Here is a 57671-nt window from a genome sequence, read left to right as displayed (position 1 = left end):
TAGTCGAGGCGTGCCTGAGCATGCTTGAGGCTGGAGATGTCGGCGAACACCGCAACGAAGTGGGTAATGAACTTTTCCTTGTTTCGTACCGCGCTGATCGTCAGCCAGCTTGGGTAAACCTCCCCGTTCTTGCGTCGGTTGCTGATTTCTCCCTGCCAATGTCCTTCTGCCGTCAACTGGTACCACATGGCGGCATAGAACGCGCTGTCATGCAGGCCCGAGGCGAGCAGGCGAGGGGTCTGACCAAGGGACTCCTGCTCGCTGTAGCCAGTGATCTCGCTGAATGCGCGGTTGACAGCGTTGATACGCTGGCGGGTATCAGTAATCAGAACCCCTTCGGCGGTACTTTCGAAAACGGTGGCGGCAAGTTGCAGCTTTTCCTGCATTTGATGGCGTTCGGTAATGTCTCGGGCAATGGTCAGCATGCAATCTTCGCCAGCGATAAGCAGCGGGCGTGATGATATTTCACAGAGCCTGATCTGGCCGTCTTTGCGTCTGATGTGGCTGCGGAAATCACGGACGAAACCGTCGCGGTTCAGCAGCTCCAGAAGTTGGCCGCGTTCGTTCAGGTTGGCCCAGATCCCCAGATCCACTGTGGACTGATCAAGCGAAGCGGCGCTGTCGTAGCCGGTCATGCGACTGAACCCTTCGTTGACCTCAACAAGCAGGCCGTCGCGCTGCCGGGTTATCAGCAGACCGTCAGGGGATGAGTGGAATGACTTGGCGAATTTTTCTTCAGACAGCTGAAGTTGCTGCTGCGCCTGTTTGAGTTGGGTGATATCGCGAACCACCACAACTACGGCTGGAGTGGAGTCCAGATCGAAAGGTTCGGCGGACACCAGCCCGGAGAAGGTGCGGCCGTCTCGTCGTCGAAATGGCATCTCAAGGTTGCGAATGCTGCCTTTCTGAAGGCGTTCCAGCATCCCGGGGCCTACACCGGGAACGCCCCAGATGCCGAGTTCGGTCGGAGTTTTACCAATGACGTCATTGGCCTGAAGGCCAATCTGTTCGACGAACGCTGTATTGGCTTCGAGAAGTGTGCCGTCGATCAGGCTCGCAATTATCAGAATGTCCGGACATTGAGCAAAAACAGAGGCGAACTTACCTTCGGAAAGTCGCAAGGCTTCTTCGGTTTGCTTGGTTTCGCTGATATCGATCATCAAGCCGCGCATGACAGGTTCGCGACCGCGCTTGATCAGGCTGACAATGTCTCGTATCCAGAGTGTTCTGCCGTCAGCGCTGATGACTCGGTAATCTACGCTGTGATCGTTGCCCGCCTTGGCTGCCTGGCTACAAAGAGCTTCTGTTTTTTGCAGGTCCTGAGGGTGGACGATGCTGCGCCAGAAGCCTGGCTCCCGCCATTTTTGCAGTGGATAGCCCAGTAAGCTCTCGGCTTGAGGTGAGACGTAGTTGTAGCTGTAATCTCCCGGGGTGGCCTCCCAGGCAATAGCGGACAGGCTTTCAATCAAGCTGCGGTAGTGATATTCGCTGCTTCGCAGCTGCTGTTCCAGTTCCATACGCCGTGTTATTTCGGAGCTAAGCTGGCGATTAACACGAATCACGATGATGAGAACGGTGCAGAGCAGCAACAGGCCGGGTAAGCCGTAAAGCAGAAAGGTCTCTCTGAACGATGCGCTATCGGCTCTTTGTTTGAAGTCTGGTTGTGGTTCCAGGGTTGCAAGTTGTGCGACCGATTGGCTGCTTGCGCGCCCAGATTCTGATTGGATCGTTGTGTCGACAGACGCCGCAAGCAAGGTTCCAGCCATGGAGCCGAGACTAAAACCATGCGTGTAGGGCGTTGACGTCACTTTCTGCGCAAGTGCAGAAAAGTTTTCAGTGTGGGCGGCTGCCGGGGAGCCTATAGCGAAGACAAAAATAATGGCCGGCAGTTGAATCATGGCAGCCTCATGATGGCGGATAGCAATTAGACAGAGTGTAGCCGTACTGAGAAAACCGTCACTCGAAGTTGAATTTTTTTGATCCAGAATGCAAAACCCCCGGCAGGGCCGGGGGTTTTGTGTACAGCTTGTGTTGCTTACTCGTCGAGGAACGAGCGCAGGTGCTCGCTTCGCGTCGGGTGGCGCAACTTGCGCAGAGCCTTCGCCTCAATCTGACGAATACGCTCACGGGTTACGTCGAACTGTTTGCCCACTTCTTCCAGCGTGTGGTCGGTATTCATATCAATACCGAAGCGCATGCGTAGAACCTTGGCTTCACGGGCAGTAAGGCCCGACAGAACTTCGCGAGTCGCTTCTTTCAAGCTTTCAACGGTAGCAACATCGATTGGCGACTGCATGGTCGAGTCTTCGATGAAGTCACCCAGGTGCGAATCTTCGTCATCACCGATCGGGGTTTCCATGGAGATCGGCTCTTTAGCGATCTTCAATACCTTACGGATCTTGTCCTCAGGCATTTCCATGCGTTCGCCCAGTTCTTCCGGGGTCGGTTCGCGACCCATTTCCTGCAACATCTGCCGGGAAATACGGTTGAGCTTGTTGATCGTCTCGATCATGTGCACCGGAATACGGATGGTGCGTGCCTGGTCGGCGATCGAACGAGTGATTGCCTGACGGATCCACCACGTGGCGTATGTCGAGAACTTGTAACCGCGACGGTATTCAAACTTGTCCACCGCCTTCATCAAACCGATGTTGCCTTCCTGGATCAGATCGAGGAATTGCAGGCCGCGGTTGGTGTACTTCTTGGCGATCGAGATAACCAGACGCAAGTTCGCTTCAACCATCTCTTTCTTCGCGCGACGGGCCTTGGCCTCGCCGATCGACATGCGACGGTTGATGTCCTTGATTTCAGCAATCGTCAGACCGGTTTCGGTCTGCAGCGCGGTCAGCTTTTGCTGGCAACGCTGAATATCAGGCTGCAGGCGGGCAATGGCTTCAGCGTATTTGCTTTTGCCTTTAGCCAGTGCGTCAGTCCAGCTTTCGTCGACTTCGTTGCCTGGGAACTGGCGAAGGAAATCGGCGCGCGGCATGCGTGCATCACGTACACACAGCTGCATGATGGCGCGTTCCTGAGCACGCAAACGCTCAAGTGCGCTACGAACACGCTCGACCAGACCTTCAAACTGTTTAGGAACCAGTTTGATCGGCATGAACAGCTCGGCCAGCGCAACCAGCTCGGCAATTGCCTGCTTGCTGTCGCGACCATGCTTTTTCAGGGCCTTGCGGGTGATTTCCATCTGATCGGAAACCGCACCGAAACGCTGCTGGGCGATGATTGGATCGGGACCGCTTTCGACTTCTTCTTCGTCGTCAGAGGACTCGTCCTTCTCTTCCTCGTCGTCGTCGCCTTCGGCAGCCTTGGCTGTTTTCGGGTCGGCAGGCGGCGGGACTTCAGCTGGCGGCGCAATGCCGTCATCCGGGTCGATGTAGCCGCTCAGTACGTCAGACAGGCGACCGCCTTCTGTCGTAACACGGGTGTACTCGGAGAGAATGTGGTCAACCGTGCCAGGGAAGTGCGCAATTGCGCTCATCACTTCACGGATGCCTTCTTCGATACGTTTGGCGATTTCAATTTCGCCTTCACGGGTCAGAAGCTCGACCGTACCCATTTCACGCATATACATACGCACAGGGTCAGTGGTGCGACCAATGTCGGTCTCAACCGCTGCCAACGCTGCTGCCGCTTCTTCTGCGGCTGCTTCGTCGGTATCGGCGTCGGCCAGCATCAGGGCGTCCGCATCCGGGGCACTCTCGTGTACCGGGATCCCCATGTCGTTAATCATGCGGATGATGTCTTCCACCTGCTCGGGATCTGAAATATCCTCAGGCAGGTGGTCGTTGACCTCTGCGTAAGTCAGATACTTCTGCTCACGACCCAGGGTGATCAACTCTTTGATACGAGACTGCTGTTGCGCTTTTCCGGACATAACACCCTATCCACTGAAGGTCTTGGCGGGCAAAAAACAAGCCGAGGATTATACCCGAGCTATGACCTCACGCGCCAGTTGAGGTCGGGGTTTGTGCAGGAACATTCCGATTTAACAGCTTGAGCAGCAGAAGTTTTTCATCTGCGTCCAGGCCTGACTGGCGTTCCTTCCTGATTAATTGCTCCAGGCTGCGCTCGCGTTGGCGGGCGGATAACCTAGTTATAGTGTCGAAAAACTGTTGTTCAAGGTTATCGGCCGAGATCAACCATTCCTTTTCCGCTAATGCTCGCAGCAATCGGCCTTGTTCGGTGCCGTGCCAGCGGGCGATCAGTTGCAGCGAGCGCAGCTTCGGATTTTTTTGCAAAGCTTCAAGCAAAGCGACCAGTAGCTGCGCATATGTATGGTCTTCTGCCGCAAAGTGGCTGGCATCTTCGACTTTCTCGGCCAGCTCCGGGTGATGCAGAAGTGTTCTCAACGCCGTTAACGTTGGTGGTTCGACGGTCGTCGGCGTGCGCGGGGCACGTGGTTCGTCATCTCCGCGTCTACCTTTTTTGTCCCACGGCTTCTTTTCCCACTTTTTCTGGCCCTGACCACCGGATTTTTTCGGGGTCCATTCTTGCTGGGGCGCTTCATATCCGCCCTGTGGCTGGTAATCAGCATAGTCGGGCATGGCGTCATAATCGAAGCCGGGGTCGTAGCTCGGTGGCGCTTCTGCTGGTGCGTTTTGCACCAGTTGGCTGACGTTTTCGTTGGTCAGGCCGGTTATTTGTGTCAATCGTTGGCGCATCAGCGTGCGCAAGTTGGCGCCGGGTACCTTGTCGATCAGCGGTGCTGCGAGGGTGGCCATGTGGGCCTTGCCCTCCAGCGAGCGTGGGTCGGCTTCTTTGGTCAACTGTTCGAAGAAGTAGTCGGCCAATGGCTGGGCATGCTGATGAATGCGCGCCTTGAACGCGTCGGTGCCTTCAGCGCGAACCAGGGTGTCCGGGTCCTCGCCTTCGGGCAGAAACAGAAATCGTGCGCGGCGCCCGTCCTGCAGGCTGGAAAGTGTTGCTTCCAGTGCGCGCCATGCGGCATTGCGACCTGCCTGATCCCCGTCGAAACAGAACAGTACGTTGGGTACGACCCTGAACAGTCGTTTCAGGTGCTCTTCGCTGGTCGCGGTGCCCAGTGTGGCGACGGCATTGCGCAGGCCTTGCTGGGCAAGAGCAATGACGTCCATATAGCCTTCCACGACGATGATCTCATCGAGGTTGCGGTTGAATTTTCGCGCCTCAAAAAGGCCGTAAAGCTCTTGGCCTTTATGGAAGACCGGTGTTTCCGGCGAGTTCAGGTACTTGGGCTTGTCGTCGCCCAGTACTCGTCCGCCAAAGGCGATGACGCGGCCGCGGCTGTCACGGATCGGAAACATCACCCGGTCCCGGAAGCGGTCATAGCGCTTGCCGGTTTCGGCGTTTTCGATCAGCAGCCCCGCATCAATCATCGCTTTTTGCTGGAGCGTGTCGCTGCTCAGATGTTTGTGCAGGTTGTCCCAGCCGGGTGGTGCAAAGCCAAGGCCGAAGTCCCGGGCTATTTCGCCTGAAAGGCCGCGACCTTTCAGGTATTCCACTGCTGCTTTGCGCGTGGGATGGTTTTTAAGCGCTAGGCGGTAAAACTCGGCGGCAGCGGTGAGCAGCGGGTAAAGTGGCGAATCCACAGGCTGTCGTGGCTTTTGCCCTTTTACACCCTGTTCCCTGGGGACTTCCATGCCCGCAGACTTAGCCAGATCCTCGACGGCCTGGACGAAGTCCAGATTGTCGTGGTCCATGATGAAGCCGAGGGCGTTGCCGCCTGCGCCACAGCCAAAACAGTAATAGAACTGTTTGTCTGGGCTGACGCTGAAAGACGGGGTTTTCTCTTTATGGAACGGGCAGCAGGCGCTGAAATTCTTCCCGGTTTTCTTCAGTTGCAGACGTGAGCTGACAACATCGACGATGTCGGTGCGGTTCAGTAGGTCGTCAATGAAGCCTTGGGGAATCAGCCCGGCCATATCGTTCTCATATCAAGCGTTCCGCCATGCAGATCGTGGCGAATCCAGAATGTAACGGCTGCCGCTGACCTTTCTGTAATGCCATTGAGGCATGCACAACCTGGTCTCAGCGCGGCTGCTTATCATCATCTGGAATGGTAGCTGCCAGCAATCTACCCGTAGCCTGTTGTAAACATCAGGCAATTGAAATCAGGCAGTGGCGGCTTTGAAGCGTGTTGCTGTTTGTAGCAAATCGAATACCGTTTTGCGGACCATTCGCGATGCTCAGCGTGTCGAGGGCGACGCAGCCTTGGCTGAACTTCTTGCGAAGATCATCAAGGCATACTCGTCATTCACCTTGATGCGTTCGTCATGATGACGTGATCAACGTGGCCTGAATCTCAGGCTGGACGTGCTTCGAGGAAGTGGCTGGTGCGCATGTGCGTGCCAGTGTTCTTCTTCAATGTAGCTTTATGCTTTGCCTTAACTGCCGCTAGCCCGGCTTTGAGGCCGGGCATTGCAGAAGCTTGCGACAGACGTCTGTAAATTAATACAGACGAACGGCGCGGCGCTGTTCGCGCTGTACTTTCTTGGCGTGACGCTTAACAGCGGCTGCTGCTTTACGCTTACGCTCAGAAGTAGGCTTCTCGTAAAATTCGCGGCTACGAACTTCAGCCAGAACACCGGCTTTTTCGCAGGAGCGCTTGAAACGACGCAGAGCTACGTCGAAGGGTTCGTTCTCTTTAACTTTGACGGCTGGCATCCAGAGCTACCTTCATTCATTACCGGGGTCAACGTCTCGTGCAAAGACTGCACATAAGTACGTCGGTTTTTAAGGGTTGCGGATGTTAACCCCTCATTGAGAGGAATGCAAAGCCTCTGATCGAAAACCGCTGGTCGGCATAGCGGGTGGCGACTATTATGCGCGCCTTCGAATTCAGCCTCTACAAGGCGCAAACCCATGCTAGTACTGGGATTAGAAACCTCTTGCGACGAAACCGGCGTCGCGCTCTACGACAGTGAGCGTGGGCTGCTGGCCGACGCTTTGTTCAGTCAGATCGACCTGCATCGTGCCTATGGCGGTGTGGTGCCTGAGCTTGCCTCACGTGATCACGTCAAGCGCATGCTGCCCCTGATTCGTCAGGTCATGGCCGATGCGGGCACGGTGGCGACCGATATAGATGCCATCGCATACACAGCAGGGCCGGGCCTTGTAGGCGCATTGCTGGTTGGCGCGTCGTGCGCTCAGGCGTTGGCGTTTGCCTGGGACATCCCGGCGCTGGGCGTTCACCATATGGAAGGCCACCTGCTGGCGCCGATGCTTGAAGCGCAGCCTCCCGAGTTTCCGTTCGTCGCTTTGTTGGTTTCTGGCGGTCATACGCAATTGGTCAGGGTCGACGGTATCGGCTTGTATGAGCTGTTGGGCGAGACACTGGATGACGCGGCTGGCGAGGCTTTCGACAAAACCGCAAAAATGATGGGCATGCAGTATCCCGGCGGACCTGAAATTGCGGCACGTGCCATCAAAGGTGTCGCGGGGCGCTTTGTATTCCCGCGTCCCATGACTGACCGTCCCGGGCTGGATTTCAGCTTCAGTGGCTTGAAAACCTCCGCGCTGACAACCTGGCAGCAATGCCAGAGCGCTGGGGACGACGGCGAGCAGACTCGTTGCGACATCGCTCTGGCCTTCCAGCAGGCGGTGGTAGAGACTCTGACCATCAAGTGCAAGCGGGCATTGAAACAGACCGGGATGAAACGTTTGGTGATTGCGGGCGGTGTGAGCGCCAACAAGTCCTTGCGCACCTCACTGGAGAAGATGCTGGGCGAGCTAAACGGCCATGTTTTCTATGCTCGTCCCGAGTTCTGCACCGATAATGGCGCGATGATCGCTTTCGCAGGATGCCAGCGGTTGCAGGCAGGTCAGAAAGAGGATTTGAGCATCAGCGTCCAGGCCCGTTGGCCGATGGAACAGTTGCAAGGTCTGTAAGCGGTTACGTGAGGCAGATTCACCTCGGTGATTCAAAAATGCCGTTCGCGCCCTGCAAACAGGTCGCGTAGATTGCCGCGGTGACGCCAGACGATCAGCAGTGTGAGCAGGGTCATCGGCAGTAATGCCCTGGGCTCTTGCCAGGCGAGCAGCGGCAGGGTCATCGGCGTTGCGATCAGCGCGGCGATCGAACTGGTACGGGTCAGGTAGAACACCAATGCCCAGACGCAGATTGCGAGAGCGGCGGCGGGCGGGTAGAGCCCCAGTAACATGCCTGCGGCGGTAGCAACACCCTTGCCGCCCCGGAAGCGAAAGTAGAGTGGAAACAGATGGCCCAGTACCGCGCAGAGCCCAATCCAGGCTTGCGCCCTGGGATCCATCCCCGCCAGATTGGCGATCAGTACAGGCAGAAGGCCTTTGCACAGGTCGCCAAGCAGGGTCAGGATCGCGAGTTTCTTGCCGGCCAGACGCAACATATTGGTCGCGCCTGCATTGCCAGAGCCGCTGGCGCGCGGGTCCGGGCTGCCAGTGAGGCGGCTCAGGAGTATGGCGAAGGACAGTGAGCCAAGCAGGTAGGCGAAAATCGCCAGTAACCAAAACATGCTAACTATTCCGGGCTGGGAAGCCCTGATTCTAACGGCGCATCGCGCCCTTGTCGTGCAGTGGAGAGTGGTGCTTGGACAGAGTGTTCATTGAGGGTCTGGAAGTCGATACCGTTATCGGTGCCTACGACTGGGAGCGGGGCATTCGCCAGTGCCTGCGCCTGGACCTGAGTTTTGCCTGGGATAACCGGCCCGCTGCGGCGGGCGATGACCTGAGCAAGGCGCTCGACTACGCGAGCGTGTCCACGCGCATTCTGGACTTTGCCGACAAGGCGCAGTTTCAGTTGGTGGAAACCTTTGCCGAGCGTCTGGCTGAAGTCCTGATGAGCGAGTTTCACATTCCCTGGCTGCACCTGAAACTGACCAAGCCGGGTGCCGTTGCGGCCGCCAAGGGTGTGGGTGTGGAGATCGAGCGCGGATGTCGCTGACACGGGTTTACCTCGGCCTGGGCAGCAACATAGAGCGCGAAAAGCATCTGGTTGCCGGGCTCGAAGCGCTGGACGGGTTCGTCAGTGAAATGACCTGCTCGGCGGTGTTCGAGAGCCAGCCGGTCGGGATCAAGAGTGGCCTGTTCTTCAATCTGGTGGTGACCGGTTTTACCGAGCTGCCGTTGATGGAACTGGACCGCCGACTGAAATTCATCGAGGCCGACAACGGTCGCTACGCACCGGACCGCAAGGGCTTGCCGCTGGACATCGACGTGCTGTTGTATGGCGATCAGGTGGGTAACTTCGACGGATTAATACTGCCTCGCGCCGAAATTCTCAAAAATGCGTTTGTGCTCTGGCCGCTGTCGTTGATTGCACCGGATCGTGTGCACCCTGAGGCTGGCACTTCTTTCGAGCAGCTTTGGGCGTGCGCGCAGATTGAGCAACAGCTGTGGCCGGTTGCGTTTGAGTGGCGGGGGATGCCGCTGACGCCGCAAAGTTTGTTGGGTAAGGGTTGAGAGATTTGTGGGAGCGCCACGCCGGTCGCTCCAACAGAATCACCGAACCTGTGGGAGCGAATTCATTCGCGACCAGGCCAGTACATTCGATGCACATTTGTCGCCAGGAATACCGCTTTCGCGAATGAATTCGCTCCCACAGGAAATCAATCCGATTCAAGTCCTGCAGCTCAGCTGTTGTACTGCGCCTTGTAAACCTTCAGCGCGTCCAGGCGTTCGCTTTTGAGCGCTTCACCCAGTTCTTGTCCCTTGAAACCCTTTTCGATCAGCGGCTGTACTGAAACGGCTCTTGCTGCGTCTGCTGCGCCGCGTAGATAGTCTGCTTGTGGATAATCACGCTGCTCGAAGCCAAGTCGGCCACGGGCGTCCATTTCGCACGCAATGATGAAGTCTTCAAAACGCTGTGGTCGGCGATAGACATCGAAGCTTTGCAGCAGATCAAGCACGGTTGAGGGCTTCAGTTCCAGAGCCCGGTGGCCATGGGTGTGGTACTGGCCCACCAGCAGCGCCAGTTCCTGGCAATCGCGTGGCACCTTGAATCGCGCGTTCACAGCCTTGATCAAGCTCAAGCCCATATGTTCATGGGCAATATGCCTTGGCCAGTCAGCCTCCGGTGTCAGGCCTTTACCCAGATCGTGCATCAGGCACGCCCAGCGTACGCTCAGCGGTTGCTGGTGAATGGCTGCTTGCTGCAGCACGCTCAATACATGCTCACCAGTATCTATTTCCGGGTGATGGGCAGCGGGTTGCGGGACGCCAAACAACGCGTCCACTTCCGGCAAAAGCTCCTTGAGGGCACCGCAGTCGCGCAATGTACGAATGAACACCTGCGGCTGCTTTTCCATAAGAGCCCGAGAAATTTCTTTCCAGCTGCGCTCCGGCGTCAGCGCATCCAGCTCGCCTGACTCACTGAGCTGGCGCATCAGCTGCAGCGTTTCAGGGGCGATGCTGAAGCCGTCCGGTGCGTATCGGGCGGCGAAGCGCGCTACACGCAAAACGCGGAGCGGATCTTCGGCGAACGCGGGGGAAACATGGCGTAAAACCCGGGCTTTAAGGTCGTGCTGACCGCCGTATGGGTCGGTCAGATTGCCTTCCTTGTCTTCGGCGATGGCGTTGATGGTCAGGTCGCGACGGATCAAATCATCTTCGAGGGTAACGTCAGGGCTGGCATGAAAAACGAAGCCGCCGTACCCGCGTCCGCTTTTGCGTTCGGTACGGGCCAGCGCGTATTCCTCGCCCGTCAGCGGATGAAGGAAAACCGGGAAGTCCGTACCGACAGGGCGATAGCCTTTCTTCAGCATGTCTTCAGTGGTCGCACCGACCACTACCCAATCGACGTCAGTAACCGGTTTGCCCAGCAGACGGTCGCGCACGGCGCCACCGACTTTATAGATCTGCATAAAAAACCTCCGTAAGCGCGACAGGATAAACCTTGTGCCGCTCCTGCGGAGGTAAAACTGAATTACGGGTCGAGAGGTGGTAAACAAATACCGCGGGTGACTCTCTCTTCGACTGCATACACCGTTCCCGTGGGAGCGATTCATTCGCGAAGAGGCCGGTAAATCCGCAGCGTATGGATCGCCTGAACTCCTGCCTTCCCGAATGAATTCGGTCCCATTGGGCTGTCATTGAGTTTGAGAACATCGCCAACCCGTGGGCAAGGTGATGTTCCTAAAGATGCACTACCGCCAGATCAAGCCTGGGATATTCACTGTCGGCATGCTCGCTTTTAGGGGGGACGTGATGAGTTTTCATTATCTGGTCACCTTGTAGCGTTTCCAGATGGATATCAAAGCCCCACAGCCGATGCAGATGCTTGAGGACTTCATCGGTAGAGTCGCCGAGCGGTTTGCGGTCATGTTGCTGATGGCGCAGGGTCAGCGAGCGATCGCCGCGGCGATCAATGCTGTAAATCTGCACATTGGGTTCGCGATTACCCAGGTTGTACTGCGCCGCCAGGGTTTCGCGAATGATTCGGTAGCCGGGTTCATCGTGGATGGCAGGCACCAGCAAGTCGTCTTTCTGATCATCGTCCATGATGCTGAACAGCTTCAGATCCCGAATGACCTTGGGCGACAGGTACTGCAGGATAAAACTCTCGTCCTTGAAGCTGCTCATGGCGAATTTCACCGCCGTCAGCCAGTCTGTGCCAGCCAGTTCGGGGAACCAGCGGTAATCTTCTTCTGTGGGTTCTTCGCACATCCGGCGAATATCCCGGTACATCGCGAACCCCAATGTGTAAGGGTTGATACCGCTGTAGTAGGGGCTATCGAAGCCCGGTTGATAAATGACGCTGGTGTGCGACGTCAGGAACTCCATCATGAAACCGTCGGTGACCAGGCCTTCGTCGTAAAGGTCGTTCATCAAGGTGTAGTGCCAGAACGTCGCCCAGCCTTCGTTCATGACCTGAGTCTGGCGCTGAGGGTAAAAGTACTGTGCAATCTTGCGCACGATGCGCACCACTTCCCGCTGCCAGGGCTCCAGCAGCGGCGCGTGTTTTTCGATGAAGTAGAGGATGTTTTCCTGCGGTTCGGCGGGGAAGCGAGCATTGTCCTCTTTACTGTTCTTGTCCGCATTTTTAGGGATAGTGCGCCACAAGTCATTGATCTGTTTCTGCAGGTGCTCTTCCCGGTCTTTCTGGCGACGACGCTCTTCTTCGGCAGAGATAGGGTAAGGGCGCTTGTAACGGTCGACGCCGTAGTTCATCAGTGCGTGGCAGGAGTCGAGCAGGTCTTCGACCGCATCGATACCGTGGCGCTCTTCGCATTGCATGATGTACTGCTTGGCAAACACCAGGTAATCAATGATCGAACTGGCGTCGGTCCAGGTGCGGAACAGGTAGTTACCCTTGAAGAAACTGTTGTGCCCGTAACACGCGTGAGCAACGACCAGTGCCTGCATGCAGATGGTGTTTTCCTCCATCAGGTAAGCGATACACGGATCAGAGTTGATGACGATCTCGTAGGCCAGACCCATCTGGCCGCGTGTGTAGGATTTCTCGGTGCTCAGGAAGTGTTTGCCGTAGGACCAATGGTGATAACCCAGCGGCATCCCCACTGACGCATAGGCGTCCATCATCTGCTCAGCCGTGATCACTTCAATCTGGTTGGGATAGGTATCCAGCGCATAGCGTTCCGCGATACGGCTGATCTCGCGGTCGTAGGCCTGAATGAGCTCGAACGTCCACTCTGAACCCGTGGACAGGGGTTGGCGCTTCTGCTCTCTAGCGGTCATGTCACTAACCTGCGCTGGAAGAGTTCACGGAATACCGGATAGATATCACCGGCAGAGACCAGCTGCTGCTGGGCAAACGTGTCGGCGAATGCTTCACCGATACGCTCGTATTCGAACCATAAAGCTTGATGTTCACGTGGGGTAATTTCCACGTACGTGTAGTACTGCACAAACGGCATGATCTGTTTGATCAGGATGTCGCGGCAGATCGGGGAGTCGTCATTCCAGTTGTCGCCGTCCGACGCTTGAGCCGCGTAGATATTCCATTCGTTGGTGGGGTAACGCTCAGCCATGATTTCCTGCATCAGCTTGAGTGCGCTGGAAACGATGGTGCCGCCGGTTTCCCTTGAGTAGAAGAACTCTTCCTCGTCGACTTCCCGGGCGCTGGTGTGGTGACGGATGAAGACCACTTCGATCTTGTCGTAGTTACGCTTGAGGAACAGGTACAACAGGATGAAGAAGCGTTTGGCGATGTCTTTGGTGGCTTGAGTCATGGAGCCCGACACGTCCATCAGGCAGAACATCACCGCTTTGGAACTGGGGTTGGGCTGTTTGACCAGCAGGTTGTATTTGAGGTCGAAGGTATCCAGGTAAGGCACTCGTCGAATACGAGCTTTCAATCGGTCGATTTCCCCTTCCAGTTCCTGAATATCGCCGAAGTTATCCGGTTCTTCACGTTTGAGACGATCCAGTTCAGTGATCGCTTCTTTGAGTTTGGCGCGGCTGCTGCCGGACAGGGCAATGCGACGCGCGTGAGCGGAACGCAGGGTGCGGATGATATTGATGCGCGAGGGGTTGCCCTCGTTGCTGATGCCAGCGCGTACGGTTTTGAAAGTGTCGGTGCCGGTCAGGTTGCGTTTCACCAGATTGGGCAGTTCGAGGTCTTCGAACATGAACTCCAGAAACTCTTCCTGAGTGATCTGGAAAACGAACTCATCCATGCCTTCGCCGGAATTACTGGCTTTGCCCGGCCCTTTGCCGCCACCACCGCCTTGCGGGCGAGCGATATGTTCGCCTGAGGTGAATTCTTTATTGCCGGGATGGACCACGGTCTGTTTGCCGCCCCGACCATGGTGAAGCACCGGTTCGTCGATATCACGACCGGGAATGCTGATTTGCTCGCCGTGTTCCATGTCGGTAATGGAGCGGCGGCTAACGGCTTCTTCGACTGCTTTCTTGATGTGATCACGGTAGCGCCGTAAAAACCGCTGGCGGTTTACCGTGCTCTTGTTCTTGCCATTGAGACGTCGGTCGATCACATAGCTCATAGGCCCCTCCGGGGAGCTTCAAGTTGTGAGCTGCAAGCTGCAAGTAGAAGCGATTACCCGGCTATCAGATTTCACGCGCTTCTTTCTTGCAGCTTGTAGCTGGACGCTTGCAGCTGCCTTACTGCGACTTCCGGACCCGTAGGTACCATTCGGAAAGAAGCCGTACCTGTTTGTCGGTGTAGCCCCGCTCGACCATCCTGGTGACAAAGTCGTTGTGTTTCTGTTGATCCTCTTTGCTGGCTTTTGCATTGAAGCTGATGACGGGAAGGAGGTCCTCGGTGTTGGAGAACATTTTCTTCTCGATCACCACGCGTAGCTTCTCGTAGCTGAGCCAGGTCGGGTTCTTGCCGTTGTTGTTGGCACGAGCACGCAATACGAAATTGACGATCTCGTTGCGGAAATCTTTCGGATTGCTGATGCCAGCAGGTTTTTCGATCTTCTCCAGCTCTTCATTCAGGGCTACGCGGTTGAGGATTTCTCCGGTTTCCGGGTCGCGGTATTCCTGATCCTGAATCCAGAAGTCTGCGTACAGCACGTAGCGGTCGAAGATGTTTTGCCCGTATTCGCTGTAGGACTCCAGATATGCGGTCTGGATTTCCTTGCCGATGAACTCGATGTAGCGCGGCGCCAGGTACTCCTTGATGAACCGCAGGTAACGCTCGCGGGTTTCGGCCTGGAACTGCTCCTGTTCGATCTGCTGCTCCAGCACGTACAGCAAGTGCACCGGGTTGGCGGCAATTTCGTGTGGATCGAAGTTGAACACCTTGGACAGAATCTTGAACGCGAAACGAGTCGAAAGACCATTCATGCCTTCGTCGACGCCCGCGCTGTCACGGTACTCCTGAATCGACTTCGCCTTTGGATCGGTATCCTTGAGGTTTTCGCCGTCATAGACGCGCATCTTGGAATAGATGTTGGAGTTTTCCGGCTCTTTCAGGCGAGAAAGAGTGGTGAACTGCGCCAGCATTTTCAGGGTGTCGGGCGCGCAATGGGCCTTGGACAGAGAGCTGTTGAACAGCAGTTTGTCGTAAATCTTGATCTCATCGCTGATGCGCAGGCAATACGGCACTTTTACGATGTAGATCCGGTCGATGAACGCTTCGTTGTTCTTGTTGTTGCGGAAGCTGTGCCATTCCGATTCGTTGGAGTGGGCCAGCAGAATGCCGGTAAAGGGAATCGCGCCCAGGCCTTCGGTGCTGTTGTAGTTACCTTCCTGGGTGGCGGTGAGCAGGGGGTGCAGCACCTTGATAGGCGCCTTGAACATCTCGACGAATTCCATCAGGCCCTGGTTGGCCCGGCACAGCGCGCCAGAATAGCTGTAAGCGTCGGCGTCGTTCTGTGGGTACTCTTCAAGCTTGCGAATATCGACCTTACCGACCAGCGCTGAAATGTCCTGGTTGTTTTCGTCGCCAGGCTCGGTTTTGGCCACGGCAATCTGATTGAGGATCGATGGATAGAGTTTGACTACTTTGAACTGGCTGATGTCGCCCCCGAACTCAGCCAGTCGTTTGGTCGCCCAAGGCGACATGATGGTGCTCAGATAGCGACGCGGGATACCGAAGTCTTCTTCGAGAATCGCACCGTCTTCGGTTGCATTGAACAAACCGAGCGGAGACTCGAAAACCGGCGAGCCCTTGATCGCGTAGAACGGGACTTTTTCGATCAGTTGTTTGAGTTTTTCAGCCAGCGATGACTTACCGCCACCGACCGGGCCGAGCAGGTAAAGGATCTGTTTCTTCTCTTCCAGGCCCTGAGCGGCATGGCGGAAGTACGAGACGATCTGGTCGATGCATTCTTCCATCCCATGGAAGTCGGCAAAGGCCGGGTAGCGGCGGATGACCTTGTTGGAGAAGATCCTCGATAGCCTGGAGTTGGTTGAGGTATCAACCAGCTCTGGCTCGCCAATAGCAAGCAACAGTCTTTCTGCCGCAGACGCATAAGCACTGCGATCCTGCTTACAGAGCTCCAGATACTCCTGTAAGGAGAGCTCCTCCTGGCGTGTCGATTCAAAGCGTTGTTGGAAGTGGCTAAAAATACTCATGACGTCACCTCGCTCGATACGTAGAGCCGGCGGCGGATCGTCAGTCGATGTTGGCAGCAGCTGAGAATCCAGATGCCGTTTACCCCCCAAACACCATAAAAGTAGCTACCGATGACCCACGCGCCGGTGTACCGGCTCTCCCCTGATTACGGATGGCCTGAGGCTAAGGATAGTTCGGAATCGGAAAGATAAAGAAGGGATGAACAGAAAGACTGCCTGACCGTCCGTCAGTTAGGACGCGAACCCGCGCAGGACGCGGGATCAACTGAAATAAAAATATTTTCTGTCAGCTCTGAGCGGTTTCAGCTGGAAAGGTGCTGCGCCATAGCTCGAATCCGCCATCAAGGCTGTAGACATCGGAAAAACCCTGGTTCACCAGATATGCTGCCGCACTCTGGCTAGAGTTGCCGTGGTAGCAGACCACAACCACTGGTTTATCCAGATCGGCATTGCGAATGAAATCGGCAATGGAGTGGTTATCCAGATGCTGGGAGTCGGGAATGTGGTTGCTGGCGAAAGTCTGTGGATCACGAACATCTACCAGCACTGCGCCTTGCTCGCGCAGCGCTTGAGCCTGTTCTGGCGGGATGCGTTTGAACTCGGTCATGGTTGGCTCCTTTGAATTTATCCGGGATTGATTCTGTAGGAGCTGCCGAAGGCTGCGAATAAAGGCGTAGTAGATATACCCTTCGCAGCCTTCGGCAGCTCCTACAGTTGCATTGTATTGTGCTGAGTTTAACGCCTGATCACGCCTGCCGGGTCATGCAGAATTGTCCGGGTCGCCCCTGATTCGGCATTGCCATGGTCATCGCAATCGCAAAGATACCGCTCAAAGGTGTCAACGTTGAGCATGGTCATTGCCGAACCCCATACGCAGCCGGTGTCCAGTGCATAGACATCAGGTTCATCGCAGCGGCCCTCCAGCGCGGCCCAGTGGCCGAAGATGATTTTCACATCACGGGTCTTTCGCTCCGGATGTTTGAACCATGGCTGATAGCCGGGCAGGGCGGTGTCGACACCCTCCTTGCCCTTCAGGTCCAGCTTGCCTTCGCTCGTGCAGAACCGCATACGGGTGAAGTAGTTGGTGATCACCCTTAGTCGTGTGACGCCCTGCAGGTCGCTGTCCCATTTGCTGGGCTCGTTGCCATACATGCCTTCCAGATAAGACGGATACAAGCCATCGTCCTGCAAGGCAGTTTCCACTTCGGCGGCGCACTTGATCGCTTTTTTCAGTGACCACTGCGGTGGTATGCCTGCATGGACCATTGCAACGTTGCGGCCAGCATCGTAGTGCAGCAGTTTTTGCCGACGAATCCATTGCAGCAGGTTGTCGCTGTCCGGCGCCTCAAGGATCTCGCGCAGGGTGTCGCCTTTTTTCAGGCGTTCAATATTGCGCGAGGCGGCGAGCAAATGCAGGTCGTGGTTACCCAGTACGCAAGTGACCGACTCGCGGATGCTGTAGAGAAAACGCAGGGTTTCAAGCGATTGAGGGCCGCGGTTCACCAGATCGCCCACCAGCCAGAGCTGGTCCCTGGCCGGGTCGAAGTTCACATGTTCCAGCAGACATTGCAGCGGTTCGAGGCAGCCTTGCAGGTCGCCAACGGCATACACCGGCATCAGTGCAGAGACCCCGGTACCGCCAGGCGAAACGGCGCGATAACTGCATCGAAGCGCTTGCCGTCCTGGGCGAGCATTTGATACGTGCCCTGCATATTGCCGACCTTGGTGGTCATGACGGTGCCACTGCTATAGGTGTGGCTTTGCCCTGCATCGATAAGGGGTTGTTGCCCCACAACCCCTTCACCGCGAACTTCTTCGACGTGACCGTCACCATCGGTGATCACCCAATGCCGGGACAGCAGTTTTGCAGGCAACTCGCCGCTGTTGTGGACGGTAACCGTGTAGGCAAAGGCAAAGCGATTCTGTTCGGGTTGTGACTGCTCTGCCAGGAAGCGTGTGACGACGCTGACGTCGACCTGGTATCGGGAATCGGGCATGCGGTAGGCCTTGGAAGCGAATGCGGATAGAACCGGAAAGCCGGTGGAATCAGTCTAGGACATGTAAACGATAAATGACCAATCAGTCTTCGATCATCTACATGTCCTGCAAGCTCAAGCCTGAGCTGATTTCTCGCTCAGCTTGTCCGCGAGACGAACGAACGCGGCCAGATCCAGCTGTTCGGGGCGCAAGCTGCCGTCGACGCCGGCGGCAGTAATGTCATCACTGCTGAGCAGTAATTTGAGTGTGTTGCGCAGTGTTTTGCGGCGTTGGTTGAACGCCTCACGTACCACGCGCTCAAGCAGACGGTGATCCTTGGCCGGATGTGGCAGGGTTTCGTGAGGCACCAGACGCACGATCGCCGAATCGACTTTCGGCGGCGGGTTGAAAGCGCCTGGACCTACGTTGAACAGGTGTTCAACCCGGCAGTGGTATTGGACCATGATCGATAGACGACCGTAATCACCGCCGCCAGGTACCGCCGCCATCCGCTCAACCACTTCCTTTTGCAGCATGAAGTGCATATCGCGGATCAGATTGGCGTTGTTCAGCAGATGAAAAATCAACGGGGTGGAGATGTTGTAAGGCAGGTTGCCGACCACCCGCAGGCTATTGGCCGGCGCGTTTAGGCTGGTAAAGTCAAACTTCAGTGCATCGCCCTGATGCAGCTTGAAGTTGGGTTTATTACCAAACTGATGCATCAGGATAGGAATCAGATCCTTGTCCAGTTCGACGACGTCCAGTTGGGCGCCGCTGCCGAGTATGCCTTGGGTCAAGGCACCCTGGCCGGGCCCGATTTCGAGCAGGCGCTCTTCCGGGCGAGCGTGGATGGCTCGCAGGATCTTGTCGATCACGCCTGCGTCATGCAGGAAGTTTTGTCCGAAGCGCTTGCGCGCCTTGTGTTGGAATTGCTCGGTCATGAATGGGTCTCGGCCATCTGATAGGCGGTTTCCAGGGCGACTTGCAGGCTACCGGTGTCGACGTTGCCGGTGCCTGCAAGGTCCAGCGCAGTGCCGTGGTCGACAGAGGTCCGAATAATCGGCAGGCCCAGCGTCACGTTGACGGCAGCCCCGAAGCCTTTGTACTTGAGTACAGGCAAGCCCTGGTCGTGGTACATCGCCAGCACTGCGTCGCAGTGCTTCAGATATTTGGGGGTAAACAGAGTGTCGGCTGGCAGTGGCCCGCGTAAATCCAGGCCCTCGCTGCGCAGACGCTCCAAAGCAGGTTCTATGATGTCGATCTCTTCGCGGCCCAGATGCCCGCTTTCACCCGCATGAGGGTTAAGTCCGCACACCAGAATGCGAGGCTGGGCGATGCCGAATTTGTTCACCAGATCGGCGTGCAGGATGCGTGTGACGCGTTCCAGGCGCTCGGGGGTGATCGCGTCGGCCACATCGCGCAACGGCAGGTGTGTGGTGACCAGTGCTACACGCAGGTCGCCCGTGGCCAGCATCATCACCACTTGTTCTGTCTTGGTTAGCTCAGCCAGAAACTCGGTGTGGCCCGAAAAGGCGATACCGCTTTCGTTGATGACGCCCTTGTGCACAGGGGCTGTGATCATGCCGGCGAAGTGGCCGTCCATGCAGCCTTGCCCGGCGCGGGTCAGGGTTTGCAGGACGAATGCGCCGTTGGCCTTGTTCAGCTGACCGGTCACCACTGGCTCTTGCAACTGAGTGTCCCAGACGTAAAGGCTACCCGCAGGGGCGGCGATGTCCGGGAATGCGTCTGGTGTCACGCTGACGAGATCAACGGCCACGCCCAGTTGCGCGGCCCGCTCGGAGAGCAGGTCGCGGCTGGTAATGGCAATAAGGGGGTGAGGCTGGGGCTGCGTGGCGAGCAGCAGGCAAAGGTCAGGACCAATGCCGGCCGGCTCGCCGGGTGTCAGTGCGAAACGCTTGGGTTTCACTGTGCAGCCTGGGCTGCGCCAGGAAGTTTGATCTCAACGTAGGCTTCGTCACGGATCTGACGCAACCAGGTTTGCAATTCTTCGTCATACTTGCGGTTACGCAGAACTGTCAGTGCTTGCTGGTCGCGAGCCTGGTTGGTTGCGTCCGTGGCGCGACGGCCCAGCACTTCCAGTACATGCCAGCCATAGGCTGTCTTGAACGGTTTGGACAAAGTGCCTTGCGGCGTGTCGTTCATGACCTGGCGGAACTCTGGAACCAGCGAGTTAGGATCAACCCAGTTCAAATCACCACCGTTGAGCGCCGAACCTGGATCTTCCGAGAAGCTTTTCGCAAGGTCGGCGAAGTTATCGCCACTCTCGATACGGTCGTAAATCTTCTGCGCCAGACGTCGGGTTTCTTCTTCGCTGCGGATCTCGCTTGGCTTGATCAGGATATGACGCACGTGAACTTCATCGCGCATCTGTGCCTGGCCCTGGCCACCGCGTTTTTCCAGCAGCTTGAGGATGATGAAACCGCCCGGAGTGCGAGCGGGAGGCGTCACGTCGCCAACAGGCATCGAACCCAGCATGTCGCCGAACGGAGGCGGTAGTTGAGCCGCTTTACGCCAGCCCATGTCACCGCCTTCGAGGGCGCTTTCGCTTGCTGAGTTGGCAATGGCTGCCTGACCGAAATCGGCGCCTTGCTTGAGCTTGCTGTACAGATCCTGAGCTTTACGGGCAGCAGCCTGAATCTGGTCCGACGATGCGCTGTCAGGCGTAGGGATCAGGATGTTGGCCAGATGGAACTCTTCAGACAGCTGAGCCTTGCCAAGGTCGGATGCGAGGAAGTTTTTCACTTCCTGTTCCGAAACCTGAATGCGCTCGGCCACACGGCGTTGACGCACCCGGCTGATGATCATTTCCCGACGAACCTGCTCGCGAGCATCGTTGTAGGAAAGACCGTCATGGGCCAACGCGGCGCGGAATTGTTCCACGCTCATGTTGTTGCGTTCAGCAATGGTGCCGATTGCCTGGTTCAACTCTTCGTCAGTGATGCGAATGCCGGAGCGATCACCCATCTGCAGTTGCAGGTTTTCCAGAATCAGACGTTCCAGAACCTGCGGCTGCAGTGCCTCGGCGGGTGGTACGCCCGAGCCGCGCTTGGCGATGGTCTGTTGAACTTCGCGGACACGCTGGTCCACTTGGCTCTTCATGATCACATCGTTATCGACGATGGCTGCCACGCTGTCCAGTTGTTGAACTGCGGCATTCGCCGCAGTCCCCAGGAACAATGCGCCCAGCAACAGCGGGCGCAGACAATCAGAAAGCTTGGTCTTCACGTTCACGATAACCTTCGATGCCTTTGTCGAGGAAGCTCTCTACTTTGGCGCCGGTAACGCCACCAAGTCCCTTCAACACAATTTGTAGGAATACGCCGTGGTCGCCTTTCTCGTTCTGAGGGGCATCCTGGCTGTACTCGTCATAGTCGATCCAGTAACGGCTGATCAGACGCAGTTTCCAGCAGCAGTTGTCATACTCGAAACCACCGAACGCATCGATTGTGCGATTGCGGTTGTAGTCGTACTGCCAGCGGCTGATCGCGTTCCATTGCGGCACGATTGGCCAGATGACCGAGAAGTCGTGCTGCTGGATCTTGTAGTAGTCCTTCACGTAGCCCGGTTGCCCAGGTGTGCCGTAGTCACCACCACCGACACTCCACCGACCGGTGCTCTGGTCGTAGCGGACCAGGTCGTTGCGGTAGCGGTAGCCGAGGTTGACGACCTTGTTGACGTCGTCCTCTGGCTGGTAGTGGAACATGGCACTGCCGGAACGGGTGCTGTGGCTATCCGGATCCCAGTTGAAGTCCGAATTGAAGCGCCAGTCGCGGTTGAAGCGATATTCGTATTCCAGCGCGTAAGGCGAGACATTGGCCTGCGCATCGTCACGTGTTCTCCAGTCGACGCCTGGAAGCTGAACTCGACGATCCTTGAAGTACAGTGCCTGACCGATACTGAAGCGTTGGCGTTCGAAGCCGTCGTCTTCAATCCAGCGGTTGGTCACGCCCAGCGACAGCTTGTTCTCGTCACCGATGCGGTCGGAACCAACAAAACGGTTGTCGCGGAACAGCGAGCTGTAGTTGAACGTTGTTTCAGAACTGTCGAATACCGGAATGTCGGTCTGGTCTTTCTCCGGAACGTAGAGATAGAACAGGCGCGGCTCCAGGGTCTGGCGGTAGTTCGTACCGAACAACTGGGTGCTGCGATCGAAGTACAGGCCGCTGTCGACACTGAAGATCGGAACACTTCGGCTTTCGCTGCTGTTGTATTCCTCGCCAGCCAGCAAGCTTTGCTTGCCTCTGCCGTCCAGGTCCAGATCGTACTGGGTATAAACGTACTTCAGTTTCGGCGTCAGGTAGCCATAGGACCAATTCATCGGCAGGCTCACGGCCGGTGCCAGATTCAAACGATCACCGTTGGCGCGAGCCAGGCCCGCCACGTTTTGGTCGAGACGACTTGCGATGACTCCGTCGCGGTCCACGAAGTTACCGGTTTCAAGATCCCGGTCAAAACGTACGGCTTCAGTTTCATAGTCAAACTGAAGGCCCGCTGGATGGTACGGCAGGGAACCATTGAAGGTGATCTGCGGTAGACGGTTGTACGGGGTGATGTCCGAGATCGTCGCCAGCTTGTAGGCCTGGGCATTAAGCCGCGCCGTGAAGGTATCTCCGCGGTAGGTCAGGGCGCCCTGCTGGTTGAGGTATTCTCTGGACTCAACGCCGATCTGAGCTGTTTCCAGGTCCTGGAAGTAATACGGGTCACTGATGTCGGTGTAGTCGACCTCTGTCAGCAAGCGCGAATCCAGCCCGCCCTTGTGCTGCCAGTTGATCATCCAGCGAGTGTCTTCGTAATCCGTCTGCAGTTTACGATCATCGTCATCGTCGTTCAGGTAGGCGCCGCCGAACTGACCTTCGCTTGTTTTGGTCAGGTAGCGGAATTCGCCTTCCATCAACATGCCGCGTTTGGACATGTAACGAGGATAGAGCGTGGCATCGTAGTTCGGTGCCAGGTTGAAGTAGTAAGGCGTGACCAGCATGAGGCCGGTATCGCTGCTGGTGCCAATGGATGGCGGCAGGAAACCGGACTGGCGACGGTCATCGATCGGGAAGTAGATATACGGGGTGTAGAACACCGGTATGTCTTTGACCCGAAGGGTGGCGTTGGTCGCGGTACCGAAACCGGTAGCCGGGTTCAACGTGATGTTGTTGCCTTTGAGCGTCCACGCGTTGCTGTTTGGCTCGCACGTCGTGTATGTACCGTCCTTGAGGCGAATGATCGCGTTCTCGGCACGCTTGGCGTACAGCGCGTTACCGCGCACGTTCGACTTGTGCAGCACGTACTCGGCGTTGTCGATCTGGGCTTCACCGGTATCCAGCTGCAGCTCGGCACGGTCACCGACGATAAGCGCACCGTTGTCGCGCATGCGAACGTCGCCGTTCAACTCGCCGCGGTTTTCTGCCTGATACAGGTTGGCCTCCTGGGCCTGGACCTGCATGCTGCCCTGGCGCATGACGACGTCACCTGCCAGCGAAGCAATCTGTTCTTCTTGCTGATAACGCGAGGCCTTGGCACCGATAAACATCGGCGCGTCTTTCATTGGCGTCTTGTCATCCATGCCAGGTCGGATCGGCTCGACGTAGGCCCCGGAACAGTAAGGTCCGGTTTCTGCCAGCTGTGCCGGCGTCAGGCTTTCGCGAGGAACCCAGTCCAGGTGGCTGTAGTCAGCACTCCGCGACTTGAGACCGCGCCCTTTGGCATCGGTCACCAGCTGGGTCTTGGCCACGGCTGGTTCGCTGGTGGAGCTGCTTTCCGAGGTGACCGTGCCGTTGGAACTGACCGACGTAGTGCTGTGCACAGGACGTGGGGGCAGCTCGACTGCATTGGACTTCGGCGCACAATTCCAGGCGCCCGCAGCAGACACTGAACAGTCATACTGTTCCGCTGCGACCGCGAACGGGGTGGCAAGAGGTTGCATCGCCAGCAAACTGCCGGTTACGAGCAACGGAAATTTTTTACGAAACGCGGGGGATTTCAATGCCATCTTATTAATCCGGGCTTCCTGCGCGCCATCTGCCCGCGGGGGGGCCGCACGCCTCTCGATGGGCTGAAAAAGATGTCGGATAATAAAGCATGACCCGCTTGACGGCTAGCGCCGTCGGAGACCCTTGCAATGCCAGATCAAGATGTACGCCTGCAACACCTGAAAACTTGGCTCGATGAGCAGCTTCCAGCGCTTTTCTCTGCGCAAGGTTGGGGTGCGATACCCCCGGCCACGTTGACTGCGGCCAGTAGCGATGCCAGCTTTCGTCGTTATTTTCGCTGGGAGGATGGTGAGCACACTTTTATTGTCATGGACGCTCCACCTCCTCAGGAAAACTGCAAACCGTTCGTAGATATCGCTCATTTGTTAAGAAAGTCAGGGATTAATGTTCCTGAAATTTATGCTGAAGATCTTGCTCAGGGCTTTTTGCTGCTGAACGATCTGGGACGAAAAACCTATCTCGATGTGATTGACGAACATAACGCCGATGCCTTGTTCGCCGATGCGTTCGATGCGCTGCTGGCTTATCAGCAACTGCCAATGGATGCACCATTGCCAAGCTACGACGTCGCCTTGCTGCGTCGCGAGCTGGAGCTGTTCCCAGAGTGGTATGTGCGCAAGCACTTGGGTATCGAGATGGATCAACAGCAACTGGCGAAATGGCAGCGGGCCAGTGACTTGTTGATCGAAAGTGCGCTGGCACAGCCGAAAGTGCTGGTACATCGCGATTTTATGCCTCGCAATCTGATGCACAGCGAACCTAATCCCGGGGTATTGGACTTCCAGGATGCAGTGTACGGGCCGGTTACTTATGACGTGACGTGCTTGTTCAAGGACGCTTTCCTGAGCTGGCCCGAGGCACGAGTGCATGGCTGGCTGAAGAACTATTGGGATAAGGCGCGTGATCTGGGTATCCCTGTGCAGGATGATTTCGACACATTCATGCGAGCCAGTGATCTGATGGGTGTGCAACGCCACTTGAAAGTCATCGGAATATTCGCCCGTATTTGCCACCGTGACGGCAAACCCCGTTACCTGGCCGATGTCCCACGCTTTTTCGCTTATATCGAGACGGTGCTGGCGCGGCGCCCAGAGTTGGCTGAACTGGCCGATTTACTGAGCAGCTTGCAGCAACCGGCGGGCGGCTCGGTTTGAATCGCTTCCGGATATGAAGGTCATTACTAAAACAAGGTCATTGATTGTGTTGACGAGGCTGGCATGAAAGCGATGATTCTCGCAGCGGGAAAAGGCGAACGGATGCGCCCGCTGACCCTGCACACACCCAAGCCACTGGTTCGCGCAGGCGGCGTGCCGCTCATCGAGTACCATCTGCGTGCGTTGCATGATTCAGGGTTCCATGACGTGGTGATCAACCACGCCTGGCTCGGGCAACAGATCGAAGACTACCTGGGCGACGGTGAGCGTCTGGGGCTACGCATTGCGTATTCTCCCGAGGGTGAACCTCTGGAGACGGGCGGCGGTATTTTTCGTGCTTTGCCGCTGCTGGGTGATCAACCTTTTGTCGTCGTCAATGGTGATATCTGGACCGATTACGACTTCAGAGCGCTGCGCGCACCTTTAGCCGGTCTGGCTCATCTCGTACTGATCGACAATCCGGCGCATCACCCTGAGGGTGACTTTTCGTTGGTCGATGGGCAGGTTCGCGTCGACCACGATGCGGGCACCCGGCTTACCTACAGTGGCATCGCCATCTTGCATCCGCGGTTATTTGCCGGCTGTAAGGACGGAGCTTTCAAGCTTGCGCCTTTGCTGCGTGCGGCAATGGATCAGGGACAGGTGACAGGTGAGCATTTCGAGGGCCGCTGGGTTGATGTCGGTACCCATGAGCGCCTCGCGGCAGTTGAGCAATTGCTCACGGCGGGTGGCTGAATGCTCTGGCCGACCACATTGCTGGGTGCCGGAGCCGGATTTGCCATTGCCAGTATCCCTGGAGCTTTGCTGGGTGCGCTGTTGGGGCAGGCATTGGATCGGCGCCTTGCCCTGCAAAGCTGGGCGCATTTGCGTGAGCGCATGGGTGGTCCCGTGGCGCTGCGTGACGATGAACTGTTGTTCGTGTTGCTGGGGCGGCTGGCGAAAAAGGACGGTCGGGTTGTAGAGCAACATATCCAGCAGGCACGAGCGGAAATGCAACGTATGGGCATGGGGGAGTCCGCTCAGCGTCGGGCTATCGCAGCTTTCAATCGGGGCAAGGATGGGGGCGACAATCTTCGCGGTTATCTGCGTCGGCTGGCGCCCCAGCCCCATACAGCTGAGGGATTGCTACGCGCCTGCTGGCGCATGGCATGGGCCAACGGTAGCCCTTCACGTGGCGAGCGAGAGCTAATTGTCTGGTGGGGCAAGTGGCTAGGCTGGTCAGCAACCAGAGTGGCGTCTTTAGCCGCTGAGCATGAGGTTCCCCGAAAACCGCTGGCGAACAACAGCAACGATTATCAGGCGGCTTTGAAACTGCTGGGGGTGCAGGCCGATACCGAACCGACGCATGTGAAGCGTGCTTACCGCCGCCTGCTCAGTCGGCATCATCCGGATAAAGTGGCCGGTTCAGGCGCGAGCCAGTTGCAGGTGCGCGACGCAACGGACCGGACCCAGGATTTGCATAACGCCTACAAAGTGATCAAAGCGCGGCGCGGGTTTTGATTATTGCGTTGTGTTTCATATCCTGTGGGAACAGGGCCTGCCCTGCTCCCACACAGTCCGTATAGCTGCAGTATTTCAACTCTTGATCACTGCGCCTCAACCCACCCGCGAACCCGGCGAAACATCTGTTCCTGTTCGGCGGCGAAGTTACCCGGTATTGCGGTCAGGGGAATCTGGCTGTAACCCGGTCCTTTTGTGCGCTTGCTGACTTGCAAGCGTTCAACCGCTGCTCGGTGGGTTGCGTCTTTATAGATAAAGTCAGAGGTTTTCACCTTGAGGCCAGGTATCAGCTCGGTGAGCAGCGGTTTTGCGTCTTGCGGTTCCCGCGCTGTGACCATGGCGAATTTTTGCACTAACGGTGCCGGGCGCTCGCTCAGGTAGCGAGCGGCCCAATAGGCGCCGTTGCCATGACCGAGCAGGACAATGCTGCGAGCCTTGTTCTGTTGTGCGAAGCTGATACCACTTTCGATTCGAGCAAAAATGCGTTCAGCCTGGGCCTTGGCTTGCTCCTCGGCTGCAGCGGCGCGGGCGGTTTCTTCAGCCGCCTGCTTTTCTGCCGCTGCGGTTTTATCGGCTTCGCTGGGGGCGGCATCTTTAGGCTTTTCAGCGTTACCTGCTTCGGCTGGCGCCTCTGCTTCTCTGGCCTGGCTGTAGTCAGCGAGTTGATCGGGCATGGTCAGGCTCAGGCTGGCCCAGCCAATGTCCGGGAACTTGCGACGCAGCGGGCCTACTGTGTCCGGCGAATCGGCTGATTCGTCGGCTCCCGGAATAATGATCACCGCGCCTTTAGGGTCGTCAGTGTTTGCAGGCTTCCACAGTGCGAGAAAACTGTCCTCGCCAGCCTGCAATTGCTGCTGATCGGCAACCGGCAAGCGTCCTTCCAGAGCCAGCGCGTCTTCCTGGGTGCGAGGTAGCAGTGGTGCGCGTTCGGCGGCGGGTTCGGTTGCCGGGTCTTTTGCAGGGGCAGTATCTGCCGCCATGGCAGGTAACGCGCAAGGTAGTATCAGCGCCAGACAGAGCGAAGGAAGCGTTGCGCGAAATGTGTAGGACATTGGATATTCCAGGCCAGAAACTATCCCGGCAGCCTAATGGGTTGGTAAAGATTTGTCAGGCTCATGCTTGAGCGGCGCATCGGTTCAAGGACTACATCGAACACATGGGAACGGCACCTTTATGATGGTTCTGCAGCGCACTGGAGTTATCGGCTGTCTGGCCTTGCTCTTGATGATTTTCAACACGGCGGCCCGCGCTGACTCAGAGCCTGCCGCGTCAACACCTCTGTCGGCGGAGCAACGGGCGTGGCTTGCACAGCGTGGCCCCTTGCGTGTCGGCCTGGTCATGCAAGCGCCTTATGCACAACTGGACCGTCGTCAGCAGCAGCTTTCCGGTGCCAACGTTGACCTGGTGAATTTACTCGCGAGAAGCCTGCAAACCGAATTGCTATGGCGCAACTTCCCTGATCAGGCCGCTCTCGAAGAGGCGCTTGCGCAGGGTATGGTGGATATCGCCCCGGGTTTGACCCAAACCCCCGCAGGGCTGCGGCTCTGGCTGTTTTCCGACCCCTACATGCGGGTTTCGCAACTGGTGGTGGGCGAGCGCGATGGTTCTGGCGTCGTGGACCTCGAGAAACTCGACAGCCGCACGCGTGTAGTGATCCGCATGCCCAGCGTGACTGCCGACTATCTACGCAGTACTTATCCACACATCAATTTGCAGGGCGTGCCACTGGACCGACAAGCGCTGCAGTTGCTGCTGAGCCAGCAAGCACGCTATGCCGTGCTGGATGAAGCGCAGCTCAGCCGTTTGTCCCGGGAGCCGGAGTTTGCCGGGCTGAGTATTGTTGGCGATATCGGTTATCCCCAGCTGCTGCGTGTTGCCTCCCGACGGGATGTGCCGCAGTTGGCGGAAATTATCAGCGTCGCCCTGCACGCCATTCCCGCCAAGGAGCTTGACCAGTTACACGCGCGCTGGTTACCGCTTAACGCGGTTAAAGCCAGCGAGTCGCCGGGCTTCTGGCAGAACATCTGCCTTTTGCTTCTGGTATTGCTACTGGCCAGTTTCGCCATCGTGATCTGGCAGCGGCGCCAGCAGCAGTCGCTGGAGCGCGATGTATTAGTGGCTCGCGAAGACCTGGCTCGGCGCGAGGCGGGCGAAGAAGCGTTGAGGTTGGCCCAGTTTTCCATTGATCAAAGCACGGTAGGCATTCTCTGGGTCAACTGGGACAGTCGGGTGCGCTACGCCAACCATGCGGCAGAAGCCATGCTGGGCTATGCGTCGGGCGGTGTGGTGGACCGGCCGTTGATTGATTTCGAGCCCACCTTGCACATGGATCGCTGGTTAGGCTTGTGGAAAAGTGCCCGCTCCCGCGAGGGCATCGCCCAGACATTCGAAACCAATTGCGTGCGCGCCGACGGCAGCGTCCTGCCCGCCGACGTTTCTCTGAGTTTTCTGCGTTTTGAGGCGTCCGAGTATCTGGTGGTGTTCCTCACCGACGTCACCGAGCGGCGTCGTTACCATGAGCAATTGCGCGAGCTGTCCGCACACCTGGAAAGCGTGCGCGAGGAGGAGAAGGCGCGTATCGCCCGCGAAGTGCATGACGAGCTGGGACAGATGCTGACGGTGCTGAAGCTGGAAACCTCCATGTGTGAGCTGGCCTATGCCGATCTTGATCAAGGCTTGCGCGATCGGCTGAACAGCATGAAACGCCTGATATCGCAGCTATTCCAGTTGGTGCGCGATGTGGCCACCGCGCTTCGCCCGCCGATCCTTGATGCCGGTATCGCCTCCGCCATCGAGTGGCAGGCGCAACGCTTTGAGGTGCGCACTCAAATACCGTGCCTGGTGGACGTGCCGGATAATCTGCCTGCGCTGAGCGATGCGCGGGCGATAGGCATGTTCCGCATACTTCAGGAGGCGCTGACCAACGTCATGCGTCACGCCCAGGCGCACACCGTTGAGGTGAGTCTTACTCTTGATGAGGGTGTGATGTGCCTGACGATCGCCGATGACGGCGTGGGCTTTGTTCAACCCCAGGGCAAGGTTGTGTCGTTCGGCCTGGTCGGCATGCGTGAACGGGTATTGATGCTCGGTGGCCGATTGGAACTGGACAGCCAGTCGGGTGAGGGCACAACCTTGCGGGCGTACATTCCGCTGTATCAAGTCGGGCAGGAGCAACAGAAGTGATTCGTGTACTGGTAGCCGAAGATCACACCATTGTGCGTGAGGGCATCAAGCAACTGATTGGCCTGGCCAAGGACTTGCTCGTGGTGGGTGAGGCCAGCAATGGCGAGCAGTTGCTGGAAGCCCTGCGCCAGGTGGAGTGTGAGGTCGTGCTGCTGGACATTTCGATGCCGGGCGTCAACGGTCTGGAGGCGATTCCCCGTATCCGTGCGCTGAGCAATCCCCCTGCGATCCTCGTGCTGTCCATGCATGATGAAGCGCAGATGGCTGCGAGGGCATTGAAAGTCGGTGCTGCCGGTTATGCGACCAAAGACAGCGACCCGGCGTTGTTGTTGACCGCGATTCGTCGAGTGGCGTCTGGCGGTCGATACATTGATCCGGATCTGGCAGACCGGATGGTTTTCGAAGTGGGGCTGACCGACAACCGCCCATTGCACTCACTGCTGTCGGAGCGCGAGTTCTCGGTGTTCGAGCGACTGGCGCAGGGGGCGAACGTTAACGATATCGCCCAGCAACTGAACCTGAGCAGCAAAACCATAAGCACGCATAAAGCGCGGCTGATGCAAAAGATGAATCTCCATTCTCTGGCTGATCTTGTGAAATATGCGATGGAACATAAGTTGTTGTGATCTGAAAACGACCTATTCGAGACCGTGTCGTCCTTATCGCGGGCAAGCACCGCTCCCACAGGGGTACTCAATCTCCTGTGGGAGCGGTGCTTGCCCGCGATAGGGTCAATGGGATCCCCAAGTCGAACATACCTATCCGCGCCATCCTTGTAGGGCAATCCCTACCCCAATCTCTCCTACCCCCCGATTTGCGCGGTCTGCGGCCTAAACTAGGCTTGCTCTCACGCAGACAAAACAAAGGTGTGGGTAATGAGCAACGTCGAATCAAGCGCTGGGGCTAATGATGTTCTGGTCAGCTTCCGTGGTGTGCAAAAGAGCTACGACGGCGAAGCCCTTATCGTCAAAGACCTTAACCTGGACATTCGCAAAGGCGAGTTCCTGACCTTGCTAGGGCCGTCCGGCTCCGGCAAGACCACCAGCCTGATGATGCTGGCCGGTTTCGAGACACCGACGGCCGGTGAAATCCTGTTGGCGGGGCGCGCCATCAACAACGTGCCGCCGCACAAGCGCGATATCGGCATGGTGTTCCAGAACTACGCGCTGTTCCCGCACATGACCGTCGCTGAGAACCTGGCTTTCCCGTTGACAGTGCGTGGCATGAGCAAGACCGACGTCACTGAAAAGGTCAAACGTGCACTGGACATGGTTCAGCTCGGCACGTTCGCTCACCGCTATCCGGCGCAATTGTCCGGCGGTCAGCAGCAGCGCGTGGCATTGGCTCGCGCACTGGTCTTCGAACCGCAGCTGGTGCTGATGGATGAACCGCTCGGTGCATTGGACAAGCAACTGCGTGAGCACATGCAGATGGAAATCAAACACCTGCACCAGCGTCTGGGCGTGACCGTGGTCTACGTGACTCACGACCAGGGTGAAGCGCTGACCATGTCCGACCGCGTGGCCGTTTTTCACCAAGGCGAAATCCAGCAGATCGCGCCACCGCGTAATCTTTATGAAGAGCCGAAAAATACTTTCGTTGCCAACTTCATCGGTGAAAACAACCGCCTCAACGGCAAGCTTTTCAGCCACAACGGCGAGCGTTGTGTGGTTGAGCTGGAGCGTGGCGAGAAGGTTGAGGCGCTGGCCGTCAATGTCGGCCAGGTCGGCGACGCCGTGACATTGTCGATCCGCCCGGAGCGCATCAGTTTGAATGGCAACAGCGAGAGCTGCGTGAACCGTTTCTCCGGTCGCGTCGCAGAATTTGTGTATTTGGGCGACCACGTTCGTGTGCGCCTGGAAGTGGCAGGCAAAACCGACTTCTTCGTCAAGCAACCCATCGCTGAGCTGGATCCGGCGTTGAGTGTTGGCGATGTTGTGCCAATTGGATGGCAAATCGAGCACGTTCGCGCACTCGATCCCTTGCAGCACGTGCATTGATCTATCAATAAAAAGGCATCAGCCAGAGGCGAACACATCGCCCGCAACGCATAAACCAACACTGCTCGTGGAGAAAACAACCAAATGCTCAAATCTTTGAAACTCACCGCAATTACGCTGGGCATGATGTGCGCCGCGCAAGCTATGGCTGCCGATCTGACCGTCGTGTCGTTTGGCGGGGCCAACAAGGCCGCTCAGGAAAAAGCCTTCTATGCACCGTGGGATAAAGCGGGCAACGGCAAGATCATCGCAGGCGAATACAACGGCGAAATGGCCAAAGTCAAAGCCATGGTCGACACCAAAAGCGTGTCCTGGGACTTGGTAGAAGTTGAATCGCCTGAGCTGGCCCGCGGTTGCGACGAAGACATGTTCGAAGAGCTCGACCCTGCGCTGTTCGGCGACAAGTCGAAATACGTGCCGGGCGCGATCTCCCATTGCGGCGCAGGCTTCTTCGTCTGGTCCACTGTGCTGGCTTACAACGCCGACAAATTGGCCACGGCGCCGACCGGTTGGGCTGATTTCTGGAACACCGAGAAATTCCCGGGCAAACGTGGCCTGCGTAAAGGCGCCAAGTACACCCTGGAGTTCGCTTTGATGGCAGACGGCGTTGCGCCAAAAGACGTCTACAAAGTGCTGGCCAGCAAAGACGGCCAGGACCGCGCCTTCAAGATGCTCGACAAGCTCAAGCCAAGCATTCAATGGTGGGAAGCGGGCGCACAGCCGCCGCAGTTCCTGCAATCGGGTGACGTGGTCATGAGCTCTGCCTACAACGGTCGCATTGCGGCGGTCGCCAAAGAAAGCAAACTCAAAGTGGTCTGGACCGGCGGCGTTTACGACTTCGACGCATGGGCCATCCCGAAGGGTTCGAAAAATGCTGAAGCGGCGAAGAAGTTCATCGCGTACAGCCTGCAGCCTGAGCAGCAGAAGACCTTTTCGGAAAACATCGCTTACGGTCCGGCCAACACCGACGCCGTCAAGCTGCTGAGTGCTGAAACCCTGCAGAACATGCCGACTACTCCTGAGAACATCAAGGAACAGGTGCAGATCGACGTTGCGTTCTGGAATGACAACGGTGAGCAACTGGAACAGCGCTTCAACTCTTGGGCTGCCAAGTAAGCGCATAAAGCTGAGTGTGATCCGGGCGTGTTCCCTAAAGTAGGGAATGCGCCCTTCGTTCAAAGATTTCGGAGTTCGCTATGGCCATCGCCGTGCCCCTGACTGAAGGCGCCAGCCCTACCTTGAAGCAACGTCTGGCTCGTGCCGAGCGGGTCAACCGTTGGAAGGCTCAGGCATTGATCGCGCCGTTAGTGATCTTCCTGTTACTGGTATTTCTGGTACCGATTGTGGCGCTGCTCTACAAGAGCGTCGGCAACCCGGAAGTGGTCAATGCTCTACCGACTACCGTGATCGAAGTTGCCAAATGGGACGGTAAGGGCTTGCCCTCGGAGCCTGTCTACAAAGCGCTGAGTATGGACTTGGCAGAAACCCGCAAGAATTCGACTCTTGGTGATCTGTCCAAGCGTCTGAACATGGAGCTGGCCGGTTATCGCAGCCTCCTGACGAGCACCGCACGTGCGCTGCCGTTCAAGGAAGAACCAGCCTCATATAAAGATGCACTCGAAGCACTGGATGAGCGGTGGGGAGATCCAGCCTATTGGCAGGTGATCCGACGCAATACCAGCAACGTCACCCCCTATTATTTGCTGGCCGCAGTTGACCACCGGATCGATGATCTCGGAGAAGTGGCCCCTGCGACCCCTGATCAAGCGATCTACCTGGATATCTTTGCGCGCACCTTCTGGATGGGGTTTGTGATCACCCTGATCTGTCTGGTGCTGGCTTATCCGCTCGCTTACCTGTTGGCCAATCTCCCGGCGCGACAAAGCAACCTGCTGATGATTCTGGTTTTGCTGCCGTTCTGGACATCGATTCTGGTTCGGGTCGCCGCGTGGATTGTGCTGTTGCAATCCAGCGGCCTGATCAACGGCGCGTTAATGGCCGTGGGCATCATCGATAAGCCGCTGGAGCTGGTGTTCAATCGGGTGGGCGTTTACATCTCGATGGTACATATCATGCTGCCGTTCATGATCCTGCCGATTTACAGCGTCATGAAAGGGATCTCGCCGACTTACATGCGTGCCGCGATTTCATTGGGCTGCAACCCGTTTGCCAGTTTCTGGCGGGTGTACTTCCCGCAGACCTATGCCGGGATCGGCGCGGGTTGTCTGTTGGTGTTCATTCTGGCGATTGGTTACTACATCACCCCGGCATTGCTGGGCAGCCCGAACGACCAGATGGTCAGCTACTTTGTCGCCTTCTACACCAATACCAGCATCAACTGGGGCATGGCCACGGCATTGGGCGGTTTGCTGCTGTTGGCGACCATCGTGCTTTATCTGATCTATAGCTGGCTGGTCGGCGCCAGCCGCCTGCGTTTGAGCTGAGGAGCATTACCATGTTGAGTTCTTATTCCTCGCCGCTGGAACGCGTTTGGTACTACGCGCTGCGTATCCTGTGTGGCCTGATTCTGTTGTTCCTGGTGCTTCCGGTGTTGGTGATCATTCCGCTGTCGTTCAACTCCGGCAGTTTTCTGGTCTACCCGTTGCAAGGGTTCTCGCTGCATTGGTATCAGGATTTCTTCAATTCCAATGAGTGGATGCGGGCGTTGAAAAACAGCTTGCTGATCGCACCCGCCGCGACAGTACTGGCGATGGTATTCGGCACCCTGGCAGCCATAGGTCTGACCCGTGGCAACTTCCCCGGCAAAGCATTGGTGATGGCGCTGGTGATTTCGCCGATGGTGGTGCCGGTCGTCATTATTGGCGTGGCGAGCTATCTGTTCTTTGCTCCGTTGGGCCTTGGAAACAGCTTTCTTTCGTTGATTCTGGTCCACGCGGTGCTCGGCGTGCCCTTCGTGATCATTACCGTGTCGGCCACCTTGCAGGGGTTTAATTACAATCTGGTCAGGGCTGCCGCCAGTTTGGGAGCGTCACCCCTCACGGCATTTCGTCGCGTGACGTTGCCGCTGATCGCTCCAGGCGTTATTTCGGGCGCGCTGTTTGCTTTCGCCACTTCTTTCGATGAAGTGGTCGTGACGCTGTTCCTTGCCGGACCAGAGCAGGCGACGCTGCCAAGGCAGATGTTCAGTGGCATTCGGGAAAACCTCAGCCCGACTATCGCCGCTGCTGCGACCCTGTTGATTGGCTTCTCGGTGGTCTTGCTGTTGGTGCTGGAGTGGTTGCGTGGGCGCAGCGAGAAGCTGCGTACTGCGGTGGAATAACATCGCGTACAGCACGTTCATGGATTGAAACACGACCTGTGGGAGCGGATTCATTCGCGAAGAGGCCGTTACAGCCAGTAAGGATTTATCGGTTGGAACTTCCTCTTCGCGAATGAATTCGCTCCCACAGGGCTTCTATTTGCCGCGATGCAGCGTGGTGTCATGCCGGCCTCTATCTCCAGTTGATCTATCCTTCTGCTCGTCCTCCCTCGCCATAACAATTCCAAAGGGCCGAGCTGATGAGTATCGCTGCATTCAAAATCGCCAATAAGCTGGTCACCGGCGCTGCCGCCATTGAACAACTGGCCGCCGAGCTGACCCGACTGAATATCAACAAACCTCTGATTGTCACCGACGAGATTCTGGTCAAGAGCGGTACCGTCGATCTTGCGCTTGAGCATTTGGGTGGACGTGCCTACGGTATTTTTGACCAGGTCAAACCCGAGCCGGAAATCTCTATCGTTGAAGACTGCACGGCTGTTTATCGCCAGGGCGGTCATGACGGCCTGATAGGCCTGGGCGGCGGCAGTGCGATTGATATCGCCAAGGGCGTGGCTGCGTTTGTTGGCCATGACGGGCCGCTTGCCGATCTGTTTGGTGTGGATCAGGTCAAACGCAAGGGACCGCCGCTTATCGCAATCCCGACTACTGCGGGTACTGGATCCGAAGTCACCAACGTGGCGATCTTCTCCGATAAAGCAGCACAACTGAAAAAGGGCATTGTCAGCGATTACTTGCTGCCGGACGTGGCGCTGGTCAGCCCGGTGATGACGCTCACTTGCCCCCGTAGCGTTACCGCCGCGAGTGGTGTGGACGCATTGGTGCATGCCATCGAGTCCTATCTGTCAGTCAATCGCTCATTGATATCCGACTCCCTGGCGCTTGGGGCTATCAAATTGATCGTCAAGGCGTTGCCCAAGGCTTACGCCAACCCTGCTGATCTGCTCGCTCGTGAGCATATGGCGACTGCCAGCCTGATGGCCGGGATGGCTTTTGGTAATGCCGGAGTGGGCGCGGTGCATGCGTTGGCTTATCCGCTGGGAGGGCGCTTCAATATTGCCCATGGGGTCAGTAATGCGCTGTTGCTGCCGTATGTGATGGCCTGGAACAAAATGGCGTGTGTCGAGCGCTTTCGTGACATTGCCGAAGCCATGGGCTTGCGGGTTGAGCATGTGAGCGATGAAGAGGCGGCCAATCAGGCAGTGCAGGCCATGGCGGATTTATGCGAAGCGGTCGACATCCCCAAAGGTATGCGCAGCTTCAACGTGCCACAAGATGCCATCCCGGCGATGGCCGAGGAGGCCAGCAAGATCGACCGCCTCATGCGCAACAACCCGCGCAAGCTGACGGCCGCAGATATCGAAAAGATTTATCGCGCGGCATATTGAGCTTCTCTGAGCCGATGCAATTCTGTAGGAGAGACCCCGGTGTCTATGGCACCGCAATCTCGCGGCAAACCTGGGACCTGTGGGACCGGATTCATCCGGGAAGACGGCATTCCAAGCGCCGATGATGTTGCGGATTACTGGCCTCTTCCCGAATAAAGTGGAGCGCCACCCCGGTCGGTCCCACAGGTTCTGTGTGGGTTCAGATAGTTACGTGTTGTTTGATGAGAGCTGCCGAAGGCTGCGAATAGGGGGGCATCAGGCAAACCGTCTTCGCAGCCTTCGGCAGCTTCTACAGGGGTTCGAGTTTTCCAGAAAGTCTTGGAGTACAATGCGCGCCACCGTGATTCTGCTCAAAAAGGTGCGTCATGCAGCCCTTCCTTATTGCTCCATCGATTCTCTCCGCCGATTTCGCCCGTCTGGGCCAGGAAGTTGATTCCGTGCTGGCCGCTGGCGCGGACATTGTTCACTTCGATGTGATGGACAACCACTATGTGCCGAACCTGACCATCGGTCCGATGGTGTGCTCGGCGCTGCGTAAATATGGCGTGACAGCACCCATCGATGTGCACCTGATGGTCAGCCCGGTGGATCGCATCATTGGCGACTTCATTGAAGCCGGTGCCAGCTACATCACTTTCCACCCGGAAGCGACGCAGCACATCGATCGTTCGCTGCAGTTGATCAAAGAGGGCGGTTGCAAGGCGGGCCTGGTGTTCAACCCGGCGACTCCGCTGAACCTGCTGGAATACGTGATGGACAAGGTCGACATGATCCTGCTCATGAGCGTTAACCCTGGCTTTGGCGGTCAGAAATTCATCCCGGGAACGCTGAACAAGCTGCGCGAGGCACGTGCCTTGATCGATGCCTCGGGTCTGGACATCCGTCTGGAAATCGACGGCGGCGTGAACGTCAACAACATCCGCGAGATCGCGGCCGCCGGTGCTGACACCTTTGTCGCCGGCTCAGCAATCTTCAACACGCCGGACTATAAGCAGGTCATCGACAAGATGCGTGCAGAACTGGCGTTGTCTCGCGCATGAGCGGCTTCGAGCAACTGTTTCCAGGGCGACTGCCCAAACTGATCATGTTTGATCTGGACGGCACATTGGTTGATTCGGTACCCGATCTGGCCGTTGCTGTGGACAAAATGCTGCTCGAACTGGGCCGTCCCGCGGCCGGATTGGCGCAGGTCCGGAACTGGATTGGCAACGGTGCGCCCGTTCTGGTGCGCCGCGCCCTGGCCAATGATCTGGATCACAGTGGCGTCGATGATGCTGAGGCCGAGCAGGCACTGGAGATCTTCATGAAGTTCTATGCCGAAAAGCATGAGTTCACGGCGGTCTACCCCGGTGTTCGCGAAACCCTGAAATGGTTGCAGAAGATGGGCGTCGAGATGGCGCTGATCACTAACAAGCCGGAACGCTTTGTTGCGCCTCTGCTGGATGAGATGAAGCTGGGCCGATTTTTCCGTCTGATCATTGGTGGCGACACCATGCCAACGAAGAAACCTGATCCTGCGGCGCTGTTTTTTGTCATGAAGATGACCAATATTCCGGCCTCACAGTCGCTGTTCGTCGGCGATTCACGCAGTGATGTGCAGGCCGCCAAGGCTGCTGGCGTGTCCTGCGTCGCCATGAGCTACGGCTACAACCATGGTCGACCGATTGAGGAAGAGTCCCCGGCGCTGGTCATTGATGACCTGCGGCGTCTGATTCCCGGTTGCCTGGATCTGGACGCTGGGATACTGTTGCCGGAAATCAAAGATCCCTCCTTTAGAGATTCCATCGTGGTGGTCACTCGCAAACTCTGGATGAAAGTCATCAAGGCCCTGGCCCGCTGGCGTTGGCGCGCCTGACTTGATTCACGCCGGATACGCATCCGGCTCTGTTTGCTTACCTGACTGCTAACCCTCACCCACGAGGCTGATGATGAATCGCGAAGAATTCCTGCGTTTGGCTGCTGCTGGCTACAACCGTATCCCGTTGGCCTACGAAACCCTGGCCGACTTCGACACGCCGCTGTCGATCTACCTCAAGCTTGCTGACCAACCGAACTCTTATCTGCTGGAGTCGGTGCAGGGCGGCGAGAAATGGGGCCGTTACTCGATCATCGGTCTGCCGTGCCGCACCGTCCTGCGTGTGCACGACCACGATGTTCGGGTGACTCACGATGGCGTCGAGATCGAGCATCTTGAAACCGAAGACCCGCTGGCATTCGTCGAAACGTTCAAGGCGCGCTACAACGTGCCCACTATCCCAGGCCTGCCACGTTTCAACGGCGGGCTGGTGGGGTACTTCGGTTACGACTGTGTGCGCTATGTAGAGAAGCGTCTCGGCAAATGTCCGAATCCAGATCCGCTGGGCGTGCCTGACATCCTGCTGATGGTTTCGGATGCCGTCGTGGTGTTCGATAACCTCGCGGGCAAGATGCACGCTATCGTGCTGGTCGATCCGGCACAGCAGGACGCTTATGAAAGCGGTCTGGCACGTCTGGATGAGCTGATGGAAAAGCTGCGTCAGCCGATCACCCCGCGTCGTGGTCTGGACCTGACCCGGCCGCAAGCCGCTGATCCGGTATTTCGCTCCAGTTTCACGCAGGATGATTACGAGCGGGCAGTCGACACCATCAAGGAATACATCCTGGCGGGCGACGTCATGCAGGTGGTTCCGTCGCAGCGTATGTCCATCGACTTCAAGGCTGCACCGATTGATCTGTATCGGGCGCTGCGCTGCTTTAACCCGACGCCTTATATGTACTTCTTCAACTTCGGCGACTTCCATGTCGTTGGCAGTTCTCCGGAGGTGCTGGTCCGAGTTGAAGACAACCTGATTACCGTTCGCCCGATTGCCGGCACTCGCCCACGCGGTGCCAATGAAGAAGCGGATCTGGCGTTGGAAAAAGACCTGCTGTCGGACGACAAGGAAATCGCCGAGCACCTGATGCTCATTGATCTGGGGCGCAACGACACCGGTCGTGTTTCGGAAATCGGTTCGGTCCGGCTCACCGAGAAAATGGTGATTGAACGTTACTCGAACGTCATGCACATCGTGTCTAACGTCACCGGTCAGTTAAAAAGCGGCCTGACGGCGATGGATGCCCTGCGGGCGATTTTGCCAGCAGGCACCTTGTCCGGTGCGCCGAAAATCCGCGCCATGGAAATCATCGATGAGCTGGAGCCTGTGAAGCGTGGTGTCTACGGCGGCGCGGTGGGTTACCTGGCCTGGAATGGCAACATGGACACCGCGATTGCGATCCGTACCGCGGTGATCAAGAACGGCGAACTGCACGTCCAGGCCGGTGGCGGCATCGTGGCTGACTCGGTGCCTGCGCTGGAATGGGAAGAAACCCTGAACAAACGCCGGGCGATGTTCCGTGCGGTGGCGTTGGCTGAGCAGGAGCAGTAAGCGCGGATCCTTGCAGGCTACGCGTGACCTGTGGGACCGGATTCATCCGGGAAGAGGGCAGCAGCGACACCGCAGATTCAAAGGATCTTCGCGGTGTCAGGGCTGACGTATTCGCGAATGAATTCGCTCCCACCGGTTGTTGCGATGACCTTCTGTTTTTGAGTCTTCACCCCACGACATCACGCAGAGCCCGTGGGAGCTGAGCTTGCTCGCGATGAGGCCGGATGCGGTTCACTTCAGGTCCCGGTGCCTTTATCGCGGGCAAAGCTTGGTCGATCTGTATCTGAGCGCCTAGAAATCCAGGCTCACTCCCAGGCTAACCCCCTGCTGTGTCACATCATCATCTTTGCGCCAGTTATAGCCTGCGCGCAGGCTCAGGCCCTGGCTTAACTTTTGACTCAAGCCGACGCTGGCGCGGTTGAGATCTCGCTGCGGCGCATAGCCCTCAAGGGTGAAGTCATTGAACGGCAGGCTGTTCAAGGCGATGGTCACCTCCTGTTGATCAGTTTCAAACTCCCGCTCATGCGCTACTTCGGCGAACAGCTGCGTTGTGGGGGTGACCTGAAACTTGCCCTGCAAGCCAGCACCCAGACGCCGTGACTTGCGAGTCTGGTCATCAAAGGTCAGCGCCGTTGAGCGGCTGCCCTTCTCCGAGTAGCCGTTTACCTTCACATGCGCGTAATCGGCACTGATAAACGGTGACAAATGCCAACTGCTGCTGGCACCCGCAATATCAAACCCTAGCCGCGCACTGGCTCCCCAGATTTCACCATCCGTATCGCCTTTCTCATTCCCCTCGCTGATACCCAGTGCGAACTTGCGCTCGGCGTTCTCGTAATCCAGATACCCACCTGAGGCAGCAAGATCACCCCACCAATGGTTCGCCTGATACTGGACAAAGGCAGTCGCCAGATAGCTATTGAGTTTGTAGTCCGAATCCCGCTCACCAGCGTCCAGATTCTGCCGATAAGCGCCGCCAACCATGCCGATTCGCCAATGATCAGCGAGTCGATAACTGCCGCCGAGAGTCATGTTGTAGCCGTTGCCGTCAGCCTCTGCTGAGTTGTCCTGTGCATCAAAGTCCATTTTCTGACCACCTGCGGCGACTATCGCACGCCACTGCCCGACGCCCTGCCAATTGCCCCAATCCGCCAGCCACTGGCCGCGCAGTTCATCCTGTTGCGCACGTAATGTACCGCTGGCCATTTCTGGCAACAGGCTGATTTCCCAAGGCGCGGCCAGCAATGAATAGGCGTAGTCGGCGATCAGCCGCTGACCGGTGACGGTGGGATGCACTCCATCGTTGAACAGTAACTTGCCTGGGTCCGGCGTAGCGCTGCTTATCCCGTAGGTAGTGTTCTCGTCGCAGTTGTCACCGTTGAAGCATGTGCCCACCAGGTTCTGATCCGCAGCGAGCCCATAACGAGCTGGATCATCCAGCGTTTCCGAAACGAAGCGTGGAATATTCAGCGGGATTATCTGCGCATCGATCTGCGCCAGGCGGCTGATCAGTTGGGCATTGAATACACCGCTCAGTATTGAAGTGATGGGCGCTAGAACCGTGCCGGATACCGCTGGCGTCTGACCGATGTCTGGCAGCAGCCAGACCATGATGTATCGCGCCCCCGCTTGTTGCAGGACCTGAGCACTGTCGGCAAGACGATCTGCAGCATCCCGGGACTGCGACAGGCTCAGCACACGGCCCTGCAGGAAATCATTGCCGCCTCCGGTCAAGTAGTACAGGGCGTCAGGGTCTGCCCGAAAGTTGTTAGCGATCAGGTAACCGGGTCGGCTGCGTAGGACTGCTCCGTTATCAGGGTTGATGACGTTGGACTGGGAGGTGATCGCGTCATAAATCTGATCGGTACGATCTCCTCCCACCGCCCAATTGTTGCCGTCGGCCAAACCTGACGCGGCGTTCACTGGCGACGTCGAGGCCGCGAGGTCCGCCGGAGCAATATTGAGTTTCAGGCCCAGCAAGGTCGATGAATTCAGGCCGAAAACCTCGCCGCTGCCGTCCTGATACGTTGGTCCGGTGCGGTTGGTGAAGCGTAGCGTCGCTCCGATTGGACCATCCGCATCGGGAAACTGCCCGGCATCGGCCAGGCTGTCACCGAACACCACCATGGTTGAATAAGGCGAAGAGGCTGCCCAGCTGTCAGGGCAGGCTGAAACCAGCAAGCAAGCGACAAGCGCCGCAAACCGTCGGGGTTTGAGCATGGTCAGGTTCCTTTTTTTGTTTTTTTAATGCTTAAGGAAAAGTAGCTAGCTGAACCCTGCGCGCCCGGTTAAATGGTCATTAACCGCCCGGCGGTTGGCGTTATGGTTGATGTGTATCCGCGGCTTTACAGATTTGATTGTTTCGTGACTCGAAAAGTAGATTTTGATCGTATTGCACAGGTTATGTGATATTGCACGCCATCCCCCGGTACGCTAATGTGCCGGGACGTAGAAACGAGACCTCCCCTGTGTTGATCGTCAGCAAACTCTTGATGCGTGTTATCAAGGCTCACGCCCGCTGGCGTTGGCGCGCCTGACTTATTCTCTTCCGGCCTGTCCGGACCTCCTGATACGCCTTTAAAACTCCGCCCTGCCGCTTTTCCGGGTCAACCCCCGGTCGTTACACTAGCGGGCACTCAATCGGCAGCGATTTTGAAGGTTGAAAAAATAGTCAGTAATTCAATGGGTTTAAGCCAAATGCTGCTGATGATCGATAACTATGATTCCTTTACCTATAACGTTGTGCAGTACTTCGGTGAGCTGGGTGCCGACGTCAAGGTAATCCGCAACGACGAATTGACCGTCGCCGAGATCGAAGCGCTCAACCCTGAGCGCATCGTCGTATCGCCCGGCCCTTGCACGCCGAATGAAGCAGGCGTCTCGCTGGAAGTGATCAAACACTTCGCGGGCAAACTGCCGATTCTCGGTGTATGCCTTGGGCATCAGTCAATTGGTCAGGCGTTCGGCGGTGACGTTGTGCGCGCCCGTCAGGTCATGCACGGCAAGACCAGCCCAGTGGTTCATGAAGATGATGGCGTGTTTGAAGGCCTCAACCATCCGCTGACCGTCACCCGCTACCATTCGCTGGTGGTCAAGCTCGACACTTTGCCCGATTGCTTGGAAGTGACGGCCTGGACTGCGCTTGAAGACGGCTCTGTGGACGAAATCATGGGCCTGCGCCACAAGACGCTGAACGTCGAGGGGATCCAGTTTCACCCTGAGTCGATCCTGACCGAGCAGGGCCACGAGCTGTTCGCCAACTTCCTCAAGCAAACCGGCGGCACCCGTCAGGGTTAAGGAATCGTTATGACTAAGCCAATGGACATCAAAACCGCTCTGGGTCGTGTTGTCGATAATCTGGATTTGAGCACTGCCGAGATGAGCGACGTTATGCGCGCCATCATGACCGGGCAGTGCACGGAAGCGCAGATTGGCGCTTTCATGATGGGCATGCGCATGAAGAGCGAAAGCATCGACGAAATCGTCGGTGCGGTTTCGGTCATGCGTGAGCTGGCTGACAAGGTTGAACTGAAAACACTGGACGGTGTGGTTGATGTGGTGGGCACTGGCGGTGACGGGGCCAACATTTTCAACGTGTCGACAGCTTCTTCTTTTGTAGTTGCTGCAGCCGGTTGTACCGTTGCCAAGCACGGCAATCGCGCAGTTTCGGGCAAAAGCGGCAGCGCCGATTTGCTGGAAGCTGCGGGTGTGTATCTCAATCTCACGCCCGTACAAGTGGCGCGCTGCATTGACAGCGTGGGTATTGGTTTCATGTTCGCCCAGGCTCACCATGGCGCAATGAAACACGCTGCCGGTCCCCGTCGCGATCTTGGCCTGCGCACGCTGTTCAACATGCTCGGCCCGCTTACGAATCCGGCCGGTGTCCGCCATCAGGTGGTAGGTGTCTTCAGTCAGGCGTTGTGCCGCCCGCTGGCCGAAGTGTTACTTCGTCTGGGCAGCAAGCATGTGTTGGTTGTGCATTCACAGGACGGGCTGGACGAATTCAGTCTGGCGGCGCCGACGTTTGTCGCGGAGCTGAAAAACGGTGAAGTCACTGAGTATTGGGTGCAGCCCGAAGACTTGGGCATGAAAAGCCAGAGCCTGTTTGGTTTGAGCGTTGACGGCCCTGAAGCTTCCCTGGTGCTGATCCGCGATGCGCTTGGTCGTCGCAAGACTGAGCAGGGTCAAAAGGCTGCGGAAATGATTGTGCTCAATGCAGGCGCAGCCCTCTATGCTGCTGATCATGCCTACACGCTCAAAGAGGGTGTTGAGTTGGCTCATGACGCGCTTCATACCGGCCTGGCCCGGGAGAAACTGGAGGAGTTAGGCGCTTTTACCGCAGTATTCAAGCAGGAGAATGAAGGATGAGCGTGCCAACAGTTCTGGAAAACATCCTCGCCCGCAAGGCCGAAGAAGTGGCAGCTCGCCGTACTGCAGTGAGCCTGGCTGAAGTCGAGAAGCTGGCGGCAGCGGCTGACCCGGTGCGTGGTTTCGCCCAGGCGTTGATCGAACAGGCCAAGCGCAAGCAGCCGGCGGTCATTGCCGAAATCAAAAAGGCGTCACCGAGCAAGGGCGTGATTCGTGAGAACTTCGTGCCTGCCGACATAGCCCGAAGCTATGAGAAGGGCGGTGCGACCTGCCTCTCGGTGCTGACCGATATCGATTACTTTCAGGGGGCAGACGCTTACCTGCAGCAAGCTCGCGCCGCGTGCAAGCTGCCGGTGATTCGCAAGGACTTCATGATTGATCCTTATCAGATCATCGAAGCCCGTGCCCTTGGCGCTGACTGTGTACTGCTGATTGTCTCTGCACTGGATGACGTGAAAATGGCCGAGTTGGCCTCGGTCGCGAAAAGCGTCGGGCTAGATGTGCTGGTTGAGGTTCACGATGGCGAAGAGCTGGAACGCGCCTTGAAAACCCTCGATACCCCACTGGTCGGCGTTAACAACCGCAACCTGCATACGTTCGAAGTGAGTCTGGAAACCACTCTGGATTTGCTGCCACGCATACCTCGTGATCGCCTGGTTATCACCGAAAGCGGCATCCTCAACCGTGCCGATGTGGAGCTGATGGAAATCAGCGATGTGTACTCCTTCCTGGTGGGCGAAGCATTTATGCGCGCCGAACATCCCGGTGATGAGTTGCAACGCTTGTTCTTCCCCGAGCGCGGCACGCCACCCCGTGGCTCCACTCTCGACTGATCAGGGTTTGGGTGCTGCTTCGACGGTCATCACAGAGGATCAACATGTCTGATTCAGTCATTGATATCTGCGTCGAAGCAGGCCTTAAAGCCGAGCTGGATCTGCTCGCCTCAGTGTGTGCAGGTGACGCCGATTTCGCCTTGCTGCTGTGGCGCCCGAATGATCGTGCGCTGGTCATGCCGCGGCGTATGAGTCGCTTGCCCGGCTTTGTCGAAGCCAGCGAAACCCTTGCTGACAGTGGCTGGCTAATCCTGTTGCGTGAAACGGGTGGTGAGCCGGTCCCGCAATCTTCGGCAACGGTGAATATCGCCCTGGTTTACGCCCAGCCCAAAAGCGACCCTGATCGTGACCGTATCGAAATTGCCTACCGACGTTTGTGTCAGCCGATTCTTGATGTCTTGAATGAATTGGGTGGCGCGGCTTCGTTAGGCGAAGTAGAAGGCGCGTTCTGCGATGGACGCTTCAACGTCAATCTTGATGGGCGCAAGATGGTTGGGACTGCTCAACGCTGGCGTCAGAGTCAGGGTGGGTTGAGGCCGGTGGTATTGGTCCACGGTGCGCTGCTGGTCGACAACGAGCGACATGACATGGTCGCCGCGGTTAACCGTTTCAACGAAATCTGTGAAGTTGAGCCGCGGGTGCGTGCCGATAGCCATATCGCGTTGCGTGAGGCGTTTGCGGCTGAAGGGGTGTTGGAGAGGTTGGCGAGTGCTTACCAGATCGGCTTGTCCGGTTTGAGGCTTGGCTTCTAGCGAAATATACAAATAATTGAGTTGGAAACGCGTTCCTGTGGGAGCGGTGCTTGCCCGCGATAAGGTCAACCAACGTGATCTAAGGCGAATCGTTTCCAGCCATATCGCGGGCAAGCACCGCTCCCACATATGTCCGGCGCATAACTGCTGCGCTAGGCGCCTCAACGCGTACCAAACACCACCATCGTCTTGCCTTTGACGTGAACCAGCTTCTGTTCCTCCAGAGCCTTCAGCACGCGGCCGACCATTTCCCTTGAACAACCGACAATGCGACCGATCTCCTGTCGGGTTATCTTGATCTGCATGCCGTCAGGGTGAGTCATGGCGTCGGGCTGCTTGCACAAATCCAGCAATGTTCGCGCCACGCGGCCGGTAACATCGAGGAAAGCCAGGTCGCGTACCTTGCGCGTAGTGTTGCGCAGGCGTTCGGCCATCTGCCCGCCCAGGGCGTAAAGGATTTCCGGCTCTTGGTAGGATATCTCACGGAATTTGCTGTAGCTGATTTCAGCTATTTCGCATTCCGTCTTGGCTCGTACCCAGGCGCTGCGCTGATTTTCCTGTCCGGGCTGTTCGAACAGCCCCAACTCGCCGCAGAAATCTCCGGAGTTGAGGTAGGCCACGATCATTTCCCGACCTTCGTCGTCTTCAATCAAGACCGTGACCGATCCCTTGAGAATGTAGAGCAGGGACTCGGATTGATCACCGGCACAGATGATGTTGGATTTCGCCGAGTAGCGACGACGCTGGGCATGAGCCAGAAACTTTTCCAGGTGCTTGGTCTTGGATGACAGGGGAATAGCTAGCATTCTTGTGTCCTGAAAAAGTACTTCGCCTAGGGCATTGTTAGCGTTATCGGCAGCAGATTGCATTTAGCCAGCTTTTTAGCTCCTATTTGAATCCATTTCAGACATTTCCTACAACTTGGTCGTGAAATGGTATTTATCGGCGCCATTAGAGCGCGGCGAGCGCTGTGCTAAGCTGGCCGCCTTTTTTACAGTGGAGACCCTGGCGATGAAGGCACGTATTCAATGGGCTGGTGAAGCCATGTTTCTCGGCGAATCCGGCAGTGGTCATGTGGTAGTGATGGATGGTCCACCCGAGAGCGGTGGTCGCAATCTGGGTGTCCGTCCGATGGAAATGGTCTTGATTGGCCTGGGCGGGTGCAGCAACTTCGACGTGGTCAGCATTCTGAAGAAGTCTCGTCAGCCGGTGGAAAGCTGCGAAGCGTTTCTGGAAGCCGAGCGCGCCACCGAAGACCCGAAGGTGTTCACCAAGATCCATCTGCATTTCGTGGTCAAGGGCCGTGGCCTGAAAGAGGCTCAGGTCAAACGTGCCATTGAGCTTTCGGCCGAGAAATATTGCTCTGCATCCATCATGCTCGGCAACGCTGGCGTCGAGATTACTCACGACTACGAAATCGTTGAATTGGGCTAACGACACCCAATTATCATAAAAGCGGCGCACACTCTGGCAGACAGCTCCTGACGTCTGCATAATGCGCCCCTTTTTCAGGGTGCAGGTTGCTCAGGTTGTTTGCGACCGCTCCCGAACAGACAACCAAAATCGCCAACGCGAAGAGGTGTTAACCGTCCTACGCAGCTGAGCATTGCTCAACTGACGGGCATGCTTGATCACGTGGCCTGGGCCACACACATATAGAGAGTTTTTAACGGTGAAAAGCAAACTCAAGCTCCACGGGTTCAATAACCTGACAAAGACCTTGAGCTTCAACATCTATGACATCTGCTATGCGGAAACTCCGCAGGACCAGCAGGCCTACGTCGAGTACATCAACAGTGTGTACGACGCAGAACGCCTGACGCGGATTCTGACTGATGTCGTCGATATCATTGGCGCCAACATCCTCAACATCGCCCGCCAGGATTACGATCCTCAAGGCGCCAGCGTGACCATTCTGATTTCCGAGCAGCCGGTAACGCCTACCGAAAGCCAGATCGAAGAGTCACCGGGCCCACTGCCGGAAACTATCCTGGCGCACCTCGACAAGAGCCACATCACCGTTCATACCTATCCGGAAATTCATCCGGTGGATGGCATCGCGACCTTCCGCGTGGACATTGACGTGTCAACCTGTGGGGTGATCTCACCGCTAAAAGCGCTGAACTACCTGATCCACAAGTTTGAATCGGACATCGTGACTGTCGACTATCGCGTGCGCGGCTTTACCCGTGACGTTGAAGGCAAGAAGCACTTCATTGATCACGAGATCAATTCGATTCAGAACTACCTCTCTGAAGACACGCGCAACAGTTACCAGATGACTGACGTCAACGTGTATCAGGAGAATCTGTTCCACACCAAGATGCTGCTCAAGAACTTCGAACTGGATAATTACCTGTTCGGCGATGCGACCAGCAATCTGTCCCCTGTGCAACGCGATCAGGTGACAGCCAAGGTCAAGCACGAAATGCTGGAAATCTTTTACGGCCGTAACGTTAACGTCGCCGTCTGATTTTTACGCATATACGCATAAAAGAAAGGCGCCCGATAAAGGCGCCTTTTTTATGTCCGCGATTTACCCGATTCAGATCCGGTAAGTGCTCTTGGTCATGACTTTAGCCAACACGCTCATGCCAAATTTGACCGGAGTCGGGAAGCGGAAGCCGCCTGCATCCAATGCGCTCTGTGCGTGGTGTTCTTCGTCAGCCCGCATTTGCTCAAGGATTGCGCGAGACTTCTCGTCCTCGGCTGGTATCTGTTCCAGATGCTCATTCAGATGTTTGCAGACCTGATCCTCAGTCGCCGCTACAAAGCCCAGGCTGACCTTATCGCTGATCAGCCCCGCTGCTGCACCAATACCGAATGACAGCCCATAGAACAGGGGATTGAGCACACTGGTATGGCTGCCCAACTGGTGAATGCGCTGCTCGCACCAGACCAGATGATCGATCTCTTCTTCAGCGGCATGTTCCATGGCTGCGCGTATGTTGGGCAGTTTGGCGGTCAGTGCCTGGCCCTGGTACAGCGCCTGGGCGCAGACTTCGCCGGTGTGATTGATGCGCATCAGGCCCGCGACGTGCCTTGTTTCTTCATCGCTCATCTTGACTTCAGGTTGAACGAGGGCAGGCGAGGGGCGTTGGGAGTATCCCTTGGACGGCAGAAGCGTGCGCATCGCAGCGTCGGCCTGCAAGAGAATACGGTCGATAGGGGAGTAGTGACGTTCGGTAGCCATGGGCACCTCCGGAAGAACCATGGGCGCCAGTCTACCCCAATCAGCCACATGAGGCTTGAGCTGGATCAGCTGGCTAGAGCCCTTGCGGGCTCCAGCCTTACTGCAAGTGATTGAATATCTGGATTAACCTGGTGGCCAGTTCATTTGACGCTGACCCAGAACGTGCATGTGAATGTGATAGACGGTCTGCCCGCCTAGCTCGTTGCAGTTCATGACCACACGAAACCCATCCTCGCAACCCAGCTCTTTAGCCAAGCGCTGAGCGGTGAACAGAATGTGCCCGGCAAGGCCTTTATCTTCTTCCGTCAGGTCGTTAAGCGTACGGATGGGCTTCTTCGGAATGACCAGAAAATGGACCGGTGCTTGTGGCGCGATGTCGTGGAAAGCAAGCACTTGATCATCTTCATAGATGATTTTGGCGGGTATCTCGCGGTTGATGATCTTGGTGAACAAAGTATCCACAGCCAGTTGCTCCTTGTGGTGGATGGAACGTGCAGATGAATGGACCGCACCGAGTGTACTGAGGGGATCGGCCTGCGCCCAGTGTTTGTCAGTCAGCGGGGGCAGACGGATTTGTTGATCAGGCCTGCGATCGTACGGCTCATCCAGCGTGATACCAGTCGAGGACTGAACGTGATCAACTTGTTACGCCAGCCTGGGATGATTACTGCTTTATTCTTTGCCAGAGCCCTGACCGTATACAGGGCCACTTCCTCGGGACTCATCATTTTCTGGTTGCCGCGTTGACCTACTTGAAGCAGGGCGGTGCGAAAAAAGCCGGTACGCGTTGGGCCAGGGCACAGGACTGATACTTTGATCCCGTTTTTCTTGACCTCTTCGCGCAGCCCTTCCGAAAAGTGCAGCACGTAGGCCTTGCTGGCGTAATAGGCGCTCATCCACGGGCCTGGGCTGAACGCAGCCACAGACGCAACGTTTAGAATCTGCCCGCCACCCTGCAGTGCCATCAAGTTGCCGACGGTATGGCACAGGCGTGTGAGGGCCAGAATGTTCAGGTCGATCAGATCCTGCTCCAGTCCCCAGTCCTGAGCCAGAAACGGGCCGGATGTACCGATCCCGGCGCAATTGACCAGCAGGTCGATCTGGTGCGCACCTTCTTCTTCCAGCTCCAGCAGGAAGCCCGAAAGGCGCAGGGGCTCGCCCAGATCGCAAGCGCGAATCAATACCTCCACACCGAAACGCTGTGTCAGTTCAATGGCGATCGTCTCCAGCAGGTCGCGCTGGCGGGCGACCAGTAACAGGCTCCGCCCTCTGCGTGCCAAGGCTTCGGCCATGGCCAGGCCAATTCCGCTGGTTGCCCCGGTGATCAAGGCGTAACGGGTCATGCGGTTCTCCGTTGAACGTAGTGCGAGCCGCGAAGTTTTGTTCGGGGCATAGGCAACAGACTATTGATCGTCATCAGGCAGTGATTGCTCATATTGAGTGGTGACGTCCGACAGTTCATTTTTCAGGGAATGGATCCCGCCAGTTAACGCAGAAATGATCGATATGCCAATGAAGAATATCCACATGCAGGCTAGCAGAATGACCCAACGGTTATTCGGTGGCGGCGGCGGGCCATAGCGGTTAGTGGTTTTATTGCCTGGAGCCAGAACCAAGAGCAGAGGCAGTACAAAACCTATGTAAGGCACCACGTACAGACACAGCAGCCAAGCCGACCACCCGGCGTCGTGCAGTCTTTGTGCGCCTATCTGCAGGCCAACCAAAAAGAACGCTGCGCCGACTATCGCCAGCAAAAGGCCGCCACCTACCAGAGAGGCGCTCATGATCACTGAGCATATGCCGGCAGCAATAAAACCTGTAACGACTAGCACGGAGATCCATGCCAGATAGCGCACGCGACCAATCCGCCCCTGAAAGCTGAAGATCTTGAGGTCCGAATGCTCTGCTTCAGCATCGATAACACTTGCGCGGGGAGGTGCGTATGGGGAGGCCGGTGGTGTCTGAGAAGAGTTGGGTGCCGGTGAGCTTTCTTCAACTTCCTCGATATTGAGGATTATGACGTGGTCATTTTCGATGCGTGCCTCGACACCTGCATCATTGAGCGCATTCAGGTAGATCTGAGCGTCGGCTTGAGACAGTCCGCGTTTGAGTGCGACGGGTTTGCCATTGAACAGCTTATCCACCGCGGTGACTTCACTTTTGAACAATCGAGCAAGATTGAGCTTGGCAGTTTGCAACTCGACACCGTTGCGCAACTGCCCTTCGAACACAATCTTGAACAGCGGAGTGGACATGCTTGGCTTCCTTGTCGGACCAAAAGCGATATGAACCGCCTGCTCAAGAGCAAGCGGTCACGTCATGAGTTAGAAAGGTTTGACGACTACCAGAATGACGATTGCGAGGAGGATCAAAACAGGGATTTCGTTGAACCAGCGATAAAACACGTGGCTGCGACCATTCTCACCGCGCGCGAAACGTTTGACCTGTGCGCCGCAGACATGGTGATAGCCGATCAGCAGAATGACCAGCGTGAGTTTCGCATGCATCCAGCCCTGGCTCATGTATCCCGGTACGAGAGCTACCAGCCAGATACCGAAAATCAGCGTTGCTATCATCGCCGGGCCCATGATGCCCCGGTACAGCTTGCGCTCCATGACGCAGAAGCGTTCACGGCTGACGGCGTCCTCGCTCATGGAGTGGTAAACGAAAAGTCTCGGCAGGTAGAACAACGCTGCAAACCAACAGACCATTGAAACGATATGAAAAGCTTTGATCCATAAAAGCATTTTTAGTTATTCCCAGGTTCACGGTGTGCAAATAGTAGTGGCTTGAGCGTCCATACGTCACGTTGTCGGTTGTCGCAGACGCGTTAGGCCCATATTATCGACGGCTTTCCAGTTGGTACGTAGAGGGCAGGTTATGGTCAAGGTCGGTATCGTCGGCGGCACGGGTTACACCGGTGTCGAGTTGCTGCGTCTGTTGGCACAGCATCCGCAAGCTGAAGTGGTCGTTATTACTTCTCGATCCGAGGCAGGGCTGCCTGTTGCTGATATGTACCCTAATCTGCGCGGCCATTACGATGGCCTGGCTTTCAGCGTGCCTGACATTGCGACCCTCGGTGCATGTGATGTCGTGTTCTTTGCGACACCCCATGGCGTTGCGCACTCGCTTGCAGGCGAACTGCTGAACGCGGGCACGCGGGTCATCGACCTCTCGGCTGACTTCCGTCTACAGGACTCGGTAGAGTGGGCGAAGTGGTACGGCCAGCCTCACGGTGCGCCAGAGCTGCTCAAGGATGCTGTTTATGGTTTGCCTGAAGTGAACCGTGAGCAAATCAAGCAGGCTCGCCTGATTGCTGTGCCGGGTTGCTACCCAACCGCCACTCAATTGGGTTTCCTGCCGTTGCTGGAAGCCGGGCTTGCCGATAACACGCGCTTGATTGCTGACTGTAAGTCCGGCGTGAGCGGTGCGGGTCGTGGCTTGAGCATCGGTTCGCTGTACTCCGAAGCCAACGAAAGCTTCAAGGCTTATGCAGTCAAAGGCCATCGTCACCTGCCTGAAATCACCCAGGGGCTGCGTCGCGCTGCCGGGGGCGATGTCGGCCTGACGTTCGTCCCGCATCTGACGCCGATGATCCGCGGTATTCACTCCACGCTGTACGCCACAGTCGTCGACAAATCGGTCGATCTGCAGGCGCTGTTCGAGAAGCGTTATGCCAACGAGCCATTCGTGGATGTCATGCCCGCTGGCAGCCATCCAGAAACCCGCAGCGTGCGTGGTGCCAACGTTTGCCGTATTGCGGTCCATCGTCCACAAGGTGGGGATCTGGTAGTCGTGCTTTCGGTTATCGACAACCTGGTCAAGGGAGCGTCGGGCCAGGCGGTACAGAACATGAACATCATGTTCGGGCTGGACGAGAAGCTCGGTCTGTCCCACGCCGGGATGATGCCTTAGAAGCAGTTTTTAGCTTCAAGCTTCAAGCTTCAAGAGGTTGGTGCGACCACTTGCAGCTTGAGGCTTGAAACTTGCCGCTGCTCTGGAATAGTTGACCAATTTTCTCGGAGAAGCGGATAATGCGCGTCATTACGCATTATGACGGCTTAGCGCCGGGAGATATTTAACATGAGCGTCGAGTCCTTCACTCCAACGGCTTTGCAATTCACCCATGGTGCTGCGCACAAGGTGAAGACCCTGGTCGATGAAGAGGGTAACGATCGCCTGAAGCTGCGTGTGTTTGTGACTGGCGGCGGTTGTTCAGGTTTTCAGTACGGTTTTACTTTCGATGAAGACGTGGCCGACGATGACACCATCGTTGAACGCGAAGGCGTAAGCCTGGTAGTCGATCCAATGAGCTTTCAGTACCTTGCGGGCGCAGAAGTGGATTACCAGGAAGGCCTTGAGGGTTCACGCTTTGTGATCAAGAATCCCAACGCGTCTACTACTTGCGGCTGCGGTTCTTCATTTTCCATCTGATTGTTCCGCACATAAAAACGCCGCGCATTTGCGCGGCGTTTTTGTTCGTCTGGAGTCAGGCTGGGTAGATGGCGCCCAGTACTCGCAGACCTTGTGCGCCCGTCACGGTTGGGCGGTTTGCTGGGACGCCTTCCAAGCAGCAATGCGCCAGCCAGGCAAAGGCCATCGCTTCAACCCAGTCAGGATCAACGCCGAATGCCGCTGTGCTGCTGACTTTTGTGTTGGGCAGCAGTTCGGCAAGACGATTGGTCAGGGCAACGTTATGTGCCCCACCGCCACAGATCAGCAGCTCTTTGGTTTCGGACTGAGCTGATTGCAACGACTCGGTAATCGCAAGGGCGGTCAACTCCATGAGGGTTGCTTGCACGTTTTCAGCTGACAGTGTCGGCAGCTGGAAAAGATGGTGGTGCAACCAGCCAAGGTTGAACACTTCACGACCCGTACTCTTCGGGCCCTTGGTCAGGAAGAACGGGTCGCTGAGCAATGCTGACAGGAGTGCAGGGTCAACCTTGCCGCTTGCGCCCCAGGCGCCGTCACGGTCAAAGCTCTCGCCGCGTTGAGATTGAATCCATGCGTCCAGCAAGACGTTGCCAGGGCCGCAATCGAAGCCGGTCACCGGGCTATCCAGCTCGATCAGGCTCAAGTTGCTGAACCCACCGATATTGAGCACGGCGCGGCGGTCTTTATTGTCGTCGAACAGCGCCTCGTGAAACGCAGGAACCAGCGGCGCGCCCTGGCCACCTGCAGCGATGTCGCGACGACGGAAATCGCTGACTACAGTGATCTCTGTCAGCTCGGCGAGCAGAGCCGGATTACCGATCTGGATGCTGAAGCCGCGAGCGGGTTCATGGCGGATGGTTTGACCATGACTGCCGATAGCGCGGATTTGCCCGGCAACCATGCCTTGTTGGGTAAGAAGTGCAAGGACGCCTTTGGCTGCCAGACGAACCCACTTCTGTTCAGCAATTGCTGCACGAGCCAGCTCATCCGGTCCGCTGGAGCAAAGCCCTAACAGCTCTGCCCGCAGATCTTCCGGCATCGGGATGTAGTGGGTTGCCAGCAATCTTGGCCGGTCATCCTGCTCAACGAGGGCAATATCGATCCCATCGAGACTGCTGCCGGACATCACACCTATATAAAAGAATGCCATGGCTTATCGTTTGCTCGAGGCCAGCATGGTGGCCTTTTCCTGATCCATGCGAGCCATCAGTGGCTGGCTCTGCTGCATGAACCGCTGTTTTTCGGATTTGGCGATAGGATCCGCCATCGGCAATTTGCGACCCAGTGGGTCGACGTGCACGCCATTGACCTGGAACTCATAGTGCAAGTGCGGCCCTGTCGACAGCCCGGTGGTACCAATATAGCCGATGACCTGACCTTGTTTGACCGTACCGCCAGTCTGGATACCTTTCGCGAAGCCCTGCATGTGACCGTACAGCGTGCGGTAAGTCTCGCCGTGCTGGATGATCACGGTGTTGCCGTATCCGCCACGACGGCCAGCGAGTAGCACCTTGCCGTCACCGGTAGCCTTGATAGGGGTGCCCCGAGGTGCTGCGTAATCGACGCCCTTGTGCGCGCGAATCTTGTTCAGAATCGGGTGCTTGCGGCCCATGGAGAACATTGAACTGATGCGGGCGAAGTCCACGGGCGTGCGGATGAACGCCTTGCGCATGCTGTTCCCGTCGGCCGTGTAGTAATTGGTGTTGCCTTGTTTGTTCGTGTAGCGAATAGCGGAGTAGGACTTGCCCTGATTGGTGAAACGGGCAGAAAGGATATTGCCGGTACCTACGGTCTTTCCGTTGATGACCTTCTGCTCATAGATAACGTCGAATTCGTCACCTTTGCGGATGTCTTGAGCAAAGTCGATGTCGTAGCCAAAGATGTTGGCCATGTCCATCGTCATGGTGTGCGAAAGGCCTGCGCGCTGTGCGGACTGTGACAGGGAGTTGGTGATCACGCCGTGTATGTAGGCCGTACGCACATCTGGCTTGCTGATTTCGCGATTGAACGTGTAGCCGCTGTCTGTTTTGGAAAGGCTGATAGTTTCGAGCTGACTCAGCTTGGTGTGCAGCTGCTTGAGCTGGCCTTCAGGCGTCAGTTCAAATTGCAAAACCTGGCCGTTCTGCAATCGGCTGAACTGCTTGGCTTCTTTATTACTGGCCATGACTTCATGCACGGTCGCAGCCGGCAGGCCCACTTTTTCAAACAGAGTGGACAGGGTGTCACCTTTCGCAACGGTGACTTCCCGATGATTCGGATCCTTGTTTGCAACTGCTGGAACCGCACCGTTTTCGGTGGTTTGAGGCTCGTTGGCAGCGTTGCTCTGAGTTTCGTCGCCGCCGTTGTCTATCTGTGCGAACGGAGAATCTGTTGCTGATTGTGTGGCTTCGGTCGCTTCCAGAGCGTCTTGGTTAGGTGCGCTTTGATCAGCAGGCGCTTCCATATCCAGATTCAAGACGGTTTTTTTGGCTTCAACTTCGCTTGAGGGAAACACCAGGAGCGCCAGGCTTAACAGGGCGGCAATGCCGCTGGCTGCGAGCAGATGGGTCTTGGGATAAAGCGGTGGCGCTTTAGGCGGCGTGTCTATCATAGGTAATTTGACTTTGAAAAAAGATGAATTGGAAAAGATGAATGACATGATGAAGATGAAATAACTGTATAAAATATAACCAAAACCTGTGCGAAGCAACCCTGCGGATGAATCGGCTTTCGATTCGTCCCGTGGTGCTGGGCAAAACTTGTAATTGGGCGCTGATCTTGTATGGTTGGCCCCTTTTGAAAACGGCTATTAATAGGGGACGGATATGAGGTCGGTTGAAGAGCAGCTAGCGCTGATCAAGCGTGGGGCGGATGAGCTTTTGGTTGAGGCCGAGCTTGTTGCCAAGCTCAAGCGTGGCCAGCCACTGCGTATTAAAGCCGGGTTCGATCCTACGGCGCCTGACCTTCACTTGGGTCATACCGTGCTTATTAATAAGCTGCGTCAGTTCCAGGAGCTGGGACATCACGTTATCTTTCTGATTGGCGACTTCACCGGAATGATCGGTGATCCGAGCGGCAAGAGTGCTACGCGTCCTCCGCTGACCCGTGAGCAGGTTCTCGACTACGCCGAAACCTACAAGTCCCAAGTGTTCAAGATTCTTGATCCGGCCAAGACCGAGGTGGCATTCAACTCCACCTGGATGGACAAGCTGAGCCCTGCGGATTTCATTCGCCTCTCGTCGCAGTACACCGTGGCGCGGATGCTTGAGCGTGATGACTTCGACAAGCGCTATAAAAGCAGCCAGCCAATCGCTATTCACGAGTTCCTCTATCCGTTGGTGCAGGGGTACGACTCTGTCGCTCTTCGTTCCGATGTCGAGCTGGGTGGTACCGACCAGAAATTCAATCTGCTGATGGGGCGCGAGCTGCAGCGCGCCTACGGGCAGGAAGCTCAATGCATTCTCACCATGCCTTTGCTGGAAGGTCTGGATGGTGTGAAGAAGATGTCCAAGTCGCTGGGTAACTATGTAGGTATCCAGGAAGCGCCTGGCATCATGTATAGCAAGCTGGTTTCGATTCCGGATGCATTGATGTGGCGCTACTTCGAGTTGTTGAGCTTCCGGTCCATGGAGGAGATCAATGGCTTCAAGGCGGATTGCGAGAAGGGTGCGAACCCTCGTGACATCAAGATCAAGCTGGCTGAAGAGATTGTCGCGCGTTTCCATAGTGAGGAGGCTGCGGCCAATGCCCATCGTTCGGCGGGTAACCGTATGAAAGATGGCGAGCTGCCGGACGATCTGCCGGAGATTTCCGTAGGTGCCCCTGAAGATATGCCGATCTCAGCCGTCCTTAATAAGGCAGGTCTGGTTAAGAACTCTGCAGTGGCCCGGGATCTCCTTGCTTCGGGTGGCGTGCGTATAGATGGTGAAGTTGTTGATCGCTCGTTCGTCTTTAAGGTGGGAGCGACTCATGTTTGCCAGGCGGGCAAGAAGGCATTCGGGCGTATTACGCTGGTTTTGGAATAAACCTGAAATTAGGGGTTGACGGCCTCTCTAATCTCTCTATAATTCGCACCTCTTCTGGCGCAGACAGAACGAAAAACTCCTTGATAATCAACGAGTTGGACGATTTGACTGGCGAGGAAGAGGCTTCGATGAAGTTGATCGAAAGCGGTGAAAAAAGGGAGTTGACAGCAGGTTGTAACGCTGTAGAATTCGCCTCCCGCTAACGAGCAACGTGATGTTGATCGAAG

The 57671-nt window shown here is 56.7% G+C and carries 50 protein-coding genes and 1 pseudogene (1 of these 51 running past the window's edge); 25 read left to right on the top strand and 26 right to left on the bottom strand.

Features of this window, described 5'->3' with window-relative positions:
• The 4 genes and pseudogenes from EE949_RS25990 to rpsU form a co-directional block, all read right to left on the bottom strand.
• Window positions 1-1613 (bottom strand): annotated as a pseudogene (locus EE949_RS25990) (sensor domain-containing protein) (its annotated part extends 1330 nt beyond the left edge of the window); the annotation flags it as partial.
• 422 nt (window positions 1614-2035) lie between these two features.
• Window positions 2036-3886 carry an RNA polymerase sigma factor RpoD gene (gene rpoD, locus EE949_RS25985; RefSeq protein WP_122666922.1) on the bottom strand — a complete coding sequence of 617 codons (1851 nt, stop codon included), beginning with the start codon at window positions 3884-3886 and terminating at the stop codon, window positions 2036-2038.
• Window positions 3887-3953: 67 nt separating this feature from the next.
• Window positions 3954-5912: a DNA primase gene (dnaG, locus tag EE949_RS25980; protein WP_122666921.1), complete on the bottom strand. Its 1959-nt coding sequence runs from the start codon at window positions 5910-5912 to the stop codon at window positions 3954-3956.
• Window positions 5913-6438: 526 nt separating this feature from the next.
• The gene (gene rpsU / locus EE949_RS25975) at window positions 6439-6654 is read right to left on the bottom strand and encodes a 30S ribosomal protein S21 (protein WP_002551877.1); all 216 of its coding nucleotides are present in this window, start codon (window positions 6652-6654) and stop codon (window positions 6439-6441) included.
• 198 nt (window positions 6655-6852) lie between these two features.
• Here rpsU and tsaD point away from each other — a divergent pair, with 198 nt between their 5' ends.
• Window positions 6853-7878 (top strand): tRNA (adenosine(37)-N6)-threonylcarbamoyltransferase complex transferase subunit TsaD, encoded by a 1026-nt coding sequence (gene tsaD / locus EE949_RS25970; RefSeq protein ID WP_122666920.1) that lies wholly within the window; start codon window positions 6853-6855, stop codon window positions 7876-7878.
• A gap of 32 nt (window positions 7879-7910) precedes the next feature.
• Here the strand turns inward: tsaD and plsY are convergent, their stop codons facing one another.
• Window positions 7911-8480, bottom strand: coding sequence for a glycerol-3-phosphate 1-O-acyltransferase PlsY (gene plsY, locus EE949_RS25965; protein WP_122666919.1), 570 nt, complete (start codon window positions 8478-8480; stop codon window positions 7911-7913).
• A 74-nt stretch (window positions 8481-8554) separates the two neighbouring features.
• Here plsY and folB point away from each other — a divergent pair, with 74 nt between their 5' ends.
• Together folB and folK are read left to right on the top strand one after the other, a co-directional pair.
• Complete coding sequence (folB, locus tag EE949_RS25960) at window positions 8555-8908, top strand: dihydroneopterin aldolase (protein WP_111758431.1); 354 nt, start codon at window positions 8555-8557, stop codon at window positions 8906-8908.
• Window positions 8899-9426, top strand: a complete 528-nt coding sequence (gene folK, locus EE949_RS25955; RefSeq protein ID WP_122666918.1) for a 2-amino-4-hydroxy-6-hydroxymethyldihydropteridine diphosphokinase — start codon at window positions 8899-8901, stop codon at window positions 9424-9426. The genes folB and folK overlap by 10 nt, the downstream gene beginning before the upstream one ends.
• Window positions 9427-9596: 170 nt before the next feature.
• Here folK and EE949_RS25950 read toward each other — a convergent pair whose 3' ends face one another.
• From EE949_RS25950 to EE949_RS25900, 11 genes are all read right to left on the bottom strand, one after another.
• Window positions 9597-10826: a multifunctional CCA addition/repair protein gene (locus tag EE949_RS25950; RefSeq protein WP_122666917.1), complete on the bottom strand. Its 1230-nt coding sequence runs from the start codon at window positions 10824-10826 to the stop codon at window positions 9597-9599.
• A gap of 271 nt (window positions 10827-11097) precedes the next feature.
• Window positions 11098-12660: a SpoVR family protein gene (locus EE949_RS25945; RefSeq protein ID WP_122666916.1), complete on the bottom strand. Its 1563-nt coding sequence runs from the start codon at window positions 12658-12660 to the stop codon at window positions 11098-11100.
• Window positions 12657-13928 (bottom strand): YeaH/YhbH family protein, encoded by a 1272-nt coding sequence (locus EE949_RS25940; RefSeq protein ID WP_122666915.1) that lies wholly within the window; start codon window positions 13926-13928, stop codon window positions 12657-12659. The genes EE949_RS25945 and EE949_RS25940 overlap by 4 nt, the downstream gene beginning before the upstream one ends.
• Before the next feature lie 118 nt (window positions 13929-14046).
• Window positions 14047-15969 carry a PrkA family serine protein kinase gene (locus EE949_RS25935; protein WP_122666914.1) on the bottom strand — a complete coding sequence of 641 codons (1923 nt, stop codon included), beginning with the start codon at window positions 15967-15969 and terminating at the stop codon, window positions 14047-14049.
• Window positions 15970-16255: 286 nt separating this feature from the next.
• A complete protein-coding gene (gene glpE / locus EE949_RS25930) occupies window positions 16256-16576 on the bottom strand; it encodes a thiosulfate sulfurtransferase GlpE (RefSeq protein WP_122666913.1) in 321 nt (106 codons plus the stop codon).
• Between the two features lie 128 nt (window positions 16577-16704).
• Complete coding sequence (locus tag EE949_RS25925) at window positions 16705-17586, bottom strand: symmetrical bis(5'-nucleosyl)-tetraphosphatase (protein WP_122666912.1); 882 nt, start codon at window positions 17584-17586, stop codon at window positions 16705-16707.
• Window positions 17586-17966, bottom strand: coding sequence for a Co2+/Mg2+ efflux protein ApaG (gene apaG / locus EE949_RS25920; RefSeq protein ID WP_122666911.1), 381 nt, complete (start codon window positions 17964-17966; stop codon window positions 17586-17588). The genes EE949_RS25925 and apaG overlap by 1 nt, the downstream gene beginning before the upstream one ends.
• 114 nt (window positions 17967-18080) lie before the next feature.
• Complete coding sequence (gene rsmA / locus EE949_RS25915; protein WP_122666910.1) at window positions 18081-18887, bottom strand: 16S rRNA (adenine(1518)-N(6)/adenine(1519)-N(6))-dimethyltransferase RsmA; 807 nt, start codon at window positions 18885-18887, stop codon at window positions 18081-18083.
• Window positions 18884-19873: a 4-hydroxythreonine-4-phosphate dehydrogenase PdxA gene (gene pdxA / locus EE949_RS25910; protein ID WP_122666909.1), complete on the bottom strand. Its 990-nt coding sequence runs from the start codon at window positions 19871-19873 to the stop codon at window positions 18884-18886. Before pdxA ends, rsmA begins: the two co-directional genes overlap by 4 nt.
• Entirely contained in the window at window positions 19870-21192 is a 1323-nt protein-coding gene (surA, locus tag EE949_RS25905; protein WP_162873895.1) for a peptidylprolyl isomerase SurA, read from the bottom strand. Before surA ends, pdxA begins: the two co-directional genes overlap by 4 nt.
• Window positions 21173-23950: an LPS-assembly protein LptD gene (locus EE949_RS25900; protein WP_122666907.1), complete on the bottom strand. Its 2778-nt coding sequence runs from the start codon at window positions 23948-23950 to the stop codon at window positions 21173-21175. Before EE949_RS25900 ends, surA begins: the two co-directional genes overlap by 20 nt.
• Before the next feature lie 129 nt (window positions 23951-24079).
• Between EE949_RS25900 and EE949_RS25895 the strand changes: the two genes are divergently transcribed.
• From EE949_RS25895 to EE949_RS25885, 3 genes are all read left to right on the top strand, one after another.
• Entirely contained in the window at window positions 24080-25105 is a 1026-nt protein-coding gene (locus tag EE949_RS25895; RefSeq protein ID WP_122666906.1) for an aminoglycoside phosphotransferase family protein, read from the top strand.
• Between the two features lie 63 nt (window positions 25106-25168).
• On the top strand, window positions 25169-25840 hold the full coding sequence (gene murU / locus EE949_RS25890; RefSeq protein WP_122666905.1) for an N-acetylmuramate alpha-1-phosphate uridylyltransferase MurU: 672 nt from the start codon (window positions 25169-25171) through the stop codon (window positions 25838-25840).
• Window positions 25841-26605 carry a DnaJ domain-containing protein gene (locus tag EE949_RS25885; protein WP_122666904.1) on the top strand — a complete coding sequence of 255 codons (765 nt, stop codon included), beginning with the start codon at window positions 25841-25843 and terminating at the stop codon, window positions 26603-26605.
• Between the two features lie 86 nt (window positions 26606-26691).
• Here the strand turns inward: EE949_RS25885 and EE949_RS25880 are convergent, their stop codons facing one another.
• The gene (locus EE949_RS25880; protein WP_122666903.1) at window positions 26692-27657 is read right to left on the bottom strand and encodes an alpha/beta hydrolase family protein; all 966 of its coding nucleotides are present in this window, start codon (window positions 27655-27657) and stop codon (window positions 26692-26694) included.
• 121 nt (window positions 27658-27778) lie between these two features.
• Here EE949_RS25880 and EE949_RS25875 point away from each other — a divergent pair, with 121 nt between their 5' ends.
• The 10 genes from EE949_RS25875 to trpE all read left to right on the top strand — a co-directional run bounded on the left by EE949_RS25875 (window position 27779) and on the right by trpE (window position 39860).
• Window positions 27779-29788 (top strand): PAS domain-containing sensor histidine kinase, encoded by a 2010-nt coding sequence (locus EE949_RS25875; RefSeq protein ID WP_122666902.1) that lies wholly within the window; start codon window positions 27779-27781, stop codon window positions 29786-29788.
• Entirely contained in the window at window positions 29785-30414 is a 630-nt protein-coding gene (locus EE949_RS25870; protein ID WP_122666901.1) for a response regulator, read from the top strand. The genes EE949_RS25875 and EE949_RS25870 overlap by 4 nt, the downstream gene beginning before the upstream one ends.
• 249 nt (window positions 30415-30663) lie before the next feature.
• Window positions 30664-31788, top strand: a complete 1125-nt coding sequence (locus EE949_RS25865; RefSeq protein WP_122666900.1) for an ABC transporter ATP-binding protein — start codon at window positions 30664-30666, stop codon at window positions 31786-31788.
• Between the two features lie 84 nt (window positions 31789-31872).
• A complete protein-coding gene (locus EE949_RS25860) occupies window positions 31873-32904 on the top strand; it encodes an ABC transporter substrate-binding protein (RefSeq protein WP_122666899.1) in 1032 nt (343 codons plus the stop codon).
• Between the two features lie 80 nt (window positions 32905-32984).
• The gene (locus EE949_RS25855) at window positions 32985-34232 is read left to right on the top strand and encodes an ABC transporter permease (RefSeq protein ID WP_122666898.1); all 1248 of its coding nucleotides are present in this window, start codon (window positions 32985-32987) and stop codon (window positions 34230-34232) included.
• Window positions 34233-34243: 11 nt separating this feature from the next.
• On the top strand, window positions 34244-35068 hold the full coding sequence (locus tag EE949_RS25850) for an ABC transporter permease (protein WP_122666897.1): 825 nt from the start codon (window positions 34244-34246) through the stop codon (window positions 35066-35068).
• Window positions 35069-35307: 239 nt separating this feature from the next.
• The gene (locus EE949_RS25845) at window positions 35308-36456 is read left to right on the top strand and encodes an iron-containing alcohol dehydrogenase (protein ID WP_122666896.1); all 1149 of its coding nucleotides are present in this window, start codon (window positions 35308-35310) and stop codon (window positions 36454-36456) included.
• Between the two features lie 365 nt (window positions 36457-36821).
• Complete coding sequence (gene rpe / locus EE949_RS25840; protein WP_027900674.1) at window positions 36822-37496, top strand: ribulose-phosphate 3-epimerase; 675 nt, start codon at window positions 36822-36824, stop codon at window positions 37494-37496.
• Window positions 37493-38311, top strand: coding sequence for a phosphoglycolate phosphatase (locus EE949_RS25835; RefSeq protein ID WP_122666895.1), 819 nt, complete (start codon window positions 37493-37495; stop codon window positions 38309-38311). The genes rpe and EE949_RS25835 overlap by 4 nt, the downstream gene beginning before the upstream one ends.
• 73 nt (window positions 38312-38384) lie before the next feature.
• The gene (trpE, locus tag EE949_RS25830; RefSeq protein ID WP_122666894.1) at window positions 38385-39860 is read left to right on the top strand and encodes an anthranilate synthase component I; all 1476 of its coding nucleotides are present in this window, start codon (window positions 38385-38387) and stop codon (window positions 39858-39860) included.
• Window positions 39861-40151: 291 nt separating this feature from the next.
• Here trpE and estP read toward each other — a convergent pair whose 3' ends face one another.
• On the bottom strand, window positions 40152-42080 hold the full coding sequence (gene estP / locus EE949_RS25825) for an esterase EstP (RefSeq protein ID WP_122666893.1): 1929 nt from the start codon (window positions 42078-42080) through the stop codon (window positions 40152-40154).
• A gap of 477 nt (window positions 42081-42557) precedes the next feature.
• On the opposite strand from estP, the gene EE949_RS25820 reads away from it, so the two are divergent.
• Genes EE949_RS25820 through EE949_RS25805 form a run of 4 tightly spaced genes read left to right on the top strand, consistent with a single transcriptional unit; the run spans window position 42558 to window position 45813 of the window.
• Entirely contained in the window at window positions 42558-43157 is a 600-nt protein-coding gene (locus tag EE949_RS25820; RefSeq protein WP_122666892.1) for an aminodeoxychorismate/anthranilate synthase component II, read from the top strand.
• Window positions 43158-43178: 21 nt separating this feature from the next.
• Entirely contained in the window at window positions 43179-44228 is a 1050-nt protein-coding gene (gene trpD, locus EE949_RS25815) for an anthranilate phosphoribosyltransferase (protein ID WP_087268787.1), read from the top strand.
• Complete coding sequence (gene trpC / locus EE949_RS25810) at window positions 44225-45061, top strand: indole-3-glycerol phosphate synthase TrpC (protein WP_122666891.1); 837 nt, start codon at window positions 44225-44227, stop codon at window positions 45059-45061. The genes trpD and trpC overlap by 4 nt, the downstream gene beginning before the upstream one ends.
• Window positions 45062-45105: 44 nt before the next feature.
• A complete protein-coding gene (locus tag EE949_RS25805) occupies window positions 45106-45813 on the top strand; it encodes a lipoate--protein ligase family protein (protein WP_122666890.1) in 708 nt (235 codons plus the stop codon).
• Window positions 45814-45974: 161 nt separating this feature from the next.
• Here the strand turns inward: EE949_RS25805 and crp are convergent, their stop codons facing one another.
• Window positions 45975-46619, bottom strand: coding sequence for a cAMP-activated global transcriptional regulator CRP (gene crp, locus EE949_RS25800; RefSeq protein WP_122666889.1), 645 nt, complete (start codon window positions 46617-46619; stop codon window positions 45975-45977).
• A gap of 205 nt (window positions 46620-46824) precedes the next feature.
• On the opposite strand from crp, the gene EE949_RS25795 reads away from it, so the two are divergent.
• Both EE949_RS25795 and speD read left to right on the top strand, forming a co-directional pair.
• On the top strand, window positions 46825-47247 hold the full coding sequence (locus EE949_RS25795) for an OsmC family protein (protein WP_122666888.1): 423 nt from the start codon (window positions 46825-46827) through the stop codon (window positions 47245-47247).
• A 238-nt stretch (window positions 47248-47485) separates the two neighbouring features.
• Window positions 47486-48286 (top strand): adenosylmethionine decarboxylase, encoded by an 801-nt coding sequence (speD, locus tag EE949_RS25790; RefSeq protein ID WP_027900664.1) that lies wholly within the window; start codon window positions 47486-47488, stop codon window positions 48284-48286.
• 72 nt (window positions 48287-48358) lie between these two features.
• On the opposite strand, the gene coq7 is transcribed toward speD, so the two are convergent.
• The 5 genes from coq7 to hemJ all read right to left on the bottom strand — a co-directional run bounded on the left by coq7 (window position 48359) and on the right by hemJ (window position 51753).
• Window positions 48359-49006 carry a 2-polyprenyl-3-methyl-6-methoxy-1,4-benzoquinone monooxygenase gene (coq7, locus tag EE949_RS25785; RefSeq protein ID WP_122666887.1) on the bottom strand — a complete coding sequence of 216 codons (648 nt, stop codon included), beginning with the start codon at window positions 49004-49006 and terminating at the stop codon, window positions 48359-48361.
• Between the two features lie 123 nt (window positions 49007-49129).
• Window positions 49130-49468 (bottom strand): histidine triad nucleotide-binding protein, encoded by a 339-nt coding sequence (locus EE949_RS25780; protein WP_027900662.1) that lies wholly within the window; start codon window positions 49466-49468, stop codon window positions 49130-49132.
• Between the two features lie 92 nt (window positions 49469-49560).
• A complete protein-coding gene (locus EE949_RS25775; protein WP_122666886.1) occupies window positions 49561-50349 on the bottom strand; it encodes an SDR family NAD(P)-dependent oxidoreductase in 789 nt (262 codons plus the stop codon).
• Between the two features lie 60 nt (window positions 50350-50409).
• A complete protein-coding gene (locus EE949_RS25770) occupies window positions 50410-51261 on the bottom strand; it encodes a DUF805 domain-containing protein (protein WP_122666885.1) in 852 nt (283 codons plus the stop codon).
• 69 nt (window positions 51262-51330) lie between these two features.
• Window positions 51331-51753 carry a protoporphyrinogen oxidase HemJ gene (gene hemJ / locus EE949_RS25765; RefSeq protein ID WP_122666884.1) on the bottom strand — a complete coding sequence of 141 codons (423 nt, stop codon included), beginning with the start codon at window positions 51751-51753 and terminating at the stop codon, window positions 51331-51333.
• A gap of 133 nt (window positions 51754-51886) precedes the next feature.
• Here hemJ and argC point away from each other — a divergent pair, with 133 nt between their 5' ends.
• Together argC and erpA are read left to right on the top strand one after the other, a co-directional pair.
• A complete protein-coding gene (gene argC / locus EE949_RS25760) occupies window positions 51887-52921 on the top strand; it encodes an N-acetyl-gamma-glutamyl-phosphate reductase (protein WP_095101166.1) in 1035 nt (344 codons plus the stop codon).
• Between the two features lie 168 nt (window positions 52922-53089).
• Entirely contained in the window at window positions 53090-53440 is a 351-nt protein-coding gene (gene erpA, locus EE949_RS25755) for an iron-sulfur cluster insertion protein ErpA (RefSeq protein WP_027900658.1), read from the top strand.
• 55 nt (window positions 53441-53495) lie between these two features.
• Here erpA and EE949_RS25750 read toward each other — a convergent pair whose 3' ends face one another.
• Window positions 53496-54590 carry an anhydro-N-acetylmuramic acid kinase gene (locus EE949_RS25750; protein ID WP_122666883.1) on the bottom strand — a complete coding sequence of 365 codons (1095 nt, stop codon included), beginning with the start codon at window positions 54588-54590 and terminating at the stop codon, window positions 53496-53498.
• A gap of 3 nt (window positions 54591-54593) precedes the next feature.
• Window positions 54594-56030, bottom strand: coding sequence for a peptidoglycan DD-metalloendopeptidase family protein (locus EE949_RS25745; protein WP_122666882.1), 1437 nt, complete (start codon window positions 56028-56030; stop codon window positions 54594-54596).
• A gap of 214 nt (window positions 56031-56244) precedes the next feature.
• On the opposite strand from EE949_RS25745, the gene tyrS reads away from it, so the two are divergent.
• The gene (gene tyrS, locus EE949_RS25735; protein ID WP_122666881.1) at window positions 56245-57444 is read left to right on the top strand and encodes a tyrosine--tRNA ligase; all 1200 of its coding nucleotides are present in this window, start codon (window positions 56245-56247) and stop codon (window positions 57442-57444) included.
• Window positions 57445-57671: the final 227 nt, after the last annotated feature.

The sequence above is a fragment of the Pseudomonas viridiflava genome, assembly GCF_900602065.1.
GTDB lineage: Bacteria > Pseudomonadota > Gammaproteobacteria > Pseudomonadales > Pseudomonadaceae > Aquipseudomonas.
The sequence above is the reverse complement of the archived record's forward strand: the minus strand, read 5'-3'. Positions and strand labels throughout refer to the sequence as shown.

Coding starts and splice junctions, on each gene's coding strand:
- EE949_RS25745 (WP_122666882.1), bottom strand. CDS start 56,030: ATGATAGACACGCCGCCTAAAGCGCCACCGCTTTATCCCAAGACCCAT.
- rpe (WP_027900674.1), top strand. CDS start 36,822: ATGCAGCCCTTCCTTATTGCTCCATCGATTCTCTCCGCCGATTTCGCC.
- EE949_RS25940 (WP_122666915.1), bottom strand. CDS start 13,928: ATGAGCTATGTGATCGACCGACGTCTCAATGGCAAGAACAAGAGCACG.
- EE949_RS25835 (WP_122666895.1), top strand. CDS start 37,493: ATGAGCGGCTTCGAGCAACTGTTTCCAGGGCGACTGCCCAAACTGATC.
- dnaG (WP_122666921.1), bottom strand. CDS start 5,912: ATGGCCGGGCTGATTCCCCAAGGCTTCATTGACGACCTACTGAACCGC.
- EE949_RS25845 (WP_122666896.1), top strand. CDS start 35,308: ATGAGTATCGCTGCATTCAAAATCGCCAATAAGCTGGTCACCGGCGCT.
- rsmA (WP_122666910.1), bottom strand. CDS start 18,887: ATGACCGAGCAATTCCAACACAAGGCGCGCAAGCGCTTCGGACAAAAC.
- EE949_RS25750 (WP_122666883.1), bottom strand. CDS start 54,590: ATGGCATTCTTTTATATAGGTGTGATGTCCGGCAGCAGTCTCGATGGG.
- apaG (WP_122666911.1), bottom strand. CDS start 17,966: ATGCCCGATTCCCGATACCAGGTCGACGTCAGCGTCGTCACACGCTTC.
- tsaD (WP_122666920.1), top strand. CDS start 6,853: ATGCTAGTACTGGGATTAGAAACCTCTTGCGACGAAACCGGCGTCGCG.
- coq7 (WP_122666887.1), bottom strand. CDS start 49,006: ATGGCTACCGAACGTCACTACTCCCCTATCGACCGTATTCTCTTGCAG.
- EE949_RS25775 (WP_122666886.1), bottom strand. CDS start 50,349: ATGACCCGTTACGCCTTGATCACCGGGGCAACCAGCGGAATTGGCCTG.
- estP (WP_122666893.1), bottom strand. CDS start 42,080: ATGCTCAAACCCCGACGGTTTGCGGCGCTTGTCGCTTGCTTGCTGGTT.
- EE949_RS25895 (WP_122666906.1), top strand. CDS start 24,080: ATGCCAGATCAAGATGTACGCCTGCAACACCTGAAAACTTGGCTCGAT.
- rpoD (WP_122666922.1), bottom strand. CDS start 3,886: ATGTCCGGAAAAGCGCAACAGCAGTCTCGTATCAAAGAGTTGATCACC.
- EE949_RS25875 (WP_122666902.1), top strand. CDS start 27,779: ATGATGGTTCTGCAGCGCACTGGAGTTATCGGCTGTCTGGCCTTGCTC.
- EE949_RS25855 (WP_122666898.1), top strand. CDS start 32,985: ATGGCCATCGCCGTGCCCCTGACTGAAGGCGCCAGCCCTACCTTGAAG.
- EE949_RS25795 (WP_122666888.1), top strand. CDS start 46,825: ATGAAGGCACGTATTCAATGGGCTGGTGAAGCCATGTTTCTCGGCGAA.
- rpsU (WP_002551877.1), bottom strand. CDS start 6,654: ATGCCAGCCGTCAAAGTTAAAGAGAACGAACCCTTCGACGTAGCTCTG.
- glpE (WP_122666913.1), bottom strand. CDS start 16,576: ATGACCGAGTTCAAACGCATCCCGCCAGAACAGGCTCAAGCGCTGCGC.
- crp (WP_122666889.1), bottom strand. CDS start 46,619: ATGCTAGCTATTCCCCTGTCATCCAAGACCAAGCACCTGGAAAAGTTT.
- trpE (WP_122666894.1), top strand. CDS start 38,385: ATGAATCGCGAAGAATTCCTGCGTTTGGCTGCTGCTGGCTACAACCGT.
- plsY (WP_122666919.1), bottom strand. CDS start 8,480: ATGTTTTGGTTACTGGCGATTTTCGCCTACCTGCTTGGCTCACTGTCC.
- EE949_RS25900 (WP_122666907.1), bottom strand. CDS start 23,950: ATGGCATTGAAATCCCCCGCGTTTCGTAAAAAATTTCCGTTGCTCGTA.
- EE949_RS25935 (WP_122666914.1), bottom strand. CDS start 15,969: ATGAGTATTTTTAGCCACTTCCAACAACGCTTTGAATCGACACGCCAG.
- EE949_RS25850 (WP_122666897.1), top strand. CDS start 34,244: ATGTTGAGTTCTTATTCCTCGCCGCTGGAACGCGTTTGGTACTACGCG.
- argC (WP_095101166.1), top strand. CDS start 51,887: ATGGTCAAGGTCGGTATCGTCGGCGGCACGGGTTACACCGGTGTCGAG.
- folK (WP_122666918.1), top strand. CDS start 8,899: ATGTCGCTGACACGGGTTTACCTCGGCCTGGGCAGCAACATAGAGCGC.
- trpC (WP_122666891.1), top strand. CDS start 44,225: ATGAGCGTGCCAACAGTTCTGGAAAACATCCTCGCCCGCAAGGCCGAA.
- EE949_RS25770 (WP_122666885.1), bottom strand. CDS start 51,261: ATGTCCACTCCGCTGTTCAAGATTGTGTTCGAAGGGCAGTTGCGCAAC.
- EE949_RS25945 (WP_122666916.1), bottom strand. CDS start 12,660: ATGACCGCTAGAGAGCAGAAGCGCCAACCCCTGTCCACGGGTTCAGAG.
- tyrS (WP_122666881.1), top strand. CDS start 56,245: ATGAGGTCGGTTGAAGAGCAGCTAGCGCTGATCAAGCGTGGGGCGGAT.
- EE949_RS25925 (WP_122666912.1), bottom strand. CDS start 17,586: ATGCCGGTGTATGCCGTTGGCGACCTGCAAGGCTGCCTCGAACCGCTG.
- EE949_RS25805 (WP_122666890.1), top strand. CDS start 45,106: ATGTCTGATTCAGTCATTGATATCTGCGTCGAAGCAGGCCTTAAAGCC.
- erpA (WP_027900658.1), top strand. CDS start 53,090: ATGAGCGTCGAGTCCTTCACTCCAACGGCTTTGCAATTCACCCATGGT.
- EE949_RS25860 (WP_122666899.1), top strand. CDS start 31,873: ATGCTCAAATCTTTGAAACTCACCGCAATTACGCTGGGCATGATGTGC.
- EE949_RS25885 (WP_122666904.1), top strand. CDS start 25,841: ATGCTCTGGCCGACCACATTGCTGGGTGCCGGAGCCGGATTTGCCATT.
- trpD (WP_087268787.1), top strand. CDS start 43,179: ATGGACATCAAAACCGCTCTGGGTCGTGTTGTCGATAATCTGGATTTG.
- EE949_RS25820 (WP_122666892.1), top strand. CDS start 42,558: ATGCTGCTGATGATCGATAACTATGATTCCTTTACCTATAACGTTGTG.
- EE949_RS25865 (WP_122666900.1), top strand. CDS start 30,664: ATGAGCAACGTCGAATCAAGCGCTGGGGCTAATGATGTTCTGGTCAGC.
- EE949_RS25880 (WP_122666903.1), bottom strand. CDS start 27,657: ATGTCCTACACATTTCGCGCAACGCTTCCTTCGCTCTGTCTGGCGCTG.
- murU (WP_122666905.1), top strand. CDS start 25,169: ATGAAAGCGATGATTCTCGCAGCGGGAAAAGGCGAACGGATGCGCCCG.
- EE949_RS25950 (WP_122666917.1), bottom strand. CDS start 10,826: ATGCAGATCTATAAAGTCGGTGGCGCCGTGCGCGACCGTCTGCTGGGC.
- hemJ (WP_122666884.1), bottom strand. CDS start 51,753: ATGCTTTTATGGATCAAAGCTTTTCATATCGTTTCAATGGTCTGTTGG.